This is a genomic window from Peribacillus sp. NPDC097284, from assembly GCF_044761765.1.
Classification (GTDB): domain Bacteria; phylum Bacillota; class Bacilli; order Bacillales; family DSM-1321; genus Peribacillus.
Genome location: NZ_JBIWCZ010000010.1, coordinates 57672 through 115342 on the forward strand (window position 1 = coordinate 57672; position 57671 = coordinate 115342).

At 34.5% G+C, this 57671-nt stretch carries 58 protein-coding genes and 1 pseudogene (2 of these 59 cut by a window edge); 47 read left to right on the top strand and 12 right to left on the bottom strand.

Annotated features, from left to right (window positions below; genetic code table 11):
* From ACIQXU_RS16400 to ACIQXU_RS16480, 17 genes and pseudogenes are all read left to right on the top strand, one after another.
* Window positions 1-854, top strand: partial view of a phage portal protein gene (locus tag ACIQXU_RS16400; RefSeq protein WP_402990908.1) — the 3' portion only. Its footprint begins 400 nt before the window's first position; only the last 854 of its 1254 coding nucleotides appear in the window; the start codon falls outside the window, past its left edge; it ends in the stop codon at window positions 852-854.
* Window positions 823-1422 carry an HK97 family phage prohead protease gene (locus ACIQXU_RS16405; RefSeq protein ID WP_402990911.1) on the top strand — a complete coding sequence of 200 codons (600 nt, stop codon included), beginning with the start codon at window positions 823-825 and terminating at the stop codon, window positions 1420-1422. Before ACIQXU_RS16400 ends, ACIQXU_RS16405 begins: the two co-directional genes overlap by 32 nt.
* 18 nt (window positions 1423-1440) lie before the next feature.
* Window positions 1441-2688, top strand: a complete 1248-nt coding sequence (locus tag ACIQXU_RS16410; protein ID WP_402990914.1) for a phage major capsid protein — start codon at window positions 1441-1443, stop codon at window positions 2686-2688.
* A 30-nt stretch (window positions 2689-2718) separates the two neighbouring features.
* Window positions 2719-2970 (top strand): hypothetical protein, encoded by a 252-nt coding sequence (locus tag ACIQXU_RS16415; protein WP_402990916.1) that lies wholly within the window; start codon window positions 2719-2721, stop codon window positions 2968-2970.
* A gap of 1 nt (window position 2971) precedes the next feature.
* Window positions 2972-3247, top strand: coding sequence for a head-tail connector protein (locus tag ACIQXU_RS16420; RefSeq protein WP_402990918.1), 276 nt, complete (start codon window positions 2972-2974; stop codon window positions 3245-3247).
* 4 nt (window positions 3248-3251) lie between these two features.
* The gene (locus ACIQXU_RS16425) at window positions 3252-3539 is read left to right on the top strand and encodes a phage head closure protein (protein ID WP_402991086.1); all 288 of its coding nucleotides are present in this window, start codon (window positions 3252-3254) and stop codon (window positions 3537-3539) included.
* A complete protein-coding gene (locus ACIQXU_RS16430) occupies window positions 3532-3885 on the top strand; it encodes an HK97 gp10 family phage protein (protein WP_402990921.1) in 354 nt (117 codons plus the stop codon). The genes ACIQXU_RS16425 and ACIQXU_RS16430 overlap by 8 nt, the downstream gene beginning before the upstream one ends.
* A complete protein-coding gene (locus ACIQXU_RS16435) occupies window positions 3882-4208 on the top strand; it encodes a hypothetical protein (protein WP_402990924.1) in 327 nt (108 codons plus the stop codon). The genes ACIQXU_RS16430 and ACIQXU_RS16435 overlap by 4 nt, the downstream gene beginning before the upstream one ends.
* An 18-nt stretch (window positions 4209-4226) precedes the next feature.
* Window positions 4227-4796, top strand: a complete 570-nt coding sequence (locus tag ACIQXU_RS16440; RefSeq protein WP_402990927.1) for a major tail protein — start codon at window positions 4227-4229, stop codon at window positions 4794-4796.
* Window positions 4797-4811: 15 nt separating this feature from the next.
* Window positions 4812-5162 carry a hypothetical protein gene (locus ACIQXU_RS16445; RefSeq protein ID WP_402990932.1) on the top strand — a complete coding sequence of 117 codons (351 nt, stop codon included), beginning with the start codon at window positions 4812-4814 and terminating at the stop codon, window positions 5160-5162.
* Window positions 5163-5391: 229 nt separating this feature from the next.
* A pseudogene (locus ACIQXU_RS20965) lies at window positions 5392-6558 on the top strand (phage tail tape measure protein); the annotation flags it as partial.
* Between the two features lie 3637 nt (window positions 6559-10195).
* Complete coding sequence (locus tag ACIQXU_RS16455; RefSeq protein WP_402990939.1) at window positions 10196-11083, top strand: phage tail family protein; 888 nt, start codon at window positions 10196-10198, stop codon at window positions 11081-11083.
* A 1-nt stretch (window position 11084) separates the two neighbouring features.
* Window positions 11085-12191, top strand: a complete 1107-nt coding sequence (locus ACIQXU_RS16460; protein ID WP_402990942.1) for a siphovirus ReqiPepy6 Gp37-like family protein — start codon at window positions 11085-11087, stop codon at window positions 12189-12191.
* Window positions 12191-13798: a hypothetical protein gene (locus ACIQXU_RS16465; RefSeq protein ID WP_402990945.1), complete on the top strand. Its 1608-nt coding sequence runs from the start codon at window positions 12191-12193 to the stop codon at window positions 13796-13798. The genes ACIQXU_RS16460 and ACIQXU_RS16465 overlap by 1 nt, the downstream gene beginning before the upstream one ends.
* Before the next feature lie 12 nt (window positions 13799-13810).
* Window positions 13811-14236, top strand: a complete 426-nt coding sequence (locus tag ACIQXU_RS16470) for a hypothetical protein (protein WP_402990948.1) — start codon at window positions 13811-13813, stop codon at window positions 14234-14236.
* 51 nt (window positions 14237-14287) lie between these two features.
* Window positions 14288-14440 (top strand): hypothetical protein, encoded by a 153-nt coding sequence (locus tag ACIQXU_RS16475; RefSeq protein ID WP_402990950.1) that lies wholly within the window; start codon window positions 14288-14290, stop codon window positions 14438-14440.
* Between the two features lie 334 nt (window positions 14441-14774).
* Window positions 14775-15632, top strand: coding sequence for a hypothetical protein (locus ACIQXU_RS16480; RefSeq protein WP_402990953.1), 858 nt, complete (start codon window positions 14775-14777; stop codon window positions 15630-15632).
* A 137-nt stretch (window positions 15633-15769) separates the two neighbouring features.
* Here ACIQXU_RS16480 and ACIQXU_RS16485 read toward each other — a convergent pair whose 3' ends face one another.
* Entirely contained in the window at window positions 15770-16096 is a 327-nt protein-coding gene (locus tag ACIQXU_RS16485; protein ID WP_402990956.1) for a hypothetical protein, read from the bottom strand.
* Between the two features lie 361 nt (window positions 16097-16457).
* Here ACIQXU_RS16485 and ACIQXU_RS16490 point away from each other — a divergent pair, with 361 nt between their 5' ends.
* The 4 genes from ACIQXU_RS16490 to ACIQXU_RS16505 all read left to right on the top strand — a co-directional run bounded on the left by ACIQXU_RS16490 (window position 16458) and on the right by ACIQXU_RS16505 (window position 18953).
* Entirely contained in the window at window positions 16458-16877 is a 420-nt protein-coding gene (locus tag ACIQXU_RS16490) for a hypothetical protein (protein WP_402990959.1), read from the top strand.
* 12 nt (window positions 16878-16889) lie between these two features.
* Window positions 16890-17162 (top strand): holin, encoded by a 273-nt coding sequence (locus tag ACIQXU_RS16495; RefSeq protein WP_402990962.1) that lies wholly within the window; start codon window positions 16890-16892, stop codon window positions 17160-17162.
* Window positions 17163-17247: 85 nt separating this feature from the next.
* Window positions 17248-18018 carry a stalk domain-containing protein gene (locus ACIQXU_RS16500; protein ID WP_402990964.1) on the top strand — a complete coding sequence of 257 codons (771 nt, stop codon included), beginning with the start codon at window positions 17248-17250 and terminating at the stop codon, window positions 18016-18018.
* 80 nt (window positions 18019-18098) lie between these two features.
* Window positions 18099-18953 carry an N-acetylmuramoyl-L-alanine amidase gene (locus ACIQXU_RS16505; RefSeq protein WP_402990967.1) on the top strand — a complete coding sequence of 285 codons (855 nt, stop codon included), beginning with the start codon at window positions 18099-18101 and terminating at the stop codon, window positions 18951-18953.
* A gap of 115 nt (window positions 18954-19068) precedes the next feature.
* On the opposite strand, the gene ACIQXU_RS16510 is transcribed toward ACIQXU_RS16505, so the two are convergent.
* Window positions 19069-19764 (bottom strand): hypothetical protein, encoded by a 696-nt coding sequence (locus ACIQXU_RS16510; protein ID WP_402990970.1) that lies wholly within the window; start codon window positions 19762-19764, stop codon window positions 19069-19071.
* A gap of 228 nt (window positions 19765-19992) precedes the next feature.
* On the opposite strand from ACIQXU_RS16510, the gene ACIQXU_RS16515 reads away from it, so the two are divergent.
* A complete protein-coding gene (locus ACIQXU_RS16515) occupies window positions 19993-20835 on the top strand; it encodes a hypothetical protein (RefSeq protein WP_402990973.1) in 843 nt (280 codons plus the stop codon).
* Between the two features lie 39 nt (window positions 20836-20874).
* A complete protein-coding gene (locus tag ACIQXU_RS16520; RefSeq protein WP_402990976.1) occupies window positions 20875-21156 on the top strand; it encodes a hypothetical protein in 282 nt (93 codons plus the stop codon).
* A gap of 109 nt (window positions 21157-21265) precedes the next feature.
* Here ACIQXU_RS16520 and ACIQXU_RS16525 read toward each other — a convergent pair whose 3' ends face one another.
* A complete protein-coding gene (locus ACIQXU_RS16525; RefSeq protein WP_402990979.1) occupies window positions 21266-21805 on the bottom strand; it encodes a hypothetical protein in 540 nt (179 codons plus the stop codon).
* A 69-nt stretch (window positions 21806-21874) separates the two neighbouring features.
* A complete protein-coding gene (locus ACIQXU_RS16530) occupies window positions 21875-22714 on the bottom strand; it encodes a helix-turn-helix domain-containing protein (protein WP_402990982.1) in 840 nt (279 codons plus the stop codon).
* Window positions 22715-23777: 1063 nt separating this feature from the next.
* Between ACIQXU_RS16530 and ACIQXU_RS16535 the strand changes: the two genes are divergently transcribed.
* Together ACIQXU_RS16535 and ACIQXU_RS16540 are read left to right on the top strand one after the other, a co-directional pair.
* A complete protein-coding gene (locus ACIQXU_RS16535) occupies window positions 23778-24257 on the top strand; it encodes a GNAT family N-acetyltransferase (protein WP_402990985.1) in 480 nt (159 codons plus the stop codon).
* 375 nt (window positions 24258-24632) lie between these two features.
* A complete protein-coding gene (locus ACIQXU_RS16540) occupies window positions 24633-25079 on the top strand; it encodes a hypothetical protein (protein ID WP_402990988.1) in 447 nt (148 codons plus the stop codon).
* A 311-nt stretch (window positions 25080-25390) separates the two neighbouring features.
* On the opposite strand, the gene ACIQXU_RS16545 is transcribed toward ACIQXU_RS16540, so the two are convergent.
* Window positions 25391-25768, bottom strand: coding sequence for a PH domain-containing protein (locus tag ACIQXU_RS16545; RefSeq protein ID WP_402990991.1), 378 nt, complete (start codon window positions 25766-25768; stop codon window positions 25391-25393).
* Window positions 25769-26138: 370 nt separating this feature from the next.
* Between ACIQXU_RS16545 and ACIQXU_RS16550 the strand changes: the two genes are divergently transcribed.
* Window positions 26139-26405, top strand: a complete 267-nt coding sequence (locus ACIQXU_RS16550; protein ID WP_402875342.1) for a CotD family spore coat protein — start codon at window positions 26139-26141, stop codon at window positions 26403-26405.
* Window positions 26406-26721: 316 nt separating this feature from the next.
* Window positions 26722-27351, top strand: coding sequence for an N-acetylmuramoyl-L-alanine amidase (locus ACIQXU_RS16555; RefSeq protein WP_402990994.1), 630 nt, complete (start codon window positions 26722-26724; stop codon window positions 27349-27351).
* A gap of 226 nt (window positions 27352-27577) precedes the next feature.
* Here the strand turns inward: ACIQXU_RS16555 and ACIQXU_RS16560 are convergent, their stop codons facing one another.
* Window positions 27578-27853 (bottom strand): YqhV family protein, encoded by a 276-nt coding sequence (locus ACIQXU_RS16560; RefSeq protein WP_402956403.1) that lies wholly within the window; start codon window positions 27851-27853, stop codon window positions 27578-27580.
* A gap of 369 nt (window positions 27854-28222) precedes the next feature.
* On the opposite strand from ACIQXU_RS16560, the gene ACIQXU_RS16565 reads away from it, so the two are divergent.
* Window positions 28223-28831, top strand: coding sequence for a VanZ family protein (locus ACIQXU_RS16565; RefSeq protein WP_402990997.1), 609 nt, complete (start codon window positions 28223-28225; stop codon window positions 28829-28831).
* A 92-nt stretch (window positions 28832-28923) separates the two neighbouring features.
* On the opposite strand, the gene ACIQXU_RS16570 is transcribed toward ACIQXU_RS16565, so the two are convergent.
* Entirely contained in the window at window positions 28924-30420 is a 1497-nt protein-coding gene (locus ACIQXU_RS16570; protein ID WP_402990999.1) for a peptide MFS transporter, read from the bottom strand.
* An 869-nt stretch (window positions 30421-31289) separates the two neighbouring features.
* Between ACIQXU_RS16570 and ACIQXU_RS16575 the strand changes: the two genes are divergently transcribed.
* Entirely contained in the window at window positions 31290-31526 is a 237-nt protein-coding gene (locus ACIQXU_RS16575; protein ID WP_402875429.1) for a GlsB/YeaQ/YmgE family stress response membrane protein, read from the top strand.
* A gap of 171 nt (window positions 31527-31697) precedes the next feature.
* On the opposite strand, the gene ACIQXU_RS16580 is transcribed toward ACIQXU_RS16575, so the two are convergent.
* Together ACIQXU_RS16580 and lexA are read right to left on the bottom strand one after the other, a co-directional pair.
* Entirely contained in the window at window positions 31698-31985 is a 288-nt protein-coding gene (locus ACIQXU_RS16580; protein WP_402991002.1) for a hypothetical protein, read from the bottom strand.
* 265 nt (window positions 31986-32250) lie between these two features.
* Entirely contained in the window at window positions 32251-32874 is a 624-nt protein-coding gene (gene lexA, locus ACIQXU_RS16585; RefSeq protein ID WP_402875352.1) for a transcriptional repressor LexA, read from the bottom strand.
* A 159-nt stretch (window positions 32875-33033) separates the two neighbouring features.
* Here lexA and yneA point away from each other — a divergent pair, with 159 nt between their 5' ends.
* The 8 genes from yneA (at window position 33034) to ACIQXU_RS16625 (ending at window position 39953) form a co-directional block, all read left to right on the top strand.
* Window positions 33034-33345, top strand: a complete 312-nt coding sequence (gene yneA / locus ACIQXU_RS16590; RefSeq protein ID WP_402991005.1) for a cell division suppressor protein YneA — start codon at window positions 33034-33036, stop codon at window positions 33343-33345.
* A gap of 12 nt (window positions 33346-33357) precedes the next feature.
* Complete coding sequence (locus tag ACIQXU_RS16595; RefSeq protein ID WP_402991008.1) at window positions 33358-34014, top strand: YneB family resolvase-like protein; 657 nt, start codon at window positions 33358-33360, stop codon at window positions 34012-34014.
* Window positions 34015-34078: 64 nt separating this feature from the next.
* Entirely contained in the window at window positions 34079-34312 is a 234-nt protein-coding gene (locus ACIQXU_RS16600; RefSeq protein ID WP_402875358.1) for a DUF896 domain-containing protein, read from the top strand.
* Between the two features lie 232 nt (window positions 34313-34544).
* Window positions 34545-36551, top strand: coding sequence for a transketolase (gene tkt / locus ACIQXU_RS16605; RefSeq protein ID WP_402991011.1), 2007 nt, complete (start codon window positions 34545-34547; stop codon window positions 36549-36551).
* A 272-nt stretch (window positions 36552-36823) separates the two neighbouring features.
* On the top strand, window positions 36824-37264 hold the full coding sequence (gene sirA, locus ACIQXU_RS16610) for a sporulation inhibitor of replication protein SirA (RefSeq protein ID WP_402991014.1): 441 nt from the start codon (window positions 36824-36826) through the stop codon (window positions 37262-37264).
* 84 nt (window positions 37265-37348) lie between these two features.
* Entirely contained in the window at window positions 37349-37564 is a 216-nt protein-coding gene (locus ACIQXU_RS16615; RefSeq protein ID WP_402875361.1) for a YneF family protein, read from the top strand.
* 179 nt (window positions 37565-37743) lie between these two features.
* Complete coding sequence (locus tag ACIQXU_RS16620) at window positions 37744-38673, top strand: tyrosine-type recombinase/integrase (protein WP_402991019.1); 930 nt, start codon at window positions 37744-37746, stop codon at window positions 38671-38673.
* A 1064-nt stretch (window positions 38674-39737) separates the two neighbouring features.
* Complete coding sequence (locus ACIQXU_RS16625; RefSeq protein ID WP_402991022.1) at window positions 39738-39953, top strand: hypothetical protein; 216 nt, start codon at window positions 39738-39740, stop codon at window positions 39951-39953.
* 203 nt (window positions 39954-40156) lie between these two features.
* On the opposite strand, the gene ACIQXU_RS16630 is transcribed toward ACIQXU_RS16625, so the two are convergent.
* Window positions 40157-41179 carry an IS1595 family transposase gene (locus ACIQXU_RS16630; RefSeq protein WP_402991025.1) on the bottom strand — a complete coding sequence of 341 codons (1023 nt, stop codon included), beginning with the start codon at window positions 41177-41179 and terminating at the stop codon, window positions 40157-40159.
* Window positions 41180-42113: 934 nt separating this feature from the next.
* Between ACIQXU_RS16630 and ACIQXU_RS16635 the strand changes: the two genes are divergently transcribed.
* The 5 genes from ACIQXU_RS16635 to ACIQXU_RS16655 all read left to right on the top strand — a co-directional run bounded on the left by ACIQXU_RS16635 (window position 42114) and on the right by ACIQXU_RS16655 (window position 47532).
* Window positions 42114-42869, top strand: a complete 756-nt coding sequence (locus tag ACIQXU_RS16635) for a hypothetical protein (RefSeq protein WP_402991027.1) — start codon at window positions 42114-42116, stop codon at window positions 42867-42869.
* On the top strand, window positions 42866-43573 hold the full coding sequence (locus tag ACIQXU_RS16640) for an LAGLIDADG family homing endonuclease (RefSeq protein ID WP_402991030.1): 708 nt from the start codon (window positions 42866-42868) through the stop codon (window positions 43571-43573). The genes ACIQXU_RS16635 and ACIQXU_RS16640 overlap by 4 nt, the downstream gene beginning before the upstream one ends.
* Window positions 43574-44075: 502 nt before the next feature.
* Window positions 44076-45251: a DUF3800 domain-containing protein gene (locus tag ACIQXU_RS16645; RefSeq protein WP_402991033.1), complete on the top strand. Its 1176-nt coding sequence runs from the start codon at window positions 44076-44078 to the stop codon at window positions 45249-45251.
* Window positions 45252-45883: 632 nt separating this feature from the next.
* Window positions 45884-46423 carry a hypothetical protein gene (locus ACIQXU_RS16650; protein ID WP_402991036.1) on the top strand — a complete coding sequence of 180 codons (540 nt, stop codon included), beginning with the start codon at window positions 45884-45886 and terminating at the stop codon, window positions 46421-46423.
* A 329-nt stretch (window positions 46424-46752) separates the two neighbouring features.
* Window positions 46753-47532 (top strand): hypothetical protein, encoded by a 780-nt coding sequence (locus ACIQXU_RS16655; RefSeq protein ID WP_402991039.1) that lies wholly within the window; start codon window positions 46753-46755, stop codon window positions 47530-47532.
* Window positions 47533-47629: 97 nt separating this feature from the next.
* Here the strand turns inward: ACIQXU_RS16655 and ACIQXU_RS16660 are convergent, their stop codons facing one another.
* Together ACIQXU_RS16660 and ACIQXU_RS16665 are read right to left on the bottom strand one after the other, a co-directional pair.
* The gene (locus ACIQXU_RS16660) at window positions 47630-48433 is read right to left on the bottom strand and encodes a hypothetical protein (RefSeq protein WP_402991042.1); all 804 of its coding nucleotides are present in this window, start codon (window positions 48431-48433) and stop codon (window positions 47630-47632) included.
* 783 nt (window positions 48434-49216) lie between these two features.
* The gene (locus ACIQXU_RS16665) at window positions 49217-49816 is read right to left on the bottom strand and encodes a phosphoribosyltransferase (protein ID WP_402991045.1); all 600 of its coding nucleotides are present in this window, start codon (window positions 49814-49816) and stop codon (window positions 49217-49219) included.
* Window positions 49817-50308: 492 nt separating this feature from the next.
* On the opposite strand from ACIQXU_RS16665, the gene ACIQXU_RS16670 reads away from it, so the two are divergent.
* The 5 genes from ACIQXU_RS16670 to ACIQXU_RS16690 all read left to right on the top strand — a co-directional run.
* The gene (locus ACIQXU_RS16670) at window positions 50309-50974 is read left to right on the top strand and encodes a hypothetical protein (RefSeq protein ID WP_402991048.1); all 666 of its coding nucleotides are present in this window, start codon (window positions 50309-50311) and stop codon (window positions 50972-50974) included.
* A 55-nt stretch (window positions 50975-51029) separates the two neighbouring features.
* Window positions 51030-51593, top strand: coding sequence for a hypothetical protein (locus tag ACIQXU_RS16675; protein ID WP_402991050.1), 564 nt, complete (start codon window positions 51030-51032; stop codon window positions 51591-51593).
* Window positions 51594-51678: 85 nt separating this feature from the next.
* Entirely contained in the window at window positions 51679-52212 is a 534-nt protein-coding gene (locus ACIQXU_RS16680; RefSeq protein WP_402991053.1) for a recombinase family protein, read from the top strand.
* A 1020-nt stretch (window positions 52213-53232) separates the two neighbouring features.
* Entirely contained in the window at window positions 53233-54885 is a 1653-nt protein-coding gene (locus ACIQXU_RS16685; RefSeq protein WP_402991056.1) for a hypothetical protein, read from the top strand.
* Between the two features lie 1287 nt (window positions 54886-56172).
* A protein-coding gene (locus tag ACIQXU_RS16690; RefSeq protein ID WP_402991060.1) for a zinc-ribbon domain-containing protein crosses the window boundary here: on the top strand, window positions 56173-57671 show its 5' portion. Its footprint extends 637 nt past the window's final position; the window shows 1499 of its 2136 coding nt (coding positions 1-1499); it begins with the start codon at window positions 56173-56175; the stop codon falls past the right edge of the window.

The following is a 57671-nucleotide window of genomic DNA, read 5'->3' on the forward strand; positions in this document are numbered from 1 at the left end:
CCAGCCATATTGAATTGGTAGAATCTCAGGATATTCTTTTTGTGAAGTTTCAATTCGCAAATGGTAGAAAAATAGTAGCTCCATATGAAGATTTTGTTCATCTTCGAAGGTTCTTTGCTAAGTCAGACCTGTTTGGAGAATCGAATGCTGATGCCTTGCTTCCTACCCTTGAGCTCGTTAAGACAGCAGATGAAGGGATTATAAATGCAGTTAAGTCATCGGCTTTTTTGCGCGGTCTCTTAAAGTTTACAGGCATGTTGAAGGATAAAGATATCCGGGCTAACCGTGATTCTTTCGTTAAAGATTATATGGATGTGACAAATAACGGCGGAATTGCTGCATTAGACAGTAAGTCTGAATATCAAGAGTTGAAGAACGATCCAAAAATGGTAGACAGCAAGCAACTAGACTTAATCCAGGACAAGGTATATCGATACTTTAATATTAATAAGGCGATAATCACCAGTGATTATAAAGAAGATCAATGGAATGCTTTTTATGAATCAGTCCTTGAACCAATAGCCATTCAATTGTCATTGGAGTTTACATCTAAATTATTTACATCTGGTCAGCAAGGCAGCGGAAATGAGATTATCTTTGAAGCTAACAGATTAGCCTACGCTTCAAACACAACAAAATTTAGTATGATACGAGATTTAATGCCTTTAGGTATTTTATCGAAAAATGAAGCCAGGGAAATCTTAAATCTTTCTGCTATTGATGGTGGAGATGAGTTTATTCAAACACTCAATGTCGTTGGAGCAGATAAGGCTAACCAGTACCAATTAGGAGAAAAAGACAAACTGAAGGGAGGTGAGACAGATGACGAAGAAGACGAATCAACCTCTGAATGAAAAGAGAGAGTTGCCGCAGTCCACCATTGAAATTCGAGAAGATGGAGAGGGCCAACGCACAATCACAGGCTATGCGGTTAAGTGGGAAATGAAGTCTCATCCCATGGGGTGGTTTCAACGATTCCAGGAGCAGTTTAAAAAAGGAGCCTTTGCTGAATCTCTTACAAAAGAGGACCAAAGAGCTTTATGGTCCCATGATACTTCACAGGTTCTAGGCCGTACTAAAAATGGCACTCTTCGATTATATGAGGATGACATTGGATTGCGTTTTGAACTAGACCTTCCAAACACTACTCTTGGTAACGATGCATATGAAACGATTAAACGCGGTGATGTTGACGGCGTTTCTTTTGGTTTTAGAATGCGGAAAGAAGAATGGGATGAGTCGGATCCTGATAATGTGACCAGGACCGTAACTCAGGCGGATTTATTTGAAATTAGTCCAGTTGGTTTTCCTGCTTATCCAGATAGCCAAGTTAGTGCCCGTAGTGATGATCCATATAAAGTTTATCAGGACGAAAAGAACAAGGAATTAAGAAAACAGTTAATTTTACAAACTTTCATTTAGAAAATAGGGGGAAATTACATGAATCGTTTACAAGAAATTTTACAAAGAAAACAGGAAATCCGTTCATTATTAGAAAGTGATGGAGAAGTAAACGTAAAAGAAATTCAAGAAGAGCTTCGTCAATTACAAGAGGAAGAAGCTAAAATTATCGAGAAACGTAAAATTGCTGAAGGCATTCAATTGGGTAGCATTGAAAGTCGTCACATTGAAAATCCTTTAGAACAACAAGGCTCTCAAAAACCAGAAATTCGTGATATGAAATGGGACCAAGCAATTGATACGGAAGAATACCGCACATTATGGGCTAAAGAGATGATGGGGCAATCCCTCAACTCAGAGGAACGCGATCTTTTTAACAAGGTAAATGATGAATATCGTGAATTTACACACACGACAGAAAACAGCCAAATTCTAATTCCGAAAACGGTAGCTGCTGGAATTTGGAGACGTGCTGAAGAGCAATATCCACTATGGGCCGATGTTCGTAAATTCAACGTACCAGGCAACTTATCTATGTTGAAATCAGATGGAAATGCAGTAGATGGCCGTTGGTATACAGAAGATCAAAAGGTTGATACAGATGAGTTAGGATTTGGTCAACTGGATTTAACGGGTTGTGAACTTGCTAAAGCTATTCAAGTGACGTGGAAGCTTAAGAAAATGGCCCTTCCTGAGTTTGAATCCTATATCATTCGTGAAATTGGGGACCGTATGGGTATCTCTTTATCAAAAGGCGTTTATGAAGGTAAAGGTAAGCCAGGAGCCGGAGAATCATTCAAGCCTGAACCACGAGGCATTAAAACAGTATTATCTGCCGAGACAGATAAACCTCAAATTATTGAATATAACACAAAAACAGGTGTTGAATTTAAAACTCTCACAGGTGTAATGGCCAAACTCCACTCATCTTATGTGAACGGTGCAACAATTTACGCAAATAATGCTTCTATTTGGAACATCCTTGCTAATATCGTTGATGGTCAAGGGCGCCCGTTGTTCATTACTGATGTACAAGCTGGCGGTGTTGGTCGTATCCTTGGGCGTTCAATTAAGCCGGATGCAGGTATTCCAGAAGGCGAATTCTTAATTGCTAATGTGTCTGCAGGGTATGTGGCCAATATCAATGAAGACATTACAATGTACCGTGAAGATCATGTTCGTGATCGTTTAACTGATTACATGGGATATGCCATTGTAGATGGAGACGTTTTAGATAGCAAAGCATTCGTAATTTTACAAGCTGAACCCACAACTCCAACAGTTTAATAGTCAAATAAATTTATAGGAGGAATAAGCATGGCTTACCATAAAGTTAAAAATAAATTTCGCGATAAAGATACTGAAAAGGTATTTAACCAAGGTGATCTGTACACGCATGAAGATGCTGAACGGGTCACTTTTTTAGTTGAACAAGGTTTTATTGATAAAGAAGAAGTGGAAAGTGAATTTCCTAAACATATGGGAGGTGGCTGGTATGAACTTAGTAATGGTGAAAAGGTTCAAGGTAAGGAAGAGGCTTCCGTAGCAGAAAAGAAAATAGGTGAGTAATATGCTAGCTGAGGTAAAAATAGCTTTACGAGTCTCTCATTCTGTACTAGATGGAGAAATTAATGATCTTATTGACGCGGCCCGACATGATTTAATGTTGTCGGGTGTATCTATTTTAAAAGCAGCAGATGATACTGATCCACTGATTAAACGAGCCATAATCACATATGCTAAAGCGCATTTCCTTTCTGATGATACAACAGCCGAAAGATTCCTAAAGTCTTATAACTCGTTGAAAACTCATTTAACATTGGCAGGTGATTATATTGGCCAATGATATTATGTTTTTTCCTATCATCACAACTGTGAAAGATGAACTTGATCAAGTGGAAGAAATAGAGGCATTTACAAAACGTGTTTTTTGCGAGAAAAAGCCTATTGCGCAATCAGAATTTTTTTCTGCAGGTCAATCGGGTATAAAGGCAGCACAAGTGCTTGTTGTATCCATATTTGACTATGTAAATGAGCAGAAACTGAAATATAAAGACAAGGTCTACTCCATCTATCGAATATATGAGAGGTCCGATGAAAAAATCGAGCTTTATTGTGAGGTGAAGGCCGGTGGCTAGTATTGATCTTGCTTCTGAAATTTCCAAACAACTACAGACTTATACAAAAGATGTAGAGAAAAAGATTAAGAAGGCAGAGAACAAGGTGACCAGGGAAGCTGTAGAAGAGTTAAAACAGAAAAGCCCATTGAAAACGGGTAGTTATGCTTCTGGGTGGGGAAAGACAACGGTAGACGGTAAGACAGTCATCAGAAATAAAACAGATGGACAACTAACCCATTTACTTGAATTCGGCCATGTCAAAGCAGGTGGCGGCCGTGTTCCTGCAAGGGCTCATATTCGTCCTGTGGAAGAAAAGGCAATTGCTCAATTTACTGATCTAGTTGAAAAGGCTATAAAGCCATGACACTGGTTGAATTGAAGAAGATTCTCGAAGCTACAGGGTATCCTGTGGCTTATTCGCATTTCACAGCGACCGAAACAAATCCATTACCTAAAACGCCTTATCTCTGTTATCTAGTAGCCTATTCTTCCAACTTTATAGCTGATGATGAAGTCTACCAAGAAATAGATAATGTTCAAGTTGAACTTTATACCTCTAAGAAGGATCTTAATGCAGAAGAAAATATCAGATCTGTTTTTAAAAGTAACAAGATTCCTTATCAAACAACAGAAACATTTATTGAAAGTGAACAATTATTTCAAAAAATATACGAAATTAAAATATAGAAAAGAGGATGATTTTGTATGGCCGTTACAGAAAATAAAGTTACGTTTGGTTTAAAGAATGCTCATTATGCACTAATCACTGAGGCAGCAGATGGGACAGTAACATACGAAAAGCCTGTAAGGATTCCCGGAGCAAAAGAAATGACAACTGATCCTAAAGGGGAGCTTACAGAATTTTATGCAGATGATACAGTCTACTACTCTTCCAACTCAAATCAAGGTTACGAAGGTAGTTTTACTTTTGCTGAATTGCCAGAGTCATTCCGTATCGATGTGTTAGGTGAAAAGTTAGAAGAGGGGGTCCTTACAGAGAACTCTAATGCAAAAATCAAATCGATTGCCTTGCTATTTGAATTCGATGGCGATGTAAAGGCGACAAGGCATGTTCTTTACAATGTTGCTGTCTCTCGTCCAGGAATGAGCTCTTCTTCAAAAGAGGATAGTACAGAGCCAAATACAACAGAAGTTTCCTTTATTGCTCCACCTCGTGCTGATGGTGTTGTAAAAAGAAAAACGGCTGCAGCTACGACAGAGGCAGTTTACAACGCTTGGTATACAAAAGTATTTGAACCAGTACCTACAGTATAAGGAGGAGAATGATAAATGGAAAAGACAATTGTAATTGATGGCAAGGATATTCGTTTTAAAAGTACTGGTGGTTCTGCTATACGATATAAAGCTCAATTCGGAAAAGATTTTTTTGCGGATGTAGCTAAGTTAAGTTCATTAGATAAACTTACAAAAATTGATGATAAGGATTTTAAACCTGAAGACCTGGAAGGATTGGATTTTACTTTCTTCTATAACATTGCTTGGGTATATGCTAAAACAGCAGACAACAAAATTGGGGATCAATTAACTTGGCTTGATAGTTTTGATGAGTTTCCTATCATGGAGATTATTCCAGAGTTACAAGAGCTGATTACAGCCACTTTAAAAACTAAAAAAAAATAGATGATTCAAGTGAACCAGGAACGAACGATGGGGATTTCTCCATTGATACATTCCTGGTTTTATGTCGTAAATGCGGTCTTTCCAAAGAAGATTTGGATGATATGACAATCGGTATGTGCCTAGATTATATCGATGAATATGCCGATTTAAACAACCCTAAAAAACAACAATCAAAATCAAGAAAAGCAAATCAGAAAGATTTTGATTCGTTTTAATGTGAGGTGAAGAAATGGCCGGAAGTATCAAAGGGATTACTATAGAAATAGGTGGCGAAACAACAGGACTCCAAAAGGCGTTAAAAGGCGTTAATAGCCAATCTATCGAATTGCAAAAAGAATTGAAACAGGTCGATAATCTTCTTAAGTTTAATCCGGGAAACGCAGAATTAGTTTCTCAAAAACAAAAGCTTCTAGCAGACCAGGTCGCGACCACTACTGATAAGTTAAAGAAATTGAAAGATGCACAATCACAAGTTGATGCTCAATTTGCATCAGGTAAAATAAACGGAGAACAATACAGGGCTTTTAATCGTGAGTTGGCCGCAACAGAAGGATCTCTAAATGGATTAAAGAATAAGTTTGCAGGATTACAGGCTGAACAAGGTCGTATCGAAAGTTCAACCAGGCAATTAAACACGCTGTTTGATGCTACCGGCACGAGCGTTGATCAATACGCCAATGCGTTAGGTTCAGGTCTGGTCAATGCTATTAAAAACGGAACGGCTTCCTCCAAACAACTTGATGATGCTATTAGTAAGATTGGTCAAGCAGCATTAGGGTCAAGCACCGATATAGATAAAATGAAGAAGGCTCTGTCATCTGTGGATGATGGGGCCTCTTTAAATTCTGTGAAGAAAGATTTAAGTGAAGTTGCCAAGGAAGCCGACCAAGCTGGTGATAAGGTAAACGGCTTTGGTGATGATCTTAAAGGTGTAGTTGCTGGTCTTGCTGCTGGTGGTGGAATAGCAGGTGCTATATCAGCAGCATTAGATACTTCTAGCCTGAATACCGATATCGATATAGCCTTTAATGTCCCGGAAGAATCAAAACAAACGGTTAAAGATGCCATTCGCACTGTCACATCTTATGGTGTAGATGGAGAGGCAGCTTTAGAAGGCGTCCGTCGACAATGGGCCTTGAATAAAGATGCTACAGATGAATCAAACGCTGCAGTGGTCACAATGGCCGGAACTATAACCAAATCTTTTTCTGGAATAGACTTCACTGAATTAATTCAAGAAGCAAATGAAATTGGAGCTACACTCGGTATAACAAATGAAGAAGCACTAGGGCTTGTAAATACTTTATTGGATGCTGGTTTCCCACCAGAACAACTTGATATTATTGCTGAATATGGGGATCAGATGATTCAGGCTGGTTTTTCAGCAAAAGAAGTCCAATCAATCATGTTGGCCGGCGTGGATACTAAAAGTTGGAATATCGATAACCTTTTAGACGGAGTTAAAGAAGGCCGAGTTCAAATGGCTGACTTTGGTTCAGGATTGTCGAAAGAACTACAAGGAATTATTTCGCAAACTGATATTTCTGCTGATCAGTTCGTTGGTTGGGGACAGGCTATAGCTGAAGGTGGCGAAGGTGGACAAAAAGCCATGCTTGAAGCCACTAAAGCTTTAGCTGGTGTAGAAGATTCTACCACCCGTAATGCATTAGGAACAAAAATGTTTGGTACCATGTGGGAAGACCAAGGCATGAAGATTGTTGATACCATCATAAATGCCGAAGGGAAAACTGTTGATTTAGGAAAAGGCATTGATGATGTTAATCAAAAAACTGAAAAACTAGATTCTGATCCTACCGTTACAATGAGGCAGGCTTTCACAGCATTAAAAGATTCTTTACAACCTATTCTTACTGTTATAGCTGAGGTGATAGCAAAAATAGCTGAATGGGTACAAAACAATCCGACATTAGCAGCCACAATAGCAGCAGTCGTTTCTGGAATAGGGATATTAATGGGAATCATAATAGCCCTAGCACCCGTATTCACAGCAATTGCCACAGCAGCAGGAGCTTTAGGCGTCTCTATAGGTGCTATATCATTACCGATTGTTGCTATTATCGCCGCAATAGGTTTGTTAATTGCTGCAGGTGTAGCCATATATAAAAACTGGGATGAGATTAGCGCATTTGCTTCGGAAATTTGGAGTTCAATAACTAATACTATATCTAATCTTCTAACCGAAGGGCGTACAAAAATAGTATCAATTTGGAGTAGTGTGACTGATTTTTTTCGAGATTGGGGACCTCTTATACTTTCCATCCTTTCAGGACCAGTGGGCATGCTAGTGACACTAATTGTTAAAAACTTTTCTAGTATAAAAGCACAGACACTTTCCATTTGGAATATCATTTCTTCTTTTTTAAGTAAATTATGGTCATCCTTGACTTCTACAGCATCAAACACTTTTACATCTTTGAAGTCTAATGTTTTTTCGATATTCTCATCTTTGAAATCTAGTCTTACAAATTTGTGGAATCAATTGGTTTCTTTCTTGAAGTCTTTATGGTCGGGACTAAAAAGTACAGCATCAACAATTTTTTCATCTCTAAAATCAAATGTAGTTTCAATCTTTACAAATCTCAAGTCGAACGTGACTTCAGTTTTTACATCTTTGAAGTCTATCTTAACTAATTTGTGGTCAGGACTGAAGTCCACTGCATCGTCAATTTTTTCATCTCTAAAATCAAATGTAGTTTCAATTTTTACGTCTTTGCATTCTAGTGCTTCCTCAATATTTTCATCTATGAAAAACGCAGTAGTATCAGCAACAAATTCAACGAAATCTGCCCTACTAGCAGGGTGGAACTCAGCAAAGTCGATTGTCACAAATACAGTAAATTCCATTAAAACTGTAGTATCCAACATTTTTAATTCCCTAAAATCAGTGGTTTCTTCGGCCATGGGAAAAGTCAAATCCGCCATTGAAACAGGATGGAATACTGCTAAATCTTTTTTAGATGGAATCAGCCTTACCAGTGTAGGTAAAAACATTGTTTCTGGATTGGTGTCAGGAATTAGTAGTATGTTCGGAAAGGTTAAATCCAAGATTTCAGAATTAGCTAGTCTAATTCCAGCGTGGGCTAAAGATATTCTCGATATTCATTCGCCATCACGTGTTATGAAAGCGATAGGTGTACACGTTGGCGATGGTTTAGCAGAGGGAATAGATTCTTCTAAAAGTGCTGTTGCTAAATCTGCTGTTAATTTAGCTAAAGCAGCAGTTCCTGATTTTTCTTCTAAGATTGCCATTACACAATCTGAGCTAAAAAAACTTAATTCTGTGATTACATCAGTCACAAATACCGCAGAAAAAGAAATCAGCAAGATTCAAAGTAATGCTCAAAAAGAGAGGGCTTTAATTCTTAAGCAAGCAAATAAGTCCATCAGTGATTTAGTTAAGAAGGATAAAGAGGAAATCAAGAAAATCAACAAGAACGAAGAAGACAAGATTAATGAAATCATTGCCAAAGCGAAAGACAAGAAACGAAAACTGACCGCAGCCGAAGAACGGAAAATCATTAGCATTCATGAGGATGCCAAAGAGGCTCGGGCGAAGGTTGCTCAGAATGAAGAGCAAAAAATAAAAACGATTCAAGAAAAATCAGCGAATGATCGCGCTAAGATTGCTACTAGTTCAAAGAAAGAAATTACAGAGATTGAAAAGGGATTAAACGCTGGTAAGTTAAAGGCTTTAGAAGAGTACGTGGATAAACGTAAAGGTTTAGAGTCCATGACCACTGAGCAGGAAGTTGAATTTTGGAAAGAAGCTGTTAAGAAATTCAAAAAAGGGACAGAAGAAAAGACACAGGCTCAGATTAAATACAATAAAGCCCTTGATACGCTAAATAAAGAGCAATTCGATAAAGAGAAGGATTACATTGAAGATAAGAAATACTACAATAAACTATCTTTGTCAGAAGAACTTGCAGCCTACCAGCAATACCTAAAAGAACATAAAAAGGGTTCTGAAGAACGCATTTATTACGAAAAAGAAATTTATCGCGTCAAACAGGAGATTCAAAAACAAATTGATCAGATTAATGAGGACTATCTTTCAAAAGTCCAAACTCTTAATCAACAATTAATCGATGAAGAAAATAAATTGAATGATGAATATAAAAAGGCTCTCGATGATCGCGCTAAGTCGTTGTATTCATTCGCGGGCATTTTTGATGAGATAGCAGCTAAAGACGTATCTGGTGATACCCTTTTAAATAATTTACAATCGCAAGTCACAGCTTTTGAAGATTGGCAGAGAAATATTTCAGAATTGGCTTCCAAAGGCATTAATGAGGGATTGCTCGCAGAACTACAAGAAATGGGTCCTAAAGCTGGGGCGGAAATCGCCGCATTAAATACCTTAACGGATGAACAACTACAGCAGTATGTAGCCTTATGGCAAGAAAAGAACCGTCTAGCGAAAGAACAAGCTACGAAAGAACTTGAAGGCATGAAGATAGAAACAGGCATCAAAATTGAAGAATTAAAGAAAGACACGGCTACTAAGCTATTAGGCTACCAAGAAGAATGGCGCAAAGCTATGGTAAACGCTAAACTACAGGTTAAAAATGAAGCGAAAGAAATGCCTGGAATTGGTGAGTTTGCAGTGGCTGGTTTAATCGATGGTCTGAATAGTAAAAAGAGCGCCTTGGTTTCTGCTGCACAAGAGCTGGCTAGTATTGTGAAAGATACATTCCAAATGGCCCTTGATATCCATAGTCCTTCACGTGTTTTTAAAGGATTCGGCGTGAATATCAATGAAGGACTTATTCAAGGGATTCAGGAGTCTTCTAGACAACTAGATAGGGCCATGAATGATGTGTACGGTAGCATGGCTAGTAGTGCAGGTAAAATGCTACAGACATCCGGCAATACTCAAAGAACGAACAGTTATGATCATTCTAAAACCATGCATAATACGTTTCAAATCAATACTGTTGATTCTACAGACATTGTAAGAAAAATCGAAAGGGCTCAGAGACGGATGGCCTTTGAGTTTGGAGTGTGATGCCGTGTTAATCAAGAATCTTACTATAACCAACAGCCGGGGGGATTTCATCACCTTCGGCCAAAGCTTCCGTCTCACTGATGATTTTGAATTGAGTGGTTTGTCCGCCACAGTGAATCATACGGAGAGTACATCGGACGGATCTACCTATCAAAATACCGTTTTAAACAATAAGGACTTTGAAGTTCCTTTTTTAATATACAAAACAATCACGGAATCCTGGTGGATTGAAGAAAAACGTAATGAAGCATACAAAGTTTTTAATCCTAAAGCCAATCCTTTTCGATTGGACATTGAAACAAAAGCAGGCGAACAGTATTACCTTCATGCGAACTTGGAAGGAGCACCGTCTTTTCCAAATGGTTTTGACAATAGCAATCATTCATGGCAAAAGGGACTATTGCAGTTTTCTTCCAACGATCCATATTTTTATACAAAGAATGAGATTAAAGTGGATATTGCCCTTTGGATTGGTGCCTTTGAATTTCCCTTAGAGATTCCAGAGGAAGGGATAGAAATGGGCTATAGATCTCCATCTTTAATAGTCAATGTCTTAAATGAGGGACAGGAAAGCACTGGAATGATGATTCGTTTCAAGGCTTTAGGGACCTTAAAGAGTCCATCACTTGTGAATGTAAACAGCTATGAATCCTTGAAAATCAATACGGAAATGAAGGCCGGGGATATTATTGAAATATCCACTTATAAGCGCCGAAAGCGAGTAACGTTAATTCGTAATGGGGAGGATACTAACATTTTCAACCTTTTGGATCTATCGAGCACATTCCTGCAGCTTGATTTAGGAGACAACCTTTTTCGTTATGATGCTGTAACTGGTTTAGATAATTTAGAAGTCTCTATGACCTTTACGCCACGGCTCCTGGGGGTATGATATGGAACTCTATGTATTTGATTTGAATTTCAACAGACTTGGTATTATTGACGATTTTGAGAGTGTGAAAGTCGAAAGATATTATACCAAAATGGGACAACTGACTATGACAATCGATGGCAGCAAGGACAATATTGATTTGCTTCAAAAAGGCCGGATACTAGCCAAGACAGACGATTTACAGCATGGATATCTCATCCTCACCCGAGAATATTTAGATGAACAGTCCAGTCAGTTAGAAATCATTGCTCCATCGTTAAATATCATGTTACGGCGCCGGTTAATCATTGGTCAACAGAGCTTCACAGGAAATATTGAGAATGTCTTAAAATCATTTGTTGCAGTAAATGCCGTTACTCCAGCTAATCCCAATCGGATTATACCGGGTCTAACGATATCCACGAATCACGGGATCAATATAACAGCGACCGAGACGGACAGTAATGTCCTTTTGGATGAATTTCTGTATACGGTCTGCAATAAGCACGATTTGTCCTGGGATGTCCTGCTAGATGTATATAACAAGAGATTCATTTTTGATGTATGGCAAGGGACCGACCGAAGCGCTGAACAACATGTAAATCCTCATGTTATTTTTTCCAAAGACCGTGAAAATGTCCTTAAACAGAATTACACAGAGAGCGAAAGCGATTATAAAAACGTTGCTATTGTGGCCGGAGAGGGCGAGGGGAATGATAGGGCCTATCTTACTGTAAACGATCAAGTTAGTGGCTTTGATCGGATAGAAATGTTCGTCGATGCCAGGGACTTACAAAGCACTTATCAAAGTGAAAATGATGTGGATATCACATTGACACCTGTAGAATACAAGGACCTTTTAAATGAGCGTGGAAAAAGCAAGTTGACGGAATATCCTAAGGTTGTCACTTTTGAGAGTGATATAGATTTATATTCGAATGAAGTATATGGCGTGGATTATTTTATGGGAGATAAAGTGAGCATCAAGAACGATGATCTATCGCTTATCATGCATACCAGGATTGTTTCGGCCATTGAATCCACTACACAAACTGGGACCTCCTTACAGGTCGATTTCGGCTCTAATATTCCTACATTACTAGATAAATTGAAAAGGGCGGTGAAATGATGGCTATTACAAGTGGTTTTTTTAATAGTGTGAATGGAGACCGAAGATACAAAGCTGATTTTTTTGCCGAGTATTTTGCGAGTTTTATAGCAAACGGGGTATTTCCTAATCCCTCCACAGGCATGCAGGTGATTGCAAACGGAAATATGACCGTGAGCATTCGGGCAGGAAAAGCGTGGATAAAAGGCTATTACGTCAATAATGATGCTGATTATTTATTAAGTTTAGGTGTGGCTGATGGCGTACTTAAACGGATTGACCGCATTGTGTTGCGATTAGATTTTTCTTCCCGACAGATTACTCCAGTCGTCAAGAAAGGGACAGCTACATCAAGTCCAACAGCTCCATTATTACAAAGGGATGCCGATGCTTATGAATTAGGGCTTGCTGATGTTTTAATCTCGAATGGAGCTATTAGTATATCCCAAGCTAATATTACCGATACGCGGTTAAATACAGCCTTGTGCGGTATCGTACATGGCGTGGTTGATCAGGTAGATACCACTACCATTTTCAATCAGTACAAGACATGGTTTATTGAATTTTCCTTAACAAAGCAATCTGAATTTAATAGTTGGAAAAGTGTACAAGAATCGGATTATACAACCTGGACTGCAGCAAAGACATATGAATTTAATTCCTGGTTTACATCGATACAGGATATTTTATCTGGTGATGTAGCTGGCAATCTACTAAGTAAAATCACTCAAATAGAGAATGACCTTGCTGCACATCAGGCGGATTATACGACACACACCGGATTTGCTGTTGCAACTGGAACAGCTAACTCTTATATCGCCACACTTACGCCAGCACTCTCCACATATAAAGAGGGTGTTTCTTTACGCCTTAAAATTAACGTGGCTAATACAGGAGCATCCACTATTAATGTGAATGGTCTTGGAGCAAAAGCCATTAAGAAACAAAATGGAAATGCAGTAGTTGTAGGAACCCTCAAAGCAGGAAGTGTCTATACGCTGGCTTATGACGGAACGGCTTTTATCTTACAGGGTGAAGGGGCTTCTGGTACTGCCATTGCATCTGACCTTCTCTCTGGTAAAACAGCAAGTACAGATGCAGGAGATATAGTCGGGACGATACCTAATAAAGTAGGAAGTGCAACAATTATTACGCCAAGAACCTCTGATATTGTTATTCCGAAAGGATATTTCGGTGGTGATATAAATGACGGAAAAGTACTAGGCGACCTTAATTTAATTGCAGACAATATATTAAGTGGGAAAAGTATTTTCGGAGTTAACGGAAACTTAGCACCGAAACGAATCGCAAGTGGTACAGCAACATCTTCAGCCCAGTATGATTTAACCGTTTCACTTTCTTTTAAACCAAGTATAGTAATCTTTACCGCATATAACGGGACTAGCTATTACAATTTAGGAGTCTTGTTTGACTACAAAACCTTCTATACACTACTTAACCCATCCTATAAAGCTATTAATGGATTCAGTGTTGTACAGACATGGGCAGGAAGTCCAAATCAACTTGGTCTCCTTAATGAGGAAACCTCTTACGTTTTAGATAATGGATTCAAGATAAAAGTCCCATATTCTAGTACAGCCTACGAATTTAAAGCTATTCAATATTAAGGAGTGAAATCAATGAAAGAAATTGGAAGAAGGATTTATTTCGATAATCTTAATGGGAGTGTAATAGTAGATACAGGACAGAAAATTGATAGCCATTCGGTCCCTATAGACAGAGAAATCCAAAGTTTTACAGCACTATCCGAACGCAACCGTAACACATTCGATGTCCTAGAACTTCCATACGGAGCGTATTTGCAGGACTTCGCAGAGTGTGGGGGAAATTATCGTGTCAATCCCACAACAAAGGAATTGGAGTTTTCTTACCCTGTACCGGGCGAACCGGAAGCGCCGCAGGTATTCGGGCCACCTTTGACGGAACAAATTGAGGAATTGAAAGCAGAAAACACTCTATTAAAAGCACGAAACCAAGCAATTAGTGAACGGACGGATTTTCATGAGGATCTTATCGCGGATATGGCGATGATGATTTATCAGTGATTATCCGTTTTTTTAATACAACTTACAATAAAACTTATAGGAGATGATATTATGATGGCATTATTTTTTGCTCAACGCGTAATTTTAGGGAAAACGGAATTTAATGAAGTACCTTCTACTTTGAAACCAGGTGTTTATGAAAATTTGAAAGATAGTGGCGTAGAGTTCTTAGCTGGAGATTATCAACCTAAAGCTGCAGAGTAGGAAGATATTATGTATTAAAAATTTATTCTACTTCAACTAACGAATCAGAACTGTTGAAGAAGAATTAATGTGGTCAATTTCTTGAGAAATCAACGTAGAAATTTGCTTAATATATAAAATTTCTTTTTTGGCCGGATTCCTTTCTTATTTTTAAGCATTACGTTTCTTATCTTGCTAACATAGAAATATTTCCCTTTAAGTTTTTTAAATTTACCCGATAGTAGTAATAGGCATGAATTTACAAATGGTAGGTATATAGTTATCGGTAAATCGGACTTACTAGGAAAATAAGTGGGTGTTTTGCCAATGTTAGATTACTTAAGGAGCGTTCTTAATGAAGAAATTACTATCTTTCTGTTTTGTGATGTTATTAGTACTAAGTGGATGTGAGAGTGACGAGGAAAAAATAAAATCGGGTGTTAATAAAATACAAGAGAAGTTGAATACAATTATATCAGAGTCGGAAATTTCCGACTTTATTGAAGGGGATATTAAATTCGAACGTTACGATACAATTATTAGTGAGGAAAAGACGGTTTTTATGTATAACATTGTTATACCTATGAAAGCTTCTTATCTACAGTTGAAACCTTCAGAACAATATAGATTACTTAAAGAGCCCACCCAAAAGATATTCGACTACCAGGGAGATGATTATTATGGAGGACCAATAGGAAATCAGATCTTAATGGATTATGAAGCTAATGAGGAAAGAATAAAACATGAGTCGTTGATTCTTACCTTTAATAAAGATGATAATTATAATATAAGTTTAAATAATGAAGAAGCAAAAGAATACGAAATTGATAATAATGGAGATCTAAGCAACGTAATATTTGGAACTATAGGGAATGAAAAATATGTCATTCTCAGCACCGGTGAGTTATTACATGAAGATGAATATAGAAATAGTGAAAATTATGCTCTTAAAGATTCTACTAGTGATCAATCAACTCAAACCCCTACCCAAAATACAGAAAATGGATGGGGTAGCTTATCTTTAAATCAAAAATCTAGTATGGTTTCTCAACACTTACTACAACTACAAAATCAAGGGTATACAATTAATGTTAATGAAGATTATTTTATAAAATCACTTGATGCTTATTATGAAGGTAATGAAACTGATGTAACAAGCATAGGCGAAGCTATTCAAATGGTTGGATTGGCAGGAGGAGCTATCACGAAGTAACTATCTTATAGTTTAATAGAAAAGTAAAGTCGACAGGAAATCTGTTGGCTTTTTGTGTCACATACGGAAGATAAAGCGTACACAGTGTTGGCTTTTATATTTTGCTAAAAAGAGGGCGTAAAAAACCCTCTCTTTTACTATCTTCGTTCGATTATGAAATACGATGGTTGGGGATTATTCTCTCTATCATAATTTGTATAACAAATGCTTTTGAATGGTTTATCCAATGGGTAATTGAATTTTTCATTTAAGATTTTGCAACCTTCTAGTCTCGCTTTTTCTAAGGGTGCATCTAAATCATTTATTACTTTGATTGGTTCAAAGTTATTGATTTCTAGTAAATAATATGGTGAAGTTTCTTCGCCTTTTGTAATTATTGGGTATTTATTCGCGAAATTAACTTCTTCTGTGGAAAGATCACGTTTTCTTACTCTGGTAATTTTGTATTCATTATAATTAAACATTAATAAAAAATCCCCCTTTGTATTTTTTATCTAATTATACAATGGGAGGATGTATGAAAATGAAAAGGTTTCACGTTTTTTAAAATTACACATCCGGAAGATGATGTGCAGTAAACAAACAAAAAGATGAACTGACAGAATTAAGTATTGGAATAGGGAAAACAATCGACAACAATCGACAAATTATGTATTCTAATATAGAAAACAATCTTAATTGTTTTCTTTTTTTCCATGTTGTGCGGTTAGTCAATTGCAGTTGGCTAATCGTACTTTTAAAATTTGTTTGAATAGCGCAGATGAAGCCGGCCATTTTGGTCGGCTTTTTATATTGGACGAATAGAGAGAAAAGTTAAAAGGGGGAATGAGGGAATTGGAGGGGATGGGATTGGAAAGTAAGGTTCAGGAACATGATGAAAAATTTAAAGCAGTAGATCAAGAGCTCGAGAGTCACCGTGAACAGCTTTTGCAGTTGAAACAAAATGATGAAAAGTTTCAGCAAGATGTATCTCTACTTAAAACGGATCTTGCTAAATTGCAGTCAGGACAAAGCAGTTTAGAACTCACGGTAATGAAGGGGAATGAATCGACTAGGGACCTAGTCAACGAGAATAAAGTGATTACAAACAAATTGCTTGATCATGTGATTGGCAAGGATGCACAAGAGCAACAGTCCAACATTGAAACAAGAAAACAGAAGTGGGAGATCATGGGGAAGGTTACTGTCGCTGTATTTGGTGGTAGTGGCCTTCTTTATTTAATTGTACAAGCTTTTTTACCATAAGGAGGAATGAATGTGGAAAACGAAGTCATGCAGCAAGTATTAATCTTTACAACTATTTTAGCACCTATAGTTACAGCGTTTGTACAAGTCATTAAAGGGACAGTTAAATTGCCTAACAATGCATTACCTCTTGTTAGTTTGGTGGCAGGATTAGGGATAGGATCCGTAGCATTTCCATTCACAGATATGGATATCACACTGAGGTTATGGGCCGGAGCATTTGCTGGTCTTGGAGGAACTGGTCTTTATGAAGTATTTACAAATCGTATAGGAAATACAAAATAAGCTGAATTTGAGAGGTTTATATATATTTATCTCCAATCCATTAAATGGTATATTGTTACTATTATGATAGGAGGAATGTTTTTCCATGAATAAAAAAATACTGTCTTTAGTAACCATGTTTGCTGTAGTTATAGCTTTTACCTTTAACTTTTCAAATCCAGTTCAAGCAGCACCAGTAAAAAAGAAGGTAACAGTGACGATAGGCAAGTATACCATCAAGCTGAATAATAAGAAGCAGAAGACTCAAACTTTAACCTATGGATCTACAACTTATATTCCCATTACTTCTGTTGCAGGACTTACAGGTGCTAAGGTTAAGAAAAGTAAATCGACTTATAACTTCATTCCCTTAACTGCACAAGAGATTGGAAATGATCTAAAAACAGAATATGAAGCTCAATTAAATTATGAAAAGGAAAATACTAAAAGGGCAAAAACAGATAAGGAATTAAGAATGTTATACTCGAAATTTCGTAGTTTTTCACATGTAGATGAATTTGTAATGATCGGAAGGATTCAATATGATATATCCTCTGGTAAGGATGCTTACGCCGCTTATTTAGATAATAAGATTAGAAATGAAATTAAAATATATGAAAGGGACAGAAAAGAAATAATTACTACCATTGCATCAATAAAGAGTATTATTAAAGATAATAAGATGACTATAAATGAGGAGAGACTTTCAAGGGCTGTGGAAGATTATGATAAAACACATACCATGATACAAAGTCTATATCAAATGTTAAAGATTTCTAAAGAAACGGGTGGGGAATTAGATTCGGAATTCGGGGACTTATATATAAAGGCTTATGCTTATGCTGCTGCTGTTTCTGACACTGCGCTCATGGAATAACTCTAATATTAATAAAAAATAAGCTGCCTCTGGGCGGCTTTTTATTTTATTTTATTTTAATAAAAAGGAGACGATTAATAATGGTTAAGATTTATATAGATCCAGGTCATGGTGGAACAGATCCAGGCGCAGTAGGAAATGGTTTAAGAGAAAAAGATCTTACATTACAAATCGCTACAAGAATCAAAGATATTCTTGCTGGTTATAAGGACGTCTCTACTAAAATGAGCCGTACTGGAGATACCTTCCCATCACTGTCGGCACGAACAAACGAAGCAAATGCTTGGGGAGCCGATTTTTTCCTGTCTGTCCACATTAATGCTGGCGGTGGACAAGGGTATGAGGACTTCATCTATACAACTAGCAATAAGGAAACGAAAACGTACCAAGACAATATCCATGCTGAAATAATGAAACTTATTGATATGAAAGATCGTGGACAAAAGACAGGTAATTTACATGTTCTACGGGAATCAAAAATGCCTGCCATACTAACTGAAAACGGATTTATCGACAACGCTTCAGATGCTTCTCAGCTTAAAAAGAGTGCGTTTATCGAAGCTGTTGCTCAAGGGCATGTAAATGGCATCGTTAAATCTTTCAATCTGAAAATGAAGGAAAATGAGGTATCTGGAAGCAACGGGAATACTCATATCGTTGTCAAAGGCGATACGCTTTATTCCATTGCTAAAAAATACGGAACGACTGTGGCTAATCTGCAAACGCTGAATCCAAAGGTAGACGCTGATTCACTTCAAATTGGCCAGAAACTTATTGTTAGTGGTTCAGCTGCTACTTATCACAAAGTTACAAAAGGCGATACTGTATCTGCTCTTGCGAAGAAATATGGCAGCACAAATAAAAAAATTAAAGATTGGAATAGCCTTGATAGTAAATATACGATTGTGATTGGAGCGAAATTGCGTATTAACTAAGGAAGGGGTGCGTCTAAGCATTTAATTTGACTTACGACGCATCCCTATATAATAGAAAAGTATAGATGTGTTTCATTAATGATAAAATTTCCGGGCATATAATTATAAAGTGGACTTAGAGAGTAGAATCATTTTGTTTTAATTGTTCATCCTGGTTTGTGTCACCGTTATTATCTGAGTGATTATGTTCATCCTGGTTTGTGTCACCGTTATCATCTGAGTGATTATGTTCGTCCTGGTTTGTGTCACCGTTATTATCTGAGTGATTATGTTCATTCGAAGTAGGATCATCATACAAATCTATTTTTTTGTCTTTTTTAATAATTTCTTTTGATTGTAAAAATAGTATATATTCTGAGTTAGTCGCTGTAATAGGTTTATCCAAATCAAATTTCAATTCTAAATATTGTTGTTGAGTAAGTTCCTTATTCTTAGAGAGTGTATTTTTTAACTTTTTAACTCTTGTTATATTATCCTTTAAACCCTTAATAAATTCATTCTTAATTCTTTTTAATTCCTTTTTATTATCATCTTCTATATTTTCTGGTAGTTTAATGTTTTTTACGGATTGAATCTCTTTTGTGATTTTAAGAGTATATTCTTTAATATTGTTGTCGAAATTATTATTTTCTAATTTTTCGTTAAAACTATTAAAAATATACTTCTCATTATAATTTTGAACATTAAATGTTGTTTTATCTAAAATAGGCGTAAATTGTTTGTCTAAAAAATTTTTCAAGTTATCTTTTTTAGTTGTGCAGCCTGTAATAAATAATATAAGAATAATTAATAAAATAAAATATTTTTTCATAATACTCTCCTGGTTCTCAATGAATTTAATAATACTAGATTGTTTAAGAGATATAAATTAGAGATATAAGTAGAAAAATGAACTATAAATCACCTCTCGAGTCCTTTTTGATAAATATTATATTTCCTAAAATAATTATAAAATAATATTTTATGGAAAATCATTTACATAATATCACAAATATGTTTAAAATAATACGGTACTTTAAAATATTGGAGGTAAAAGAAAATGAGAAGAAAAAAGGCAATGGTACTAATTCTTACTGTTATTATGATGTCTTGGTCGATGTTTTTTACGAACACAACATCAGCTGAAGAAAGGAAAAATAATGGGTTTGCTGAGTATATGTTAATTACATTTTTGGAAGATGATGAAATAACGGACAGCGAAAAAGAAGAATTAGAAAATGTAGGTTGGGAAGTAGAAGGAAATAGAGTTTATAAAATTGGTAATTTTGGTGAGGGAACCATTAAAGTTAATGGAAAAGATACAGCTATCAATTCAGATGGATCTTTTTTTGTTGAAGAGAACCTCGATAAAATTACGGTTTCTGTAAATGAACAAGAAGAAAAAGTTGTTGAGAAAGATTCAAATGGACAATATCATTTTGTTCAGCCTATTAGTTGGGATCATTTTAATGAAGTGATGGATCATCATGATCAAGAATCTCAAGAATCAAATACTTCTGCTTTAAATAGTACTGATCAAAATATAGAAGACCATACAGATTTAAATATTGTTAATACAAATAATTCCATGAGTGGTAATGTACAAACATTAGGGACTACTTATGATAACAACAATGTTGTTAAAGTAGATTATTATGATAAATATAAAAAAGGTGATTGGGTTCACTGTAACCGATTTAATGGACCCTCTACAGATGGTGTTCACTATCCACATTCAAATTGGAGGGCATTAAGGAATTTTGCACATAGCGATTGCGATGATGCTTTTGCTATTAGGTGCCTAAAAGATTATACTTCAGAAACTTGGTGTAATGGGTCTGGAGGGGCAGCAGCTTGTTCAGGTAAATTGGGCCATAGTAAAAAATATCACAAACATTCATAATAGAAAGGTGCTCAGTCATCATAGAAAGAAGGTAGTATTATGAATTTGAAGTACTTATCTGTTTCAATCTTTTCTATAATTGCTTTTTTAGGACTTTACTTTTCTAGCTATACAGCTTTGGGAAACCCTTATATAGCGTTTACGTTATGTTTAATATTAACCCTAATACCCATAGTTTGGTCATTAATTCTATTAAAAAAAGATAATTCCAGTGGGGCTATTATATTTTTGACTATTTCCGGAATACTATTACTTTTTACTTTATTTATGTTCTTAATCCCAGAAGCAGGAAATCCTCCTGAATTATTTAGAGAACATTAAAAACCGTTCAGGGTTTAAAAACACAGTCTTTAGTCATCATAATAAAGCCCTTCTCTTAAATGAGAGGGGCAATTTATTTCCAACTTAAATTACTAAGACGCGTATTAAATTAATATTTTGCTTCTAAAATAAAAATACTTGATGGGTCACCTTTAAATGTAAAAGTAATTTCGTTGCTATTTTTTACTTGGACAGTTTTTTTATTAAATGTCTCTTCACTATATAATCCTAAAGCTCTCCTTAATTTTGTCCTCTCACCAAGCGTTAAATCGTTGTCAGCTGATCCGATTAAAAGTTCAAAAGCAATATCAAAATCTTTCTTATTAGTTAACTTTACGGACGGGTCAACTGATACTGTTGCCTTATCAATTTTCTTATTTTCATTTATTTCAAGAAAAATTACAATTGTCTCAGATAATGCAATTGCATATTTATTTTTTTCAATTTCCTCTGATGAAAGGATTTTAAGCCTTGTTTTATCTCCCATTTCAGTTAGTGCTTGATTTACTCGTTTTTCGTATTCTTCCACAGTGATTTTTTTTGCTTCTTTTTCCTTTCTGAAGTCACTATCAGATTTCATAGCTATGATAATTATTACCACTATTAAAACGACTATTGGTAAACACCCGAATTTTAAAAATTTCTTCAAAACTGTTCCTCCTCTAGGTAAAATAGCCCAACTAAAAGATTACCAGTTTTGTATAAGTATTGTAAATGGTTATCCAGCAATAAAATCTTCGTCAAAGTAAAGCTTTGTCATTAATTTGTTCACAATCCCGTTATAGTAAGCAAACTGTCCCTTAATCATTTTAGTTCCTACCTTAACTTTCATAGCAAACTCCTTGAAAGCTCTAATACCGATTTGTATTTCCTGTGCCTTATTAAACGCTCTGGACCCTGTGGAATAATCTATAACTCTATTGCATTGCTTAACAACCTTCCAAAATTCTTGAATGGTTTTAGCTTCATGATAAAAAGAACTTGCTAGGTTAGCAAAGTTATCTGGTACCCATGCAGCTACAAAATTTGCTCTGAGTAGGTTATCAACAGATTTATCCACATGAGAAAGAGAAGGAGCGTTGTTACGTTCTTTATATCTTTTAATATTTTGTTTTAAGGAACTAGTAGTTGTTTTAATGGTAGGACACTTCTTGGACATTTTCACAGGGGCCTTGTCGGTCACTTCTTCATTTACAGGCTGAATGATAATAGCATTAGCTGTTTGCATCATATCTTTTTTACGCTTCATAGAAATCTGCTTAATCATGCCTAGATCCACTAGTTTCTTCATTAATCGTTGAACCGTTTTATAAGATAGTTCTAGCTTTTCGGCAATGGTATTTTTACACATGTAGCTCACACCAAATTGCTTGCAGCTGTGACGCTTAAGAACTTCCAGTAAGGCAATAAGTCTAGCTTGTACATCTGTACGTTTAATAGACGTACGAATGATGTCTCTGTACACACGTACTGCTTGATTCATTTCTTCTCTTTCTGTGAATGATGATAGGTTGTTATATGATTCGTCATTTGCTATTACATCGATACGTTTCTTCATTAATATTTCGTCTCCTTTTAGGAAACAAAAAAGCAACGATTCACCAATGATTAGCAAACCGTTGCGAAGAAACCCAAAATGTATTAAACTACATCTAGGGTACAGCAAGTGTTTGCCTATCGAGAGTAGGCGGACGGTATAAGAGTGTTGGTAGCACTACTTATACACGCTGTGCTCTTTTGTTTTTTGTAATTAATATTTGCCCATAAAATTGCCCATGAATTGCCCATAAAAGTTAGATGGATTTTGATTTATTATGATTATATTCATTTGGGAAACCACGATAATTAAGCATATTTAATATGTTTTTATCCGTTTTACTTCTATAGAATATGTTCCGCACGCAAGTTCACCCTTGGGAACGCGAACAATATATGAGCACGTATTAATTCTTTGAACCCTTGACGCTCTAAGCGTTGAGGGTTTTTGTTTTGTAGGTGAATACTTTATATTTATGTTTACTTTTTAAATACACAAAACACCCACACTCACGACAAAACTTTGTTTATATATGCACCGAAATTGTTCACTTAACCTTTAGCCCTTCTACATCAGTATTCACTATCAATTTTATGTCGCAGTTCAACTCTCAACTTATAAGTTGAGAGTTGAACTTTAATCTTAGTGAAAGATGTTATTCGTTTTTTCTTCGGTGATGCCGATAATAGGGGTTTATTTTAACTATTATTTTTCCCTCTATTCAACTAACCGAGCAGGATAGGTAAATAAGAATAGGAGGAAAAAAGGATAATAAATAGAATATCAATACCAATCATATAAGCAAGAAAGGTAGATTAGGCTCAAATATTTCAACTCTATTTTTAAGATCGCCCCTCATTTTTATAACATTAAAGAAAATATAAAATGTGCAATTGATGAACATGTAATCTTAACAAATGGGGATTAAGCAAATATTTACTCAAACAAACTTGACTTGGAAATTGCTATGTTATTCTGTTAAAGGGCGCTTATCTGTAATATGATAAACACCTTTGTTTAAAAAATGATTAAGTCCTTAACAGTAATTTTAAATAATTGGTATTAAGTTTAAGGAGGCTCTAGAGTGCTTAACTTAGAGATTAGAAGGCCAAGAACTGAGGATATAAAAGAGTTAAATCAATTTTTTAGAACAGTAATAACTGATATATTTATTAAAGAAGGTATAGGGGATAAGCTAGAGGACATAGAAAACGAAATTGAAGCTAAGAAAACCTACTTAGAAAGTGACTTGGAAAGTAATAGTGAAAAACGATTTTTTCTGATTGCTTTAGATGGAGATAAAATAATCGGTACAATTGAATACGGTGCAGCAAGCGATCTTATAAGTAAATGTACAGATAATGCTTTAAAAAATCTAAACGAGGTGGGTACAGTATTTGTGGATCCTGACTACCAAAGGAAGGGTATAGGTAATTTACTATTAAATAAAATATATTTGACACTGCATAATAAGGGTATAGAAGAATTTTGTTTAGATAGTGGATATATAAGTGCACAAAAAATCTGGAAAAAGAAATATGGAGATCCTGATTATTTCTTATGATTTGGAGACTCATGGTCGATGATTTATTAAAATAACCTACCTCCTTTTATTGTTTTCTTTTCAGTATTTTATGGAACTTTTATTAGACTAAATAAGCTATAAGAAGCTGTTTGGTTATTCCATAAAAGGGCGCTTTAATGGCACAACTGAACTTCTACTTTATCTGACGGGCTTTATTTTATTTATATTAACTTTGATACTTTCTAAGTATGTTTCACACGACTTCTTATAAAGTAAAGTTAAAATTAAGTGTCATCATGAATTAAAAAGGTCAAGTAAGTTTAGGATGAAAGGGATTGTATGAATAAATCACATTTTACTTTACCTTTATTGTTATAATTACCTATATAGATAATAAAAAGGAAGTGAGCTCAAATGGATAATGCTAAGTACATAGAAGTGGTTTTTGAGAATTGTGAATCAATTGTCATTCCAACAGAGCGTGTTTTAGGTCTAACATATGCTGAACTAACACCTTTAAAGGATGATCATGCCTTAGAAAATTCTTATCATAGCAGCCGTATAGATTTAGAAATTTCATATACGCACCAAACAGAACTTGAATACTCCCCAACGGATAATGATGATCTTCTTGGTGCATATATTAATAATCCTACAAGTAATAAGGTGGAAGACAGACCTAATATTCTAGGGCGATTATTTAATTACCATGACATTATGTATATCCAACTATTAGATACAGATGAAAAGCCCCTAAAAAATATTTATGTACCTTGGTACGAAGAGGATCAAGATGATAATCGCTATATGAAGATACTTAAAGAAGAAGGCTCATTTACAATTGAAATTAAACCTGAATAGATATGTAAGCAATTTGTTCTAGATGCTATACAATAAGTAATGATTTACGTGCATATATTACTTATTGTATACATCTTAATGAATAAATTACATATTATATCCGAAAAAACCGTTTTTTTAACGGGAGGTGCAAAGGGTGAACAAGCATAAAGCCCGAGAGACCAGGATTGTATACAGTTCGGCAATTTTCTATTGGTTATCATCTGAAAGCTGGTGTTAATTTCACTGATATTAAATATTACTTTCTTCCATATAAGAGTCCCCAAAACAAGCCTTTGTTCTTTCAACTATGCTAATCAATATTCGTTGAATTACCCACAGACTGCAGCTAATAATTTTTGAATATCATAAATACTTTTATCTTTTTTGAATTGTTTCGATACAGCTGGTGTTTGTGCACCTGAAATCCATATTTTTAATTCTGCGTCTAAATCAAAGTGTCCAGCAGTTTCTACGCTGAAATGGGAAATGCTTTTAAAAGGTATGGAATGGTATTCTACCTTTTTGCCAGTAATTCCTTGCTTATCCACTAATATAAGGCGTTTGTCTGTAAATACAATCAAATCTCTTATTAATTTAAACGCAGCATCTACATCCTCACCATTCGCTAGAATCTGTTCTAGTTCTTTTATTGCTTCATCTTTACTTATCGTTGAAGCATTACCGATTAATCCATCTAAGAATCCCATGCTATTTCCTCCTTAAAACTTGGTTTTACTCTAAAAATCCGTGTTTAATTTTTGACTTATATTTAAAATAGGTAAAAAAACCTAAATAAATAGTAGCACTATTGAATTAGTATTGTAAGCGGGCAATTTTGGTCATTTTATCTTTAATTGGCAGTGTTGTTGAGGGGAACCGTATAACTTCCTTTATTCTTGTATTACTTTGATTATAAATACAAATGATCTATTTTTGACTAGTAATGACTCATTCAGTGGTTTCATTTATATTATCCTGACCAATATAAAAATTAGTGTATTCGTTTAGTACAAGTTACCACCTTACTTCATAAGCTACACTGTAAGTACTAAAACTAATTAAAGGTGGGATTTTATAATGAGTTGTAATTGTAGGAAGTGCCGTGAACAAAGGGAAGAAGTGATTACTAGCCCAACTGAAACGGTTGTTAATACCAGAGTGAATCGACGGGTAGTGAAGCATATACACCCTACTGAAGTTATCAATGTAAATAGAACCATTGTTAGAAATGAACATTATTATCCTGTAAGGGAACGGGAAGTATATGAAACAGTGGAAGAAAATTTAGACTGCGGAAGCAATGTTAATAACTCTAATCGTTGCAGACCGTTTTGGAATAGATAATTAACATGTAGGGCACTCATCAGACATGAGTGCCTTTTCTTTTTAAGAAGTAGTCAGTTTCAAAGAGTAGAACATACTTTTATGTAATAATCATTTGAATTTAAAAGAATATATGCTGTACTGTCATTCTAATAAGGGCCATCCCTGTATTATGCAAGTTCTTTAGTCGTGTATCACTGCTTTGAGGGTAATCAAATGACATATGTACAAGCATTTATAGGGGACATACATAGAATTAATAGGAGGTGATAATTATGGTGAAAATATATATTGATCCAGGTCATGGGGGGAAGATTCAGGCACTATAGGAAATGGATTGAAAGAAAAAGATCTTACATTAAAAATTGCTAAAAAAATCAGGGAGTTTCTTGCACGGTATAAGAATGTATCGACAAAGATGAGTCGTACAGGAGATACGTATCCGTCCTTATCGGCACGGACAAACGAAGCAAATGCTTGGGAAGCTGATTTCTTTTTGTCCGTCCATATTAATGCCGGTGGTGGACAAGGATATGAAGATTATATTTATACATCCACTAATCAGGTTACTAAAAAGTACCAGGATAATATCCACGCTGAAATTCTGAAACTTGTGGATTTGAAAGATCGTGGGCAAAGAACGGGAAATTTACATATGCTTCGGGAATCCACTATGCCTGCTTTATTGACTGAAAATGGCTTCATCGATAATGTTTCTGATGCCTCTAAGTTGAAAAAGAGTGCTTTTATTGAAAATTTAGCTCAAGGACATGTCAATGGAATCGTTAAATCATTCAATTTGAAAAGGAAAGAGGAGGTACCAAGTAACACTCACACGATTGTAAAGGGTGATACTCTTTATAGCATTGCCATAAAATATGGAACAAGTGTGTCTAAACTTTTAGCTCTGAACCCTAAGGTTAAACCCAATTACCTTGAAATCGGTCAAAAACTGCGAGTGAAATGATAGCTCTGGATGGTGAATGAAACAATATCAAGTACTTCGAGATACCACACTACACACCATATCTAATCCCTTCTCTTATTGAGATTAAAGAAGTTGATTAAGTGAATTGTAGAAATGGCTGTCATATATGTAGATAATCTGAAAATATCGTTGGTGAAATCAAAAAGGTGCCGAAATGTTTTATCATGGGCAATCCCATTTATTGAGAATGGTTGTTTTATGCTTATTATTCGCTTTTTATTCCAATAAATATAATGGTCACTCCTATAAAGATGCATGAAACTTTAAAGAGGGAAAGCTTTTCGGTCATCCCGAATAAACCAACAGCTGTTGTACTAATAAGTATTATAGGTCCAACGAGTGCGAGGGAACTATTCACAACCAACGCTTTTTCGATATCATTAAGTCTTAACATGAGTATAGCTGCGAATATTTCTATACTTCCCGAAAGCAAACGAAGTAAACCCATTATAAGAACGGCTTTTTCAAAAGCTATAAACATGATTTTCCCCTCCGAACTTTTGTGCACGTTTATCTTATGAATCTATTTTAAAAAATAGGACAACTTTATCCTATCCCGGTGGTCGTTCCATTTGAAAATACCATCGTTATGGACTTTATGAAGGGGGTCAGGTGGAAGTCAGGTGACACGGTATCTTTCTTGGCTAAACAGTACGATAGCCGATAGATACCAATATATATATATATATATAATAAAAGTCGGTCAGAAATTACGTGTTAAGGAGTATGTCAACGGAGAGAAAAAGTAGGAAATCTTATGAGTGTTGTACCAAGCGCTATATCTTTCATATTGACGGTATGTCCTCAATAGCCTAGGATGTAATGGTATTCGTTTGAAGGAGGGCCCCATATGACTTATAAAACGCTATTGCTTACTCTCCTGTTCTCACAGGGGTTATTCTTTGGTGGTCTACCTATTCTTCTTCAACTCTTATTCTATTTGAACCCATGGGTGATCATGGTTGTATGGGTTTGTATTGTAGTCTCTGTGTTGATGATCGTCTTATTGGTCAGGGGGGAAACAATAAAACTACCCCGATTGTATTGGCAGGTAGCGATAAGTGGTTATAGTTTCTCTTTGCTAGTTTTACTTTTCTTCCGACCTGAAGGACAGGAATATTCGTATAATATTATCCCGTTTTCTACAATCAGCCCTTATTTAACTGGTGATTCGAATTGGCTTGTTTCTTTTTATAATCTAAGTGCAAATGTAGGATTATTCATTCCATTTGGATTGTACCTGCTATCCAGAAAGGGAAAAAAGATGACCGGTATTCCAAAATTTTTTATTCCCTTTTTCTCAATATCAATCATAGAAATATGCCAGTATGTTTTTCAAAGAGGAAGTTTGGATATGGATGATCTTATTTTGAACCTTATTGGGGTATATTTGGGATATTTCTTGTATCGTTGGTTCGTGAAAGTGATAGATATTATCCCCGCAAAGCGGAGTACATAATGAAAATCCGGTAGGGTTCAGTAACATACAGTGTTGACGAAAATCAAAAAAAGCCAGCTTGTCCATGATAGGAGAAGCTGGCTTTACATTTGTTAACGTAAGCCTTTCATAAAGCCTTGAATCTTTGGTGATATTGCCAATAGGATAAATCCTAAAATCAATGAAGTGATTCCGATAGCCCCGAAATAGACCATTTCCGTGTCCGCAGAGTAAAATCTTACAATTTGAGCATTTAATGCTTGTGCTGCTGCATTGGCTAAGAACCATAAACTCATCATTTGTGCTGAGAACGCAGATGGAGCAAGTTTAGTGGTTGCTGACATACCAACGGGTGACAAGCAAAGCTCTCCAATTACTACAAGGAAATAACTAAGTACAAGCCATAATGGGCTAACTAATGAACCGGCTCCTCCAAAATAAGAGGGAACCAAAATTACTAGGAATGATAAACCAGCAAAGAATAGGCCAATTGAAAACTTTTGGGGTATAGTTGGCTGACGTTTCCCTAATTTAACCCATAACCATGCGAATAAAGGTGCTAAAGTAATGATGAACAATGGATTTAAAGATTGGAACCATGCTGGTGAAATGTGAAAACCTGCAAATTCTAACTGTGTCCGTTTATCAGCATAATTTGCTAAAATAGTTGAGCCTTGTTCTTGAATGGCCCAAAACATGACCGCTGCTATAAATAAAGGGATATAGGCTAGTAAACGTGAACGCTCAACAGATGTTGTTTTCGGACTACGGTACATCACAATAAAATACATAGTAGGAATTAGAATTCCAAGGATACCAACAAGGCCGATAAAGCTATTAAGTGTTAAGAGACCATTTGAGATAGCGATTGCACAAATGATGGCAATAATTAAAATAGCTAGCCCAATCTTGGTGTAAACAGATTTCTTTTCATTCGGAGCCAAAGGATTGACAGGGGTTATTCCTGCAAGTCCCAGATTTTTTTTCTTTGTAGCCATGAAGACGATTAATCCAATAAACATACCAACGGCTGCAATACCGAATCCAAGGTGGAAATTGTACTTCATTCCAACTGTTCCGACAATAAGCGGAGCAATGAATGCACCCGTGTTTATTCCCATGTAGAATATGCTGAAACCAGAATCTCGACGGTTATCGTCTTCTGCATATAGCTCCCCAACAATACTGGATACATTTGGTTTTAAAAGACCTGTACCTATAACAATTAGTATCATGGAAACGAAGAACATGGAAATGCTGCCCGGTATGGCAAGTGCAATATGACCAAGCATAATCAATATACCGCCGTAAAAAACGGCTTTCGATGTTCCGAAAATCCTATCGGCTAACCAGCCACCAATAATTCCGGACATATATACTAACGATCCATAGATGGATACAATGGCTAGAGATGTTTTTTCATCAAGACCTAATCCACCTTTAGATACCTCATAATACATATAGTATACAAGAATGGCCTTCATACCATAATAGGAGAAGCGCTCCCAAAACTCCGTGAAGAAAAGAGTGAATAGTCCTTTAGGGTTTCCGAAAAAACCTTTTTGAGGAATGCTATCCAAAATTTTCTGTTTATTTATTGATGATGACATACATTCTCCTCCTTTTATTATAGTATAATAACTTTTCTTAGAGCAGTTGTAAAGAATATTTAGTGTATTTTAACAATAGTTCTTAATAAGGTGTGTTTATATCCTTTTTTTGTGAAATACAGGACTATTGAAATAGCATAAATAGGTAATAAGGTATATATTAGGAGTCTAAAATTCGATTAAATCCACTTTGAAATGAAAAAGTACTATTTAGTCTGATATAAATCCATAAAGCGGTAAATTAGAATTTCGAATTGTAAGACCATTCAACTAACTATGGAAATCTGATTTTAAATGAATGTGTAGGAAAAATGATGATGAATAAGGTTGAAATTTTAAAAAATATAGTAGGAAATAGTGTGAAATATTGAAAATAGGAATATTGTCATATCGACAAAAGAAGCTAAAATACTTATTCTGGTATAGAAAGCAATTTAATTGTTTTCTTTTTTACCATGTGGTGCCGCCAGACAATTGCAGTTGTCTGGCGGCATTTATTATTATAACCAAATAATAATTTTCAATCATTCCTACCGGATGGTTTTTTTGTGGTAGGGAAAACGGAAGATCAAAAACACTAAGGGGCTGTCCCAAAAGGGGTAGTTACACTGAAATTGAATAAATGGTAAAAGGCAGAAACGTTGATTTAACAACATTTCTGCCTCTTTATTTTTGCGAAGCTCACGGAATAAGAACTTTTTAGACAGCCCCTTTTATAGTACCTACATAGGTAGAAGTATATAAACTGCCGATATATTCATGGAATGTAGAGCTTAAAGTGATTTTCATAAGTCACAAGTCTGTTCTATTAATAAAAAAATTTCATAAATTTTAGAGAAAGGAGGTGGTTATTTTTGGAGCTAATTTGGATGTTAATTGTTGGTGGAATAATTGGATGGCTGGGAAGTCTGATTTTAGGAAGGGATATGCCGGGTGGAATTATTGGAAATATCATTGCTGGATTTGTTGGAGCATGGCTTGGTACTGCAATATTAGGGCCAATCGGACCTGAGACAGAAGGGTTTTACATTGTGCCTGCGTTACTGGGTGCCATAATTGTTGTGTTTATTGTATCCATTATCATGAGAAATACAAGATGGAGGTAGAAAGCAGAGGGTACAAGATTGAATGAATTTGCCAGAATCACGTGTAGATGGTTTAGAGAAAGCTGATCTATATGTGTCCATTATTGCTTGTAAATGCTGTTCAACAATACTGGACAGTTTTTTTGCGTAATAAAATAAAGGTTTTCGATCGAAGGATCCATCAGTGTTTAATCAATCCGAATGATTATCAGAGTTCCTAAAAGAAACTAAAGCTGTTTTAAGTGCGGCGTAATTACCGATACTGGCGTATCCGTAAAACCATCCCATAAAAATCCCTGTAGTCAAGTGATGCCGATGGCTTATGAATATAGAAAGGATTAAACCAAGACATAAAGCAATAGTGGGTACGTAACTTCGGGGGATAGGAAAGAGAAACTTTATAATTTGGGTCAAAATCATGATAGTTGGAATGGCAATTACAGCATCCCAAAAATTCGTATGTATCGTCGGAAAATCCATAGTAACACCACTTTCAAAAAGAAATGTCTATTGAACTAATTTCACCGGATATAAAAGAATTATACCTTGTTTATTTGACTCGGTTTATTGATCAAAGCTCTTTTGATATTACAATTATATTTAGATTCATCATAACATGTAAGTTAAGTGGCTTAATCTAATCGACTAACATCTCTATTAAAATATTATAGTATTCTTTCTGTCATATACATGGGATGAAATACATAGACTTAAAACAATAAAAAAAAGCGCAATTTGCGCGCTTTTAATGAATTTGCCTATATAGCCCGATCACTCTTCCAAGAATGGTTACATCTCTTAGAATGATAGGTTCCATATTGGAGTTTTCTGGCTGAAGCCGTATGTAATCCGGTTCCTTAAAGAATCGTTTAACGGTGGCTTCATCATCTTCCGTCATGGCCACGACGATATCTCCGTTATTGGCATTGCTTTGTTGTTTTACAATGACATAATCTCCATCATGAATTCCTGCTTCAATCATACTTTCACCCATAATTTCAAGCATGAACACATGATCATCATGTGGAACCATACTTTCAGGAAGAGGGAAGTATTCCTCTATGTTCTCGATGGCAGTTATCGGCATACCTGCGGTTACTTTTCCGAGAAGTGGTACGTTAACTACGTTTGTTTTTGGAATGTTATTAGATTCTTCTATATTTAAAATCTCAATGGCCCTTGGTTTAGTCGGGTCGCGTCTGATTAAGCCTTTGCTTTCCAAACGAGATAAATGTCCATGTACAGTCGAACTTGATGCAAGTCCTACAGCTTCGCCAATCTCTCTAACGGAAGGTGGATAACCTTTTTGACGAACTTCATCTTTTATGAAATCAAGAATATCCTGCTGCCGTTTTGATAGTTTAGTCATATACGCACCTCTTCTCTATAATTCTTTGCTATATTATAGCATGGCTCTACATGCTATACAAACATAAGTTCGAATTTGGTTGTTGACTGAAACAAACGTTCGTATTATAATTCAATCATCAACTAAAAACGAACGTACATTCGCTATGGAGGGATATTAATGAAGACATTTTGCAAAAAAAATATTTATACGATTCTATTAGCAGGATTTGTATTTATCTTGTCTATTTTATTCTCTTTCACATTAGATAGTAATCAAAATAGGGATTTCCTTTCGATTGAAATTAACGAAGGTGATACTATATGGGAGATTTCAGAAGAATATGGTCAAACCGAATTGACAAAAAAAGAATTCATTGGTTGGATAGAAGAGTATAACGGTGTAAGGGCGGATACTATTAAGGCAGGTCAAATCATTGTCATACCAGTTGAAAGTGAAAAAGTAGTCCAAAGTTTGGCTAGTAAGCAGTAAAGGTAGGTTCATATGAAAGCAGTCATCTATTGTCGGGTAAGTACAGAAAAAGAAACACAGGAAACCTCGCTAGCTAGGCAGGAAGAGGAATTAGTGAAGTTAGCAGAACATAATGACATGGAAGTCGTTTCAATAATAAGAGAGCAGGCAAGTGGTTACGAACTGAACCGTGACGGGATATTTGACATGCTTGATCTTTTTAAGACAAAAGAAGCGGATGTTCTCTTGATTCAAGATGAAACTAGGTTGGGAAGAGGAAATGCTAAAATTGCCTTGTTTCATGTTGTACTTAAAGAAGGAGTGAAGATTTTCACACTTTCTCATGATGGTGAGTTAGAGTTATCGGACTCTGATGCCATGGTTATCCAAATTGTTGGTATTGTAGAAGAATATCAACGTAAACTACATAACCTGAAAATTAAACGTGGTATGCTTAGGGCCGTTGAAAATGGCTACCGGCCCCAGAAAAACCTGAAGAACCAAAGAAACTCCACTGGTAGGGATCGTAAAGAAGTACCCATAGAAGAAATTGTGAAACTGCGTTCGAATGGATTAACTTTTGCGGAGATTGCGGCAACACTGAGAGGCTTTGGCTATGAAGTGTCAAAAGCAACGGTACACCGCAGATTCTTGGAATACCAGCAAGGTACACCGGAGAATCAATCATAGAACTTGTAATTTCACTTTTTTTTTAATACCATGTCAATATCCGTATATATAAAGGAGAAAAATTATGCTATCAAAAGAAAAAATGGCTCGTATCAATGAACTTTCTAAAAAAGCTAAGGGAGAGGGCTTAACTGTAGAAGAGGCGAAAGAGCAAACTTCCTTACGAAGTGAGTATTTGGAGACATTTAGACGTTCAATGGCTGATACGCTAGAAAATGTTAAAGTTATCGATCCAGAAGGTAATGATGTCACGCCTCAAAAAATAAAAAATATTAAAGAAAAAAAAGGTTTACATTAACCAATAAGGACTGATGATGGCCCCATCATTAGGATTACTCATGAGGAATGTAAAGTGAAAAAAGAGAATGCATCGATGTATGTATTCTCTTTTTTTGGTTTAACCTAACCTTGGTAAATCCTTAATTAGTAGAAAATTGAATTAGCTGTGCAAGAAATGGTTATTTTAGTTGTGATATTAAGTTAGTCAATATAATATAAAGAGGTACACTACAGGAAGGGATGTTTTACACATGTTAGATAAATTAGATGCACTTTCTATTAATACAATTCGTACATTATCGATCGATGCAATTGAAAAGGCTAATTCAGGTCATCCAGGCATGCCTATGGGTGCAGCTCCCATGGCATATAAGCTGTGGACTGATTATATGAATCATAACCCGAAAAATCCTGATTGGTTTAATAGAGACCGTTTTGTTTTATCGGCAGGACATGGTTCCATGCTATTATACAGTCTCCTGCATTTATCAGGTTACGGCTTGACAATGGATGACTTAAAGGGTTTCCGTCAATGGGGAAGTAAAACTCCTGGGCATCCTGAATACGGACATACTGCTGGTGTAGATGCCACTACTGGACCACTTGGCCAAGGGATTGCAATGGCTGTAGGTATGGCAATGGCAGAACGTCACTTGGCTGAAAGCTACAATCGTGATTCTTATAATGTGGTTGATCATTATACATATAGTATTTGTGGGGATGGAGACTTAATGGAAGGCGTTTCAGCTGAAGCTGCTTCTTTAGCAGGCCATCTTCAGCTAGGAAGACTTGTCGTTTTATATGATTCAAACGATATTTCTCTTGACGGAGATCTTAGCCAATCATTCAGTGAAAGTGTAGCAGACCGTTTTAAATCATACGGCTGGCAGTATCTGAGAGTGGAAGACGGCAACGATTTACAACAAATCGCAAAAGCCATTGAAGAAGCAAAGACTGATGAAGCTCGTCCAACCTTAATCGAAGTGAAGACAGTGATTGGTTATGGTTCTCCTAACCGCTCTGGTAAGTCTGCTGCTCACGGTGCTCCCCTTGGTGCTGATGAAATGAAGTTGACAAAAGAAGCTTACAAATGGACATTCGAAGAAGACTTTTATGTTCCGGATGAAGTATATGCACACTTTAATGAAGCTTGTGTAGAAGCTGGAAATAAAAAAGAACAAGAATGGAATGAACTATTTAATAAATATAAAGAAGCGTACCCTGAGCTCGCAGAACAGCTGGAGCTTTCTATAAAAGGTGAACTACCTGCAGACTGGGATCAAGAAATTCCAGTTTATGAAGAAGGCAAGACATTGGCTTCGCGTGCTTCCAGTGGAGAAGTATTGAATGCATTAGCGAAAAAACTACCTAGCCTTATTGGAGGTTCAGCCGATTTAGCAGGTTCAAATAATACATCCATCAAAGGTGCTACAGATCTATTGCCTGGAAATTATAGTGGACGTAATATATGGTTTGGTGTACGTGAATTCGCTATGGGAGCAGCATTGAACGGGATGACGCTACATGGTGGCATCAAGGTTTACGGTGGAACATTCTTCGTATTCTCTGATTATCTACGTCCATCGATCCGAATGGCTGCCTTAATGGGACTTCCTGTAACATATGTATTCACTCACGACAGTATCGCTGTTGGTGAAGACGGACCGACACATGAGCCTATTGAACAATTAGCCTCATTACGTGCCATGCCTAATCTTGGTGTGATTCGTCCAGCTGATGGTAATGAAGTTGCAGCAGCTTGGAAGGTCGCTATTGAGTCTAAAGATAAACCAACGGCACTTGTGTTAACACGACAAGGGTTACCGACAATCAAAAACACATCAGAAACTGCTTATGAAGGTGTGTTAAAAGGTGCGTATGTTATATCAGACGCTAAAAAAGAAGTAGCGGATGCATTGCTACTGGCTACTGGTTCTGAAGTTCATCTAGCTGTCGAAGCACAGCAAGCATTGTCGGAGGAAGGAATTGAAGTTTCCGTTATCAGCATGCCATCGTGGGATCGTTTTGAAACTCAATCCAAGGATTACAAACAAAGTGTAATCAACCCGGCTGTCAAAAAACGTCTGGCTATCGAAATGGCTTCACCTTTTGGCTGGGACCGTTATACAGGGGATGAAGGTGAAATTTTAGCCATTAATCATTTTGGCGCTTCAGCTCCAGGCGGTAAAATTATGAAAGAATTCGGCTTTACCGTTGAAAATGTAGTAGCTCGTGTGAAAGAGATGCTTGTTAAATAATTGAGTAAGACATGACTGACACCTATTTATGAGGTGTCAGTTTTTCTTATATATCAGTAAATGAGGACTTATTTAAAAAAATCCCATTCGACAAAAAAAGATGAAAATTTCTCCAGCAAACAACATATCTTGTTGTTTTGTCAAGATATAATAAGAATAATTAATTATCGATTAAATGTGTCAAATGGGTAAAGGTTTATAAAGGTTCATGGCAAAAGACATTACGTTTTAATATCTGTTCATAAATTGAGATCCTAGGGAGGTATAGGCTAATGAGAACCTATCAGATTTTTTTGATTGAAGATGAATTCGCCCATCATTATTATGGTAGGGAAAAGCTTTTCTTCAATTTGTTTTTGGAGTATATTCAAGCAAAGGGTGGACTAAGGAGTATTTTGCAAAAACAAATCGAATATGTCACCAAGACAGTTCCCGTAATCCAATTGCAGGCTGTTATTGAACAGCGGTTAAAGAAAAAGATGAATTTTTGGTCGCAAAACGGTAAATACTATTTAGAAAAAACAAGTGGAACAAGCAAGGCGGCCTTAACTATTGAGGGTGAATCCATAATACTTAAATCTGAGGGTGACGCTGAAGCGGAGACTGCTTTCTTTGAATGTATTCGCAAATGCGAATCAGGTTTTCTAGCCATTGATTTTGAACATGAAAAGTATGGTTGGTTAAAACCGATTAAAGAAAGAAAATTTGTCTAAATGGGGGACTTTTCGCTAGCGGGTATTGTATAATAATATTTGGTCTAGTACACTGATGTTAGACAACATGAAGGAGGAAATAGTATGTGGGTTTACATTCTAGTTGGCGTACTAGCATTGATTTTGGGAATAGTGCTAGGATTTTTCATCGCTCGTAAATACATGATGGATTACTTAAAGAAAAATCCGCCAATTAACGAACAAATGTTGAAAATGATGATGATGCAAATGGGTATGAAACCGTCCCAAAAGAAAATTAATCAAATGATGAGTGCTATGAATAAACAACAAACCAAATAAAACCTTACGTAACAAGGTTTTTTGATGGTATATCAGTACAAAGATGAAGTTCAAATGGACAGGATAAGTCACAGACTGAATCCTTCCTTGGATTTTTCTTTTTATTTGGTTAATCCTTCATATTTCTATTCTAATACCACCTATTCTGTTGAATGATTAACAGAGAGGTGGTATTTTTTATGGTTTTTGAAGATGTTTTAGAAGAATATTTGTATCACTGTTTGGCACGAGGTTACACACAGAAGACAATGATTAATAAGCGTCAGGAGTATAAGAATCTAAAAATATATCTTAAAGATAAAAGGGCAATCACTGAACTAGAAAGTATAACTACATTCGACCTTCGTGCCTATTTTAGAATAAAGCAGCAGGCAGGCTTACAGCCACAAAGTATAGTCACGATGTATAAGATGATTGCAGCTTTCTTTAATTGGTGTGAGAGGGAAGGATATCTGACGGAAAATCCAATTAGCAAAGTAATAACACCTAAGGTACCAAAAAAGGTGTTGAATGGATTCACAGTAGAAGAAGTACAAGGTATGATAGAAGCCTTTTCCTATAAGACATATATAGAAGCTAGGAACAAGGCGATGATTGCCATGTTAGCTGATTGTGGGCTTCGAGCGATGGAAATAAGAAGTTTAACGGTAGAGAATGTAAAAGAAAAGACTCTTTTAATCTATGGGAAGGGGAACAAAGAAAGAATTGTTTTCATAAGTCCTGCGCTAAAAAAAATTTTAATTAAATACGAACGTATGAGGAAGCAATATTTCCAGGATAAAATCATTAAAGAGGACTGTTTCTTCCTGACATACCTTGGAACAGGGTTATCTCATGTATCATTGTATAATGTCGTAAAGGAAGCTGGGAAGCGTGCAGGGGTAGAAGATAAGAGAGTATCACCACACACCTTCAGACACTTTTACAGCGTTCAGAGCCTTCTTAGTGGTAAATTAGACTTGCATTCACTAAGTTTACTTCTAGGTCATTCAGATATAACAACTACCCAAAGATATTTATCATCTATGAACAATGAACAATTATTTGACAAGGCTACATCGTCAAGTCCACTAATGAATATCGGGACGTCAAAAAATAAAATCTATTAATGTTAGAAATCTCTATGGTTAACTTAATCGTGGTGTCGATGTGGAGAGTCTCTTTAATTAAGTCTCTCCTTTTTGTATATTAGTTTCTTCTTTTTGTTCCATAGTTATATGTATCACCTACACTTTCTTGGCATTTACCATTTTAATGGATAAAACTTGCCATAAATAAATAAATAAAGAGAAAACATGTTCACTATATAAGGAGTGTATATACTCAGATGGGAGGTTGCCTTATCACCATTACAAGCGAAAGGTAATTCAATATAGGTGGTAGCACTACCAGACCCACACCCAACCCTTTTTTAAGATTGGGTTTTCTTTTGGTTGCATTTTCTCTTCTTTCTCATCCTTAAATATTCGTCTACACGATTTTGTTTAATCGACAAAATGTGACATCTACTGAAAGTGGTAAAATAATCACAAAACTATGATGGTGATAAGAAGGGGCTGGAGTTTATTAGAAGAGAAACAGTTTTAGAAGGAGATTATAGTTATTCCTTAATTAGAGAATGGGATGAATCAGAACAGAAAAGAGGAGTCTTTGTTTTACTTAACCCCAACACGGCAGATGATATAGGAGAAGAAACGAGATTATAAATAACCAACCTAAACATTCTTTAGGGGTAGTACATTTTTACTTTTATTTAAAGAGTTGATACTATTTCAGTTGAAATGAAAATATCGTAGTACCAAACCTTCAAAAGATAACTAAATATTAAAAATAACAATGGGCTTGGCTGGAATAGAAGTAGCCTTACGCGGGTTAAGTATCTAACGATAGATTATCAAATGCCTTCTGAAACTTATACCCAAGCTCATCTTTCTAGAAGTAATGTATCAGAACCGTCTTTTAAAGTTTGGCTATGTTAATGGAAAAGGTTGATTTATAGTAACAAGGCATGGTGATACCTACCCTACATCAGATTAATTTAAATTCACGTCAACTGGATATTTATGTTAGGATGAGAACGAGTTTGTGAAGTTTTACACTTAAACTAACGGGGCAGTTTAGCATAATAATGAATAGGGCTTTGTATAGAAAAAAGGGTAAAGGAGGTGTTTGTGTGCAAAAAATAAATAATAAACTGGTAGTAAAAAAAGCTATTGCTTTTTCACTGTTTATGACTATAATTATGGCTTTTATTGTAGAAAATCCGACACCTAATAAGGCAATTTATTTGCTGGTAGTTGGAGTTGTTTCATTCATAGGTTTTTGTATTATAAATTTAATCACTTCAAAAGCATATAATAAGTTCTTGAAGGATACTACCGATTTTTAATTAGGTTTCAGAACAATAGAATTAAGTAAATTGAAATTGACCTCTGATACGAAGAAACAAGGGAACATTGTGAATGTTAGCACTTAAACTAACAGGGGCTTTAGTAAAAAACGGACATCAAAATACAATGAGCTTGGAGATACATTCCCCAGCTCATTTTTATGTGCATTTTTTATTTCCTAAAAAACGAATAATATTGGCACTTAGAATGCATAGTCTCTCAGTCTTAACTTATCTGCGGTTTCCCATGTTCCATGAACACTTGCCAAGATAAGCATTTGCTTTTTCTTGCTCAAATCGCTTTCTATTTTTCTATTTTCGAGGAATTGAAACCACACTAAATAAAGTTGTAAATACTTCGTAGAAACACCATTAAAACGACTTATCCATTTCTTTAAACGGGAATGGTAATTATTAATATTATTGAGGTGGTAGATGCCTCTCTTTACATACTCTTTCTTACTGCCGTTTATGATGACGTGCTCGACATCATTATTAGTCGTATAAGATTTGTAAGAATTGTGAGCATCGGAAATAAGCACCGTATCATTCTTAAAATGCGATGTAAGGGTGGTATCAATTTGTTCCATTAGAATTCTACCTGAACCGACTCGCTTTGAAAGGGTTGTTTTGTTTCGGTCTCTAGCGACTAAGACACAGACTTGTTCATTGGAGATACCTCTTTTGGTAGCAGGACCGCCACGTTTTCTTGGTTTACGATTCGGAATAACTCTTCGTCCTTTATGGCTTTCTAAGAAGTATGTTTCATCTACTTCTACCAGTCCTTCAAATATACCAATACTTTCTTTTGCGAGAGCAGACAACACTTTATGCCTCCAGTAAAAAGCCGTTACGTGAGTGATACCAATTTTTAAAGCTGTTTCACGAAGTGTTAGACCATTCAACATACACTCAATAAATGGAATCCATTTTTCTGCCTTTTTCGAACGATACATAGGGGAATTGGTCAAATCACTGCTTAATTTATGACAGTCTTTGCACTTATAACGTTGGCGACCGTCTCGTTTCCCGTAACGAACCACTGATGTACCTCCACAATGCCGACAATGAAAACCATGAGAAAACTTTCTCTCTCTCAATTCACCAATTAAAGCTCCTTGTTGGGAAGCCGAAACCGAGAAATGGCGAGTTAGATAATCTAAAATGGATTCTTTGTCCCTATCGTTTAAAGAAGAAATATCAGCCAGTATGTTCGTTAAAGTCATTTGGATTGCCCCTTTTGTAATTTATACGGTCAGGATACCACAAAAGATGATGATTTATTCAAAATCAACCAATAACTTTAACATAGCCTAAAGTTTTAATGCACACATATTATTCTGGAGAAGGTAACTGGACTGTTAGGCTTAGTCTGCATTGTTATAATGTGGAAGTAGAATATATTCTGATATTTGATGGGGGGGATGGAGGAAATTTATACAGTTTATTCTTCTGATACAACAGGACCTGTACTAGACAGTATATCTGTTGAAAATTCTAGTGTAATAATTGGTTGTAATGTAACAGTTGCGGTTGATGCCAAGAGATAAAATTAGAATATAAAAATCCGAATGGTTATTATGACTAATCAGCAACAAATATTGGTTATAATCAATATCAATTAAAAATTCCCGACTTTATAAAGTCAGGAGATAGATTTTTAGGGACTTTCGAGTTAGCGTCTATCACTATGGTTGATTATAATCATAAAACGACAGCCTTTTATGAATATAGTTACAACAGTAAAAGAGACTTAAGTGATGGTGACTTTATTGTAAAACGGAAAAGGATTGAGGATATATTATCAAATATGACAATCTGTGTGTATTAAGTGAGTTCATAGTAGGTCAACACTTGCAATACAGCTTGAAAAATAACCGACACGAGACGAAGGCTGAGTTAAATTAACATTGAAAAAATATAAATAAAATTAATACTGCTAAATATATTGCAATAATTTTGTTTAAGGGGCTTTTAAGAGTGTTTGATAAGAGGAAATATTAAAAAGTAATAAAAATCATTGTTATTGCAATGGTTTTGTTTAAGGTGGAATATTCACTCTAATCAAAAAAATTAACTTGCAATGAAATATAATAGATAGTAGGATAATAATTATGCAAGGAATATTATTCCTTATTAATCATTTATTGGAGGTGAATTATGTTTATAGCTTACACAGATGCTTCGGTGAAAAACAATAAAGCTTCTCTGGCATTTTTCATCGTGTTTGAAGATAAGAGCATAATTAGAAAAAGGATTCTAGTAAATGAAACAAAAAGCAGTGTGGCAGAAGCAATGGCTTTTAATGAGTTACTTTCCTTTCTTAACTATTACGGTATGAAAAAAGGTTTAGTGTTTTTTGATGCAGAGAATATCATGATTCAGTTAAAGCATGTTAGCGGCAAAAAACAAAATAAGACAATTACAAATAACTCAATAGACATTCTGGAAAAGTTACAAATCATTACACAATTAATACCTCGAAAATTAAATGTTGCTCATAAAATATGTTATGCAGATAACTTTCAGCCATCAAGTAATGTTTCCTCAATAAATCGTTCATTCTATAGTGCAGTACCGAATTATCCTGAATATTACATGAAGCTATCTGTATTAAGTGAGTACAGACAGATATATGAAAAACAATCAGCAACTTTATATGAAGCACAAATGAAGTTGAACAAGATAATTTGGCTTGCTGAGATGGTTGAGGTAGTTGGTGATTTAAGAATTTACGAGATATATGATAAAAGGATAACTGTTTATTCAGACATTATTATAAATATTAACAGATGCAATTATATACGAGTTAGTAATTACTGGAAAATGATAAGAAAAAGAAAAAAGCTAAAGAAAATTTTAAATTCAGATAAAAGTAGTGGCAAAAATAAGATTAATGAAGAGTTCGAGGAATGAGAAAACATTTCTTTAATGAGCATTTCTTCGCAGATATCGATAATGAAAGAAAAGCTTATTGGCTTGGATTTATAGCTGCTGATGGTTCTGTTACTAAAACAAGTAAATGGAATTCTTATAGACTGCAAATTAATCTTAAATATACTGATAGAGCTCATTTAGAGTTGTTTAGAAAACACATTGAGGCTCACAGTACCCAAATATATGAATTTGAAAACGATTCTTCTAACCGGGGGTTTGGCAAGTGTCGAATAGCAAGGTTTGTATTAAATTCACAAATATTATACGAAGACCTTGTTAAGCTAAATATTATATTGAATAAGACCAATAATCTTGCAATGCCTTTTATAAGAGAAGACTTAATACGTCACTTTCTCAGGGGTTACATAGACGGAGATGGTTCTTTTTCATATACACGCAGAAAAGAAGACCTTAATAGATTTAGATATTCTTTTGAGATAGTTGGAAATTCAAAAGAGATTTTAGAACAATTCATTGATTACTTTGAAAGGCACCAAATTAAAGTAAGTATGTACCAAAGAAAGGGTGGTAAAAGTTTTAGATTAATGACAGGTTCGGGTCCTGAAATTAAAAAAATCTCAAGATTAATTTACCATAACTCATCAGTTTATTTAGAAAGAAAGTTTTTAAAAGTGCAGGAGATAGAAAGGTTAGTGGTAGATAAGACAAATTGGAATTTATAGAAAATTTGTTAACTCGAAACAGACACGATATTTAATAGATGGGGAGAGTTTGCAAAACACTTTATAACTAGCGGAGGTGACGCTTTTAAGCTTCAACGGCTTGCTAGGTCATTGCAACATTAGATGTTACTTTAAATTATGTAAACTTGCAAAGGGCTTAAAGGAAGTTTGAACAACATAGTATTTTAACAAGTTATTCAAGTATCCCTAGAATGAATAGAGAAAGAAGAGGGTAAGTGTAAATTCTAGTAATTATCTATAGTAATAATGTTGAAGGGTGTAGTGTAACGCTACACCCTTCAACATTATTCATTTTGCAATCTTGCGCAATGGTGTACCCCGTATAGCAATACTAGAAGGTATTTGGGAAGGTTTTACTAATTTAATAGTGTGGTTCTTGAAATTCTGATAGCCGAAAAGAGTAATTAAGTAACAAATACATTAAGTTTTCGGAAGAATATGGTAAAATAGTTTCAAAAGAGGTGCATTGGAGGGATTAATATTGGAGGAGCAAAATGGAATTATAAATGTAGAAGGAACTGAAAGTGAAGAAGAGGCGAAAATTCTTAAAAGAGAACTTAAACGACATAATGATAGGAAATTGTTACAAATTAAAGTTCAAAGTGGTGATTTAGATACCAAGTTATCGAAAGTGGCATATGTACTGAACCTTTATCCTGAAACAAGGAACTCTGATATTACCCTACAATTAAAATATTGGGAAGAGTTTCAAGGATACAAACAGGGTGATATAGTTCATCCTGAGAAAATGTATGAACTTGAGAGGTTAACATCTATTGCAAGAGCAAGAGCAAAGATTGTAAACGAGTATAAACTTTACCTCCCAACATCTGAGAAGATAAAAAGATATAGACAAGATAAGGAAGAGATTGAAAAGGAAAAAGCACTTGCAACAAAACCTGCAGTTCCATCGCTTTATGTATATGCTGATGAAAGTGGAAAAACTGGCAGTGAATCATTTGCTATTGTAGGAAGTCTTTGGATACCTGATACAACACGAGCAAGAAAACTTAACTCTCACTTAAAAGAATGGGTAAGGGCTAAGGTAGAGGACGGAATTCGAATACCAAAGGAATTCCATTTCACAGAGATGAAGAAAATGCAACTTGATATATATAAAGAATTCTTTAATGAAGTACTTTCTCAATCAGATGTATTTAGTTTCAAAGTGGTAGCCGCTAACAAGAGTAAAATTAGGGAGAAGAGTTTGGATGAGATTATCTTCTCACTGTATTATCAAATCATTCATTTAGGAATTGAGCATGAAACTAGTACAGGAAGAATGGGTTTACCTAGAGATGTATACTATTATAAGGACGAAGATGAAGGAACAGATAAACTGAGAATGACAGAGTTAAGGCAACTACTAATGGAGAGATTCAAGATTTACTTTGAAGATAGCTTGAAACTTTCTGATTTTAATTCCCTTCCATCAAGTTCTTTTTTCCTCGTTCAGGTGGCTGATTTGATTACTGGAAGTGTATCTCGAGTAATGAACCGTAAAGTGGATGGGGCTAGGAACTATAAAGATGAATTTGCTGAATTTGTTTTAAGTGAATTGGACATCAATTACATAAGATACAAAGCTGAAAATGTTGATGATAACTTTAAGGTAAGTATTGAGCAAGATAGGGCATATGTCTATGTTTTTGATTAATTAAATATAATTTTTCTGCTTTGGAGAGCTAGAGTGTTACTTTCTAACATCTTATACCATGAAAGACTGTTAGCACCTTAATACACACTAACAAGGTGTGAAAAGTATTCGACACGAGACCGATATTTTGATGTTTTGTTGCCAATAGAAAACAATAATTCGCAGTATTAATAATACAAATCTCGATACACTCCTATTTTTTGTCTAGATTGCATCCCTACTAGTGGAAGATAAGAAGGTAAAACAGGTAGTGAAAATCAAGGATACCCGTGAATAGAGTATCCTTTTTCGAAATATGTTTAATAAATGTAATTCGAATAAAAACTATTTAATTACGAAATGAAATGTGTTATAATATTGGATATAAATAATATTGAAAATACATAGAGCATTAATCAAATAAACTATGAAGGAGTTGAACTACATGCAACCGCCTCATTAGGAGGCACACTTATATATTCTGTAATCCTATGAAGTATTCATAGGAAAAAAGGCTAATTCATGCCTATAATCGACAGGGATAAGTGTGTTTTCTAAAGGGGGGACTGCATGTAGTTCGCTCCTTTTTGCGTTGTCTAGGAACGGCTATAGAAAAATAATAGCCGTGCTGGCTTAAAACGTAGGAGAACATGATGTATAAGAAAACAGAGGTAAAGTTTAATGAAGTACCAAACATGATTGAAAGTTTAAAAGGAGTAAGTGGACTTTACATTTTCCATACTCATAGACATTTTTGGTACGTTGGTAAAGCTGAGTGCTTTAGGCATAGATTTGTTAATGGATATCTTAAAGGCAAGAATGCAAAACAATATGTTACTGAAGGACTTCAAGAGAGAATAGGGCTAGGTTTAGAATTATCGGTGGTATTTGTGGAAATACCGAAAGAACTCATAGAAAGTGAGGAGGCTAGGGTTATAGGCAAATTGTGTCCTTGGTTTAATAAGACACACAACCCACGGGATTCAATTAGAGGTATCCAAAGCCAAATGGGTGAAATTGTTCAATATAGCCAACGTGAATGGTCATATGAAGAGATAAAAAAACACCTCTTTTATTACTATAGCGGACAAATAGCAACCAAAAGAATTGAAGAAGCCTTGGCAAATAAGGATGGGAATCTTTCAAAATATTACGGAAAAGTACGTGCACGAGAAATATTGAAACCGAAATAGGGCTCAGAATATATAATTTTCGGTAAAAAGCAGGTGGGGTTTTGGATGATTGTTCTAAACCGCACCTGAAAATAAGGTGTCTAGTATTTAAACAACACCTAAAAAACAGGTTACCCCCTATCCTTAGAAACATCAGTATTTCTCAGAGGAATTGGATGATTTCAGAGGGGGAATAGATAGAAGATAAATAGATAAAAGATACTATAATAGATAGAAATGTAGGGGCGCAAGTCGGCAAAGCCTCCTTTTGCACCCCTCAAACAAGCCTCTCTGAAACGCCTTTAATGGTGGGAAGATTAAAAAACAAAATTAGAAGGAGCATGATAATAGTGAGTACAGAAACAAAATCAAATTCGAAACAAGAAGAAGATAAAGAATCTTTTATCAAGATTTCCAAATCACTCATAGAAACTAAGAGTCTAGGCAAGAATGGTGTATTAGATGTTTATCATTTAACAATCATTAAAACGTTGGCGAATAACTTTCAAAAAGCAGCTTATACTGGAGTTAATCATATGATGAGATTCATTGGTATGAGTACGGAACAAAGTACAACAAAGGAAAGAACAAAAGAATCCCTACTCAGATTGCAAGAGATGGGACACATAGGGATTTACAAAGATATAGCAATGGATTGTATGGTAAATGACTTAAAACCTTCAAATAATTACTTTTTCAAACCAACAGGTAAGGACGAAGAATATAATTTTGCTAAGGTGTTTTACAAAGATATTCAAAAGATTGTTGGAATGAAAAGCGATTATAAACCAAAGATATTTGCAACTTATCTTAATATCATAGGTTTTCTATTTTATGGTGTAAGCAACGTTCCAATTTCTTTTATTAAAATTGATACAATTGTAAAAGATACAGGAATAAACAGAAAGTCTGTTATAGAATATCTTAAAGCGATGTTTGAAGAGGAAATCCTGTACTGTGTACATTTCCAAATCAATAATTCAGTGACAAAGAACTACTACACAAGATGGGTGCATAAAGAACAAACTGCTGTATGGGCACTACCCAATGCAGAGTTCCATTACAAGACTGATAGAAAAAAATTTAAAGGTGGAGCGGCTGGAGTATCTGATGAAAGAGGAGTCTCTTAATTGAGACTCCCTTCATTTTATTGGAGTGATAAATTGGACATGAAGTAATAATCATCACTTGAGTCAGAACTACAAGCCCAGCATGGTACAGTGTTCATCAAACAACTATAGCACCAGTCTGGATAAAGAATGGTCTAAATACTCCTTCTATCAAACTATCGAGAGTTATACCACAAATATCAGCTAAATCCCTAATATTACTTTCATTAAAGATAAGTTTATCTCTATATGAGGTTATGTTAAGATTTCGTTGATTAATTACGCCAATTAACTTTTCTGTTGATTCGTTGTTATTATGAACAATATTATTTCTAAAATCAATCCAATGATGTATTTTTTGAAAATCAGAAGTTCCGACTAATACAGGAATCGAGTTTGTAATCAGTGTCTTTTCAAAATACTTTAGATATTTTACTATTCCTTTATCACGTTTACAAACAACTTCAACCTTTGGAAGGTGAGTATCAATTTCTATTAATTTTTTGTAAAGAGAATGCAAAGTTGACTCAAATAAACTTAGAAATTGAACGATTGTTCCTAATGAAAATAAGTTCTTTTCTAATTCTAAATCATCGTAATAAACCTTCTTATGTTCTAAAAGTCTGAAAGCTGCAACTCTATATGATTCTGCAGTTTCTTCATCTTCTTCAGACTCAAACGATGTATATATTCTAGAACTTGAATCGGAATAACTGTCTTCATAATTCTGTTCTTGTTCGGTAATTGTACTATACAATTTTATTGTTGCTCTTAATAAAGCTAATGATTCTTCATAATAAGAATATATACACGTATACAGTCCAGAGTAAAGTGCTCGCCCTCTAATATTTTGGTTCATTTCGAAGCTCATAGATAGAATAGAATAATAAAATCTTCTGTTTGGTAATTCATGCATTTCCATATAACTCATTCCTTTAATTAAAAATGAAATCAAATCAAATAACAGTTTTACTTTAAAGTAAAACTACCACAAATTAACATATTTGTTAAGGGGGTGTAGTAAAGGAGTAGAGGTTATTTAGTTAACCAAAACAATGCAATTTAGCTTGTTATAGCATTCTTTAATTTATAACCGTAAATAATGGAGTTTCCAAGTTCTTATTTTGTCTTTTACAAATTAAACTCCAGAATGAGTCATTTTACGAGTTTAGTGAGTCGTTTAGGCACAAAGTCAAAGACGTTCATAAAGGTTCGTAGTGTTAATTAAGAGGTCTTTAGTTAAGTGAATTAGGATTGAATCTGAGGTATAACCCTTGTTAGTGTCTGGTGATGCAGAAGCTACTCTCTTTCATAATAAGCAATCGGTCAGTTTTCGACACGAAACAATTAACAGCTATCTATTAGTGTGGTCGAGTTATTAAACATATAGTAATAAATTGATGAAGTCCGAAAAGAGTATCTATAAAAGGGTGTAACTTGTCAAATAACAAAGGCGGAATTCATGATATCTTTACACAAACTAATAAAACTGTGATTTTATGAAGTTTTATTTCTCTAAAGATTAAATACTTATAAAGAAAAAATGTAACTTAAAAAGAAGTAAAGCATCACTTTAATTTAACTTGTTTAAAATGATGCTTGAATACCTTGGGGTACGAAAACTAATAAACTACTAAAAACTAACCGTTTAAAATTTCATATATTCTCATTACTTCGTCTCTCGCTCGCAAATCATAATCTCCGATTAAATGATTTCTAGAAACAAGTTCATCATTATAACCAGGGTTAGAGATTTTCCTGTAATATTATATACTTCGTGTTGATAGATTCCCCTAGCACCTCTTTTGTACCGACCCAGCGACAATAAAATTACTTTGCTTGCTCCTGCTTGTATTAATAAATTTCTAGCGGTCTCAAACGAAATTCCATTTGTAAGATAGTCATCAATTACACAAACTTCTTTTCCTCTTATTCTGCTTGCATTATAGTATGGATTCAATATTATTGAATCAAAGTGTATTTTACAGCCTTGACTTAACCTAGTAGTATGAGCTGTATAATGACTTTTTTCTACTTGTTTATGTCTTATAAATAAAGGCTCGGTCATTCTTCTTCCTGTTAAATAACGACATCTTTCTTTCAATTCTTCTAATTCTTGATTAATTGCAGAACTTGAAGATGGGAATGTTCCCCATATCTTTATGTTGCGTAGTTCTGGATTTTTCATCACACCAGAAATTAAGTGGAAATATAAAGTGTTAAAGTACTTTCTATCACCAGATTTTAAAAGGCTTTCAAATCCTTCTAAAAGCTCACGTTCTGTATAATCAACGTCTCGATTCATCGTATAGCTGAAGTTAATGCCAAGACAGTAGTATTGTTGTCAATATCCAATTTATAATACCATATATTTCGATTTGCAATCAGTCTTGTTGCTTCAAAAAGTTACTCAGGTCTATCAAGTGTAATCTAAGGGATGCTTTCGAAATAGTCATAAAAGTTAAAGAGATATAGGAAGTCACAGATGTTTTTCGATAGCGAAAATATTTTTTAATATTATTTTATATTATTCCGATGTTGTTATTTATAATATAATAGAAGTTGATGGGGGAAACATTACAAATTGAGCTGGTAAAGTTAGTTCTTTTCATAGATTAAGTTAAAGGATTTAGTAAATTAACAAGTATATAAGAGTAAAAGGAAAGCTAAAATGCATAGCCTTCCTATTTTGTTGATAATATATAAAAGTATGAAAATAATTAAATCATAAAAATACATTTTTTAATCTCTATGGAAATATATAATTGGGTTAATCGTTTATATGGGGTGTTTTATTTTGGGGAAATTTGAAAAGATATTAAATGCGGTATTCTGGGTTCTATCAGGAATATTTACTTTATCTGGGGTAATGTTTTATACCACAGAATATTCTGGAACTGATGATAAAGTAGGTCCTATAAAGAGAAATCTTGATAAGGAGTATTCTTTCTCATTATTGATGATAATATTGATAGTTATTTTATTCTTATATATTATTATTGGGATTTTCAAACTAGTCTTTTCGGTGTCTAAGAAAGAAATCCTTAAACAAGTGGAAATAAAATTGATTAATAAAAAGGAAAAAAATGATAGTGATAAAGAAACCATAAATCAAGTTGAAGCATTACTATCTGTTAACTTTATGATGAATTTTTTTAAGAAAAAGGATTTTGGAATGGATTCATTTTGTATTGATGATATTCATATTATTCATGATTTTTTAGATGAAAGTATTAATCCAAAGCTAAAGTTTCTAGATGAAAATTTAGAGCAAAAGAGAAATTTGTTAGTAGTAAATATGGCAGAATTTAGTGAGCTGCTTAAAAACAATAATGAACAAATTGGGAATAGCAATCTTTGGAGGATACCACGAAAAAGTAGGGCTAGTGTTATTCAGTCCGTAAATAAATACTCTGAAGAAATTTGGAAGTTATATGAACAAATTATAAGTAATATAAAATAAATTTTGTCAAAAGTGATTTATAAAAATAATTAGTTTTCATAAGGAGAATGATTTTATGAGTATAAAATCTCAAGATGTATGGAAAGTTAATGTGGGGCAACCATACTATATAAATGTTCCACGTTTTTCCATGTTAGCTGCAGACCTAAATGTTCCATTAAATGAGTTTGAGGAATTAAGTGGAAAAGGCAGATTGAAGGATTTGGGAATAGAATTACATAAATTAATACTTAGTTTTAGGAGTATAGTTAATAGAATTAAACCCAAAACACTATCATTTAGAAATCTGCAATTTGATGATATAAAACATGGTTTACTAATAGAATTTAATGATAGATTCAATTCAAAAAATAGCCGTAAATTACGGGAAAGTCAATATGACCATGACAGGGAACCTCATTTATGGAAAGTATATGAGGATTATAAAGTAATTATGACTATGAATCCTAAATGGGTTACTACTGAAACAGCCATATCAAGCTTAAGTAGGAATGCTGAATTTGCAGGACTTTGCCTAGTTAAACAAATTGACTCAGAACAAAAGATAGTATATGCTACCCCTCTATTTATAGGTATACCAAGAGATTTAGACTTTTTTGAAGCGTTTCGAGGTTATTAAATTATAGACAAATTTAATTTAAGAGTACTAACAACAAATAAATATGTTTTTAATATTTGTAGGGACTAAGTACAAACTTTAAGATTTGGATGTTCAAATCCAAGCGTTACAATCGGAAGCATGCGAGGTTATATATAAAGAGAAGTTCACAGGTACTAAAACAGATAGACCAGAGTTCAACAAGGTACTTAAGGCATTAAAAGAAGGCGATACATTGGTGGTAACTAAATTAGACCGTCTTGCCCGTAACACAAGAGAAGGCATTGAAGTAATTGAGAACCTATTCAATCGAGGTATTAAAGTTCATGTGTTAAATGTTGGATTATTGGAGAATACAACAATGGGAAGGTTCTTCTTGACTACACTGCTCGCTGTGGCTGAAATAGAACGTAACTTAATTGTGGAACGAACTCAAGAAGGTAAAGCATTGGCTAAGCAACGTGATGATTTCAGAGAAGGCAGACCTAGAAAACACTCCAAGCAACAAGTACTACATGCTTTAGAATTGCTTAAGAGTCATACATACAAAGAAGTTGAAGAAATGACGGGAATAAAGAAACGAACACTAATTAACAGAAAGAATGAATTAGAAGCAAAACTATTGCAAGAGACTCTCTAAGGGGTCTCTTCTTTTATGTTAAATAGATGGGGTGTATTTCCACATTTTAGGGAGTGCTCTGAGAGTGATAACATATAGTCGGTTCGTTCACACAGCATAGATTTTGAGTACACTCGATAACTTTATTTTAAAAGTGGAGATTCCAATATCCTATAACTTATTGATTTTATCCTCATGAAAAGCATTAGAATATTAATATACCAACATCACTTACCATAATAGAAAGGTGAGTAGGATAATTTTGATGGTCGCATAATTTAAAGGCTGCTTATAAAAGTAAATTGATGAGGATGAACCGGTGAATAATTATATAAAAAAATGGTACGATTTAATTTTAAATTGTAGTTTTGATAACACATATAAAATGGCATGGTCAAAAGCGTTAGTGGAGTTGTCCATTAATCTACAATAGAAGAAACTATAGTTTTTGATTTCCGTGATATTGCAGAACTTTGTTTAAAGTATTACTGGAATCAAACGATTTATTTTGATTTAGTGCAAAGTCCAAACATAATGAAACCACCTGAGGTAATTTCCGAGGAAGATATCTCAAGATTAGGACATCGAAATAATCAGTTACTGCAACGTATGCAAAAAAACTCAAAAGAATATGACTAACTACAAATCGCAATTGATAATGATTATGTTAAAAAGTTTTGGATTTCATTTAAAGGATAGGTTTTTGTAAGAAGGTAGAAAAGCTCTATAATAATTTAGAGAGTAATAAATACTCTTATAAAATAAAGAACATTATTCCATTAACATATATAGAAAGCAAAGGATTTCAAGGGACTCTCTAAAGAGTCTCTTTCTTTATTTATGGAATGGTGACGATATTTTCAGCAACTTTGAATGTTTTATAGGTAAGAAATTGGTTATTGTATTTAAATTTTAAGTACATTAAAATCTAATTAATGGTAATATTGTTATAATGTTACTTATAAATAAAGCGTTTAGTACAGTTGACTCACTAAGCATTTAGTTTACGAAATAAATAAAAAAGTTGGGAGAAAAAATGATGTGGTAAATTTTGTGAGAATGAAGGATTATTATTCTAATTATATTGATAGTATTAATCAATTTATAGGATTAGAAATTGATATTGTATATCTTGCCGATAAAGATGATATTGATATTGTGTTTAAAAGCTTAACAAAAGAGATTCTTGAAACTAATCAAAAAAAATTTAATAATCTATCACAAAAGATAAAAAGTGTATTATTGGATTTTTATGAAAGGTTTGAGAATCTACCTTACCAAGCTACTTATAAGCAAATATTTGTGGAAGAGCTAGCTTATAGTTTAATAGATAAAAACCATAATTCATTGATAAACTTTATAGAAACTCTTAAAGAACTTTGTATTAAGACTTATGAACTTGAAGATACTAAGATGGGGTTTATTATAGTTAGAGAGGATAATATAAATGTACAGAAAGTATTGGAGAAATTAAACATTAGCTATACCCCGTACAAACAAAGTTTGCAATATTTTATTACTGAAAAACAAGCGTTAAAACTAATTGATTCTCAGTCTGTATGTTTAGTTTTAAATAAAAAATATCAAGTAATTGGAGTGGCTCGTAAGAAGAAGGAGCAATCCAGTATAAAAAATATTATGATGAACAGATTTAGAGTTTTTGAGGAAAGTGAAATTAAATATTCTTCTCATGATTATTATTTAGGTTCTCAAATTAAATTTAAAAAAACAGAATTTTCAAGTGAAGAGCAAAGTATAAGAAGCGCCATAGAAGAAATAATTCATAAAGTTGCAAGTGAATACAAAATTGACTTAGATAAAGGAACGATAGATTTAGAAGATGTTTTAGATAAAATAGATGTAGAAAAATTAGATGAAGAAGAAATTGTGAAGATAAGGGAATATATGGATTTACATACTTCCTTGCAATATAAATTGATAAAAAATTTAAATGCCACTGCTAATCATTATGAAACACATAATACTTTTCTATCAGGTATAGTAAAACAACTAAAACAGGGGCATAGAAATCATATTGGAGATTTACACTTTGTTTATTTCGAAAAAAAGCAAATTTTTTGGAGTGCTTCTTATGAAAATCTGATTATTTATTCAAATGGACGTTGGAAACTAAGAAACTATTTCCTTTTAAGTAATATTATTTCACACTTTGTCATGAGACAAACCGAGATTCAAAAATATGAGGAAGATTTTAATTTAAATTATACTTTGGAAGAAATTAACAATCTTATTCCTAAAATTCTTGATTTGTATGACTCAATAAAGTCCCTATCTAATAAAAATATTGGTTCATTGATTTGCATTTTGAATGAAAAGAATATAACAAATGATGAACTATATTTCAGAATGTTACTTACAAAGAAGCTGACTTTCGACAAATTCAATGTATTAATTAAAAATGAAGATGCTACGAAAATTAACATACTTGATTGTGATAATTTCTTATTTGAACTCATTTGCTCGATAGATGGGGGACTAATAATAGATAAATATTTAAATATTCACTCTGCAGGTGAAATGTTTAGTAGTGAAAATGTTAATAATAAGAAGAATTATCGAGGAGCAAGAACTTTAGCTGCACTTGGTGCATCAAGATATGGACTTGCAGTAAAGATTTCTGAAGATGGTGATATTTTGGTATTTGAAAACGAAAATGAAGTTGCAAGGATATAGATATTTATATAAAGTCAAACCTATATATATCTATTATCCTTTGATTTTCCCTGTTTTTTTATAGATTCAAATAACAACAATACTTCTTTTCCGATTCCCTCAAAAAATGACTAATAATTGAAAGCTAAAATAATCTATGTTCTTGATTGGTCTTATTTACTAGATTTTTGTCAATAAAGATTTTATTATATGGTAAAGGCTTAGTCTAATTTTATAAACTGTAGAAAATTACTTTCTCTATTTAAATTGCAATAGTCATTTCAACCATCTATACTTAAATTAGTCATTCGGTCCAAGTTGGAAAAGTGACCGTTATACATGAGCGTGAACAAATAGTGATATATAAGGTAGCTCAGCTGGATAGAGCAACGCCGCCCTTCTAAGGACTCGGTCGGGAGTTCGAAGGATTATTTTAGAAATAGGTATTGATGAAAGAGTCGAGGATAAATTCTCGGCTTTTTGTTATAGGAAAAAAGAAGACACAGCATGACTGGGATATGAATCTTCCCCCGTAGAGCCATTATGCGTGTGGAAAAGGTGAGGGGGGGGGGATTTCCCAAGATATTAACGCTCTCATCTATGGGTTAGGTACATCGTAGGTATAGGAACACGTCACAATAGACCCGATTCGAACAGATAATACTGCATTGTGAAAAGAAAAGCTCCACTTTTATTCTTACTTATTTATAAATTTTATTGCTCTGCAAAGGCAATTTTTATAGGACATTTACTATTAAAATAGCAGTGCGAAAAGCAGAAACTAAAATGCTAAACAGTGCTAAAGACAGTTCGGTGATATCAAGAGGGAGAGGCGGATTAACAAAAGAGGTGTGGACGCATCTCTTTCATAAACCTTTTTCCTTAAGGTAGTTATCAACGACACTCTTAATAACTTGCTCAAGATAGTTGCCATCTTGTGTCGTTTCTTTGCTTCTCCATTACAAGTACGTGATTCCAATTGGAGAGAAAAATCGTAAAAGTCGGTAACTCATTATTGGGCATCATAATTCCATCTATATTACTAGAAGAATTAGGATTGTCTCATAAGGGCAGTGTAAAAATTGCCTACAAAAAAGTTAAAGACACTATCAATAATAGGAATATATGAGTTAAAAACCTTGGCTTTTAATTAATAAAATTCTGATTTTATAATGAGAAAAAGTGTCTCCTATAATTAGAAAAAATGTAGTAATGAAAAATGTTAGGAAATAACAGGAAAAATAAGATGACATTTCTTTTAAGTTAAAATATAATGCATTTAGAACGGTTAAAGGAGGAGATTGCAAAATGGGAGGGAATAAGGGTTATACCATTCAAAGTTTAATTGATTTTGCAAGAAGTAAAGAAGGTTATTGTTTATCGGATACATATTATAATATTCATCACAAATACCTATGGAAATGTAAAGAAGGTCATAAATGGGAAGCGCCATACTCCCGAATTAAAAGCGGTGGATGGTGTCCTGTTTGCAATGTGAAAAATAGAGCAGACAAAAAAAGAAAATATACTATCGAAGACATGCGTCTTTTAGCAAAAAACCTTGGTGGAAGTTGTTTGTCCGAGGAGTTTGTTTCCGTCACTAAAAAACTTCTTTGGAAATGTGCCAGAGGTCATGAATGGGATGCAATTCCCTCCCCTATGATACATAGGGGAGTTTGGTGTCCATCTTGTGCAAGGGAACGAGCTGCAAACCCAGAACTAACTGTTATAAATGATAATAAAGTAGTTTCTGCAAACTCTAGACGATTAACCATTGAACATGCTAGGAAGTTAGCGGAAGAGAAAAAAGGTAGATGTCTCTCTGACAAATACATAAATGCAAGAATGAAATTAACATGGAAGTGTGAGGAAGGGCATACTTGGGAGGCACCATATGATTCCATCCGAAGTGGAAGGTGGTGCAGAGTATGTGCTCGAATTGAACCTAACACTATTGAAAAAGCACAGCAACTTGCAGCAAAAAAAAATGGTAGATGCCTATCTAGGGAATATAGAAATACTAGTGAAAAATTAACCTGGATGTGTGCAGAAGGTCATAAATGGGAAGCAAGTTACTCTAATGTGTACAGCGGTAAGTGGTGTAAAGTATGTGCCAGAAACGAGCCGAAAACCATTAAAGATGCCCATCAGTTAGCTAAGAGTCGATTAGGAAAATGTCTCTCGAGTGAATATGTAAATGCTCATGAGAAACTAACATGGGAATGTTCTGGTGGGCATGTATTTGAAATGAATTATAATAACGCCCAACAAGGGAAATGGTGTGGTTATTGCCATCGGAAATTAAACGAACAAAAAAGTAGGTATATTTTGGAAAGTTTCTTCGATAAAAAATTTCCTGCCAGAAGAGATGTATTAGGTAATGGCTATGAGCTAGACGGTTATAACGAGGATTTAAAACTAGCATTTGAGTATCAAGGGATTCAACATAGTAAGGAACATCCATTCTTTCATCAAAAAAAAGGTGCTTTTGAGGAACAATTAAATAGAGATTTAGAAAAAAGAAGATTAAGTAAAGAAAAAGGAATACTATTAGTAGAAATTCCATTTAACTTAATCAATGATGAAGAAAAAATAGAATTTCTTTATAAATTCATAGTCGAAAACGGTTATAAAGTAAAACAGAAACAGCATGTTCTAGAAAAAATGAGTCAATTCTATTTAATTAATTCCTTTTATGAAGAGTTACGAAGGATAGCAAAAGAAAGAAACGGTGAATTGCTTTCCAAGTATTACAATGGGGCTACGGAAAAATTGAATTGGTTATGTGAAAATGAACATGAATTTTT

Bases quoted from the DNA above. Each gene is read 5' to 3' on its own strand.
- ACIQXU_RS16560 (WP_402956403.1), bottom strand. From the start codon at position 27,853: ATGTTTATAGCTTTTGAAAAAGCCGTTCTTATAATGGGTTTACTTCGT.
- ACIQXU_RS16665 (WP_402991045.1), bottom strand. From the start codon at position 49,816: ATGAATCGAGACGTTGATTATACAGAACGTGAGCTTTTAGAAGGATTT.
- ACIQXU_RS16405 (WP_402990911.1), top strand. From the start codon at position 823: ATGACGAAGAAGACGAATCAACCTCTGAATGAAAAGAGAGAGTTGCCG.
- ACIQXU_RS16565 (WP_402990997.1), top strand. From the start codon at position 28,223: ATGACTTATAAAACGCTATTGCTTACTCTCCTGTTCTCACAGGGGTTA.
- ACIQXU_RS16505 (WP_402990967.1), top strand. From the start codon at position 18,099: ATGGTTAAGATTTATATAGATCCAGGTCATGGTGGAACAGATCCAGGC.
- ACIQXU_RS16485 (WP_402990956.1), bottom strand. From the start codon at position 16,096: ATGTTTAATTATAATGAATACAAAATTACCAGAGTAAGAAAACGTGAT.
- ACIQXU_RS16600 (WP_402875358.1), top strand. From the start codon at position 34,079: ATGCTATCAAAAGAAAAAATGGCTCGTATCAATGAACTTTCTAAAAAA.
- lexA (WP_402875352.1), bottom strand. From the start codon at position 32,874: ATGACTAAACTATCAAAACGGCAGCAGGATATTCTTGATTTCATAAAA.
- ACIQXU_RS16470 (WP_402990948.1), top strand. From the start codon at position 13,811: ATGAAAGAAATTGGAAGAAGGATTTATTTCGATAATCTTAATGGGAGT.
- ACIQXU_RS16420 (WP_402990918.1), top strand. From the start codon at position 2,972: ATGCTAGCTGAGGTAAAAATAGCTTTACGAGTCTCTCATTCTGTACTA.
- ACIQXU_RS16490 (WP_402990959.1), top strand. From the start codon at position 16,458: ATGAGGGAATTGGAGGGGATGGGATTGGAAAGTAAGGTTCAGGAACAT.
- ACIQXU_RS16635 (WP_402991027.1), top strand. From the start codon at position 42,114: ATGTTTATAGCTTACACAGATGCTTCGGTGAAAAACAATAAAGCTTCT.
- ACIQXU_RS16575 (WP_402875429.1), top strand. From the start codon at position 31,290: ATGTTAATTGTTGGTGGAATAATTGGATGGCTGGGAAGTCTGATTTTA.
- ACIQXU_RS16425 (WP_402991086.1), top strand. From the start codon at position 3,252: ATGTTTTTTCCTATCATCACAACTGTGAAAGATGAACTTGATCAAGTG.
- ACIQXU_RS16540 (WP_402990988.1), top strand. From the start codon at position 24,633: ATGGATAATGCTAAGTACATAGAAGTGGTTTTTGAGAATTGTGAATCA.
- sirA (WP_402991014.1), top strand. From the start codon at position 36,824: ATGAGAACCTATCAGATTTTTTTGATTGAAGATGAATTCGCCCATCAT.
- ACIQXU_RS16515 (WP_402990973.1), top strand. From the start codon at position 19,993: ATGAGAAGAAAAAAGGCAATGGTACTAATTCTTACTGTTATTATGATG.
- ACIQXU_RS16675 (WP_402991050.1), top strand. From the start codon at position 51,030: ATGAGTATAAAATCTCAAGATGTATGGAAAGTTAATGTGGGGCAACCA.
- ACIQXU_RS16435 (WP_402990924.1), top strand. From the start codon at position 3,882: ATGACACTGGTTGAATTGAAGAAGATTCTCGAAGCTACAGGGTATCCT.
- ACIQXU_RS16570 (WP_402990999.1), bottom strand. From the start codon at position 30,420: ATGTCATCATCAATAAATAAACAGAAAATTTTGGATAGCATTCCTCAA.
- ACIQXU_RS16640 (WP_402991030.1), top strand. From the start codon at position 42,866: ATGAGAAAACATTTCTTTAATGAGCATTTCTTCGCAGATATCGATAAT.
- ACIQXU_RS16650 (WP_402991036.1), top strand. From the start codon at position 45,884: ATGTATAAGAAAACAGAGGTAAAGTTTAATGAAGTACCAAACATGATT.
- ACIQXU_RS16595 (WP_402991008.1), top strand. From the start codon at position 33,358: ATGAAAGCAGTCATCTATTGTCGGGTAAGTACAGAAAAAGAAACACAG.
- ACIQXU_RS16545 (WP_402990991.1), bottom strand. From the start codon at position 25,768: ATGGGATTCTTAGATGGATTAATCGGTAATGCTTCAACGATAAGTAAA.
- ACIQXU_RS16445 (WP_402990932.1), top strand. From the start codon at position 4,812: ATGGAAAAGACAATTGTAATTGATGGCAAGGATATTCGTTTTAAAAGT.
- yneA (WP_402991005.1), top strand. From the start codon at position 33,034: ATGAAGACATTTTGCAAAAAAAATATTTATACGATTCTATTAGCAGGA.
- ACIQXU_RS16465 (WP_402990945.1), top strand. From the start codon at position 12,191: ATGGCTATTACAAGTGGTTTTTTTAATAGTGTGAATGGAGACCGAAGA.
- ACIQXU_RS16580 (WP_402991002.1), bottom strand. From the start codon at position 31,985: ATGGATTTTCCGACGATACATACGAATTTTTGGGATGCTGTAATTGCC.
- ACIQXU_RS16630 (WP_402991025.1), bottom strand. From the start codon at position 41,179: ATGACTTTAACGAACATACTGGCTGATATTTCTTCTTTAAACGATAGG.
- tkt (WP_402991011.1), top strand. From the start codon at position 34,545: ATGTTAGATAAATTAGATGCACTTTCTATTAATACAATTCGTACATTA.
- ACIQXU_RS16510 (WP_402990970.1), bottom strand. From the start codon at position 19,764: ATGAAAAAATATTTTATTTTATTAATTATTCTTATATTATTTATTACA.
- ACIQXU_RS16520 (WP_402990976.1), top strand. From the start codon at position 20,875: ATGAATTTGAAGTACTTATCTGTTTCAATCTTTTCTATAATTGCTTTT.
- ACIQXU_RS16660 (WP_402991042.1), bottom strand. From the start codon at position 48,433: ATGGAAATGCATGAATTACCAAACAGAAGATTTTATTATTCTATTCTA.
- ACIQXU_RS16480 (WP_402990953.1), top strand. From the start codon at position 14,775: ATGAAGAAATTACTATCTTTCTGTTTTGTGATGTTATTAGTACTAAGT.
- ACIQXU_RS16615 (WP_402875361.1), top strand. From the start codon at position 37,349: ATGTGGGTTTACATTCTAGTTGGCGTACTAGCATTGATTTTGGGAATA.
- ACIQXU_RS16530 (WP_402990982.1), bottom strand. From the start codon at position 22,714: ATGAAGAAACGTATCGATGTAATAGCAAATGACGAATCATATAACAAC.
- ACIQXU_RS16460 (WP_402990942.1), top strand. From the start codon at position 11,085: ATGGAACTCTATGTATTTGATTTGAATTTCAACAGACTTGGTATTATT.
- ACIQXU_RS16500 (WP_402990964.1), top strand. From the start codon at position 17,248: ATGAATAAAAAAATACTGTCTTTAGTAACCATGTTTGCTGTAGTTATA.
- ACIQXU_RS16475 (WP_402990950.1), top strand. From the start codon at position 14,288: ATGATGGCATTATTTTTTGCTCAACGCGTAATTTTAGGGAAAACGGAA.
- ACIQXU_RS16620 (WP_402991019.1), top strand. From the start codon at position 37,744: ATGGTTTTTGAAGATGTTTTAGAAGAATATTTGTATCACTGTTTGGCA.
- ACIQXU_RS16410 (WP_402990914.1), top strand. From the start codon at position 1,441: ATGAATCGTTTACAAGAAATTTTACAAAGAAAACAGGAAATCCGTTCA.
- ACIQXU_RS16440 (WP_402990927.1), top strand. From the start codon at position 4,227: ATGGCCGTTACAGAAAATAAAGTTACGTTTGGTTTAAAGAATGCTCAT.
- ACIQXU_RS16415 (WP_402990916.1), top strand. From the start codon at position 2,719: ATGGCTTACCATAAAGTTAAAAATAAATTTCGCGATAAAGATACTGAA.
- ACIQXU_RS16550 (WP_402875342.1), top strand. From the start codon at position 26,139: ATGAGTTGTAATTGTAGGAAGTGCCGTGAACAAAGGGAAGAAGTGATT.